Consider the following 46,638-nt stretch of genomic DNA (forward strand, 5'->3'; position numbering starts at 1 on the left):
TTTTATTTAGTTTTGAATTGAAAGCGCTTGCGTTCTGAGATGATGATGTTATAATAAAAACATGAAAGCGCTTTTATAAAGGTGTACCTTTATAAACGGCAGACAATTTCAGCTATTCAAGGGAGGGGATAGCTGTTTTTGTTTTCCGTGCCAAACGTTTGTCAAGGAGGAATTAAACGTGAATTATGGCTATGCGCGAGTATCTTCTCGAAGTCAGAATCTGGACCGCCAGATCGAAGAATTAAAAGCTTTTGGATTATTGGAGTCCCAGCTTTATGTAGATCAGCAGAGCGGGAAGGATTTCGACCGTCAGGCTTATCGCCAGCTGAAAGAAATTTTGCGGGCACAGGATTTATTAGTGATTAAAAGCATCGACCGGTTGGGCCGTAATTACCAGGCCATTCTGGAAGAATGGGCAGATTTAACAAAACGGCTGGAAGTTCAAATCGTCGTGCTGGATATGCCGCTTTTGGACACCCGCAGCCGTCCGGATAACCTTGTCGGCTGCTTCATCAGCGATCTGGTGCTCCAGATTCTGAGCTTTGTCGCGGAAAATGAGCGGATCAACATTAAAACCCGCCAGGCGGAAGGGATTCGGATCGCTAAGGAAAAGGGCAAGCATTTAGGCCGGCCCCGCTACATCCCACCGGAAAATTTCAGCCTCGTGGCCACCCGCTATCTGCGGCATGAATGTACGCTGCAGCAGGCTTTAGACCAGCTGCAAATCAAAAAAAGTACGTTTTATAAATACATCCGCAATCTCGATGCAGTATAATTAAATTAAGTAATGGATTGAACAGCGGACACCGTTGTGAATCATAGAAAGAGGATTGTTATGAAAACCAGAGAAAAAGGGAAAATCCCGGCACGGACTTCCTTGCTGGGCTTCGGCTGCATGCGTTTCCCCATTAACGAAGATGGGAAAATCAACCGTCCGGAAACGATGAAAATGCTCGATTACGCTTACGAGCACGGCGTAAACTATATTGATACCGCCTATCCGTATCACAACTATGAAAGCGAGGAAGTCGTCGGCCAGTGGGTCGCCACCAAGCCCCGCGACAGCTTCTACCTGGTCACCAAATCTCCGACCTGGATGTGCAAGGATATCGCCGATTTCGACCGGATCCTGGAGGAACAGCTGACCAAGCTGCAGACCTCTTACGTCGACTTTTACTTGCTGCACGCCTTAAGCCGCGAGCGGTGGGAGCATATCAAGGAAATGAACCTGCTTCCGCATCTGAAATCGGTGCTGGACAGCGGCAAGGTCCGCCGGATCGGTTTTTCGTTCCATGACGATTACGAGGTCTTTGAAGAAATCCTCAACGCTTACGACTGGGACTTCTGCCAGATTCAATTCAATTATATGGACACCGAAATTCAGGCCGGGATCCGCGGCTATGAGCTGGCAAAATCCCGGAATATTCCGATGACGATCATGGAGCCGGTCAAGGGCGGCATGTTAGCGAACGTTCCGGATGAGATCCAGGCGGAATTCCGGCGCGTTCATCCGGATTGGAGCGACGCTTCCTGGGCGCTGCGCTGGGTCGGCGGCCACGATAACGTCCAGACCGTGCTTTCCGGCATGAGCACGATGGAGCAGGTCGTCGACAACGTCAAAACATTCAGCGAAATTGAGCCGCTGAACGCGGAAGAACAAGCGACCATTGAACAGGCCCGCCAGCTGTTCCAGGCCCGGATTCAGGTGCCGTGCACCGGCTGCCGCTATTGCATGCCGTGTCCGTTCGGTCTGGATATTCCGAAAAACTTCCGGCTGTTAAACACCGCTCACGTCTACAATGTCCAGGCCGCCCAGAAGGAAGGCTACGACGCGATGGACGTCACCGCGAAAGCATCCCATTGCCAGAAATGCGGCGCCTGCAAAACGAAATGTCCGCAGCATATCGACATCCCGGCGGAAATGGAAAAAGTCGTCCGGGAATTTGAAAAATAAGCTCAGCGTTAGGGCGGAGACGTTCCGGATTCTATCCCGGATCAAGTCCGCCTTTTTCTTTTACCCGGAGTGCGTTATAATGAAAAAGGAAAAACAAGAAAGAGGAAAATACCATGAGTCTTTTAGGGATCTCTCTCTACCCGCATCTGCAGTCAGAAGCGGTGATGAAACAACAATTAAACCTGGCGGTCACGCTCGGTTACAGCCAGGTCTATACGACGATCCAATCTCCGCAGGCCTGGGACGGTCCCACGCAGCTAAAACCGCCGTTTCAATGGCTGATCAGCGAATGCCGGAAGCTGGGGCTGACGCTACACGTCGATATCAACCGCCGGATCATGGATCAGGTCCGCGCTGAACCTCACGATTTATCGCCGTTTATCCATCTGGGCATCCGGATCATCCGGCTGGATTTCGGCTTCGAGGAAGATCACGAGCTGGTCGCACAGATGACTTGCAACGAAGACGGCGTTTTGATCGAAGACAATGCTTCGATGCAGGCGGAGCCGATCAACCGGATCAAGGCGATCCAGCGCCATGGCAATCTTGAAAATTACATCGCTGTGCATAACTTCTTCCCGCATCCGGATACCGGCATGTCGTTTACCGATACGTTTAAAAACGCGAAGCTGTTTAAAGCCTGCGGGATCCGCACCGGCGTGTTCATCAATTCGCTGGATGCCGACAATCTGTTGTTTCCGTATGGCCATGGACTTTGCACTGTGGAAAACCACCGTTACAAGCCGGCTTATTTAAGCGCAGGGGAACTGACGGCGACGGGGATGTTCGATTACATCTTCTTTGGCGACGGCAATCCTTCCCGTACCGAAATGGAACAGGTTCAGGAAATTGTTCATCAGCATTGCGTTTCCGTTCCGGTCTACTTTAATTCCCGGTTGGACGACGCGCTGCGTCAGAAGCTTTTGAACGCCGTGCTGAAATCCCGCAGCGATCAGCCGGAATTCATTTTACGCGCGACACAGACCCGCGGATTAGGCCCGGTGGCAGCTCAGCCGGGACTGGACCGCGATAAGCTTTGCATTACGCTCGACAATGAATTATCCGGTAAATATGAAGGGGAATTACAGATCGCTTTGAAAAGCATGCCGGGGGTAGAATATGCCACGGTCATCGGTCAGGTTGATATGTTGGCTGAAAATCTGATTTCCCTGATCCGCTATGGCAAGGTTGCCTTCCGTTTGGTGGAAGCTGAAAAGATTCAGAATGCCACGGTAGGCCAGGAACAGACGCAGCCGGAATGATTTCCCGGGGAATGATGCTTTGTGACTCAGCAGCACAACCGCCGTCCTTCCAGATAAAATCGTTTTCCTCATTGGGAAAGCCTCAAATCTAAATAAAATAAAAAGCAGCGCTGATCATCTTGAGCTGCTTTTTTACGTGTCTTGCGAGGCTTGCGTTCTTGCTTGATCCCCGCCGCCATCTAAAAACCGCAGTCAGACAAAGGCTGCTTATCCCTTCTCCAACTGCGGTTTATCTCTTTTCATTACAGGCAATAGCGCAGCCGCAGCCGTTCCTTCCATTTCAACGACTTCCGGTTTGCGAATATTTGTTCGATCTCATCGATCAAGACTCGTTGTTCATAAGGCTGCAGCGGCAGTTCCGCATAGATCTGCTTCTCAATCAGCGCCTGTACCCGCAGCATATCGGCCGGGGCGATGCCCGGGAGTTTCTGATTTACAGCTTGGGCTGTAGCTTCTGCTTTCCAGCCTGGCTGATAATCTACCGCCAGCGCTTTCATCAGCCTGATCATCAGCGCTTGCAGCACTTTATCCCGCGCGGACTCCGTTTTCCAGCGCTGCCGCCAGGATCTCATCCGCAGCTGCCGCCGGATTTCAAGGGCAGCCAGTGCGATTAGGCCAAGATCAGCCAGAGCCAGAAACGCTTCCAGAATTCCGTGAATTGATACTGCCGCCGACACTTCCGGTTCCGCCGTCACCGGCGGCGGGTTGTCCTGCAGCTCGCCCAGATCGTCTGAATCCTCCAAGGCGGCCGTGGTCTTAATCTCCTGCGGTTGTTCCGCCAGCTGCAGCAGTGCAAACGTATCGTAATAACAACCGGGGGTCACGTCGACAGGAATCCAGCCCAAACCATCCAGATAGACTTCGCACCAGGCATGGCTGTCCTGTTCCGTCAGCTCAGCGGTTCCATCCGGGCCGATCTGTTCCTTTGTCAGCCGGTATCCTTCCGCGTAGCGGGCGGGAATCCCCATGACGCGGAAAGCCATGACCGCCGCGGAGGCATACTGCACCGCGTTGCCCGTGCGGCTCTCGCTTAAAAACCAACGAATCGGATCCGCAGAAGACGGCGCTTAAGGCGGCGTCGAAGTATAGTAAACGTGTTTTTCCAGAACATCCCGGATCCGCGTCACAGCCTCATAAATTCCCGGAGAGGTCATCGGTTCTTTTAGAAACAGTTTTCGAATCAGTAATTCTGTTTCCGGATCCACATCCAGATAGCACTGATCAACAAAGCTGCGGTATACCGCTTCGGCCTGAGCATAGCGGATCTGCGTTTCGGTTTGCGGCGCTTTGATCCATTCCGGGGCATGAAGCAGCTCGCCCGGCTGATCGCTTGACCATTCTTCAAATTCAACATGTTGAACACCGCGCAGAGCGCTGGCGCGATAACCGGCATCCAGCCAACGCCGGACCGGACCGGCAATGCTCTCAGCTTCCGCAGAATAAGGCAGATAGGGATATTTGCGGTTTGCGCCATGATTTTCCACGCGCATCCGGTTTGCTTCAAGCGCCGGTTCCGGACTCAGCATCAGCGCGGCGGCAGCTTGTGCGGCTACAGGGAAATTCTCAGCTTCCAGCCACGCCAGCATGCCTTCCTGCTTTCCCGCATAAGCGGCCTTCTGCAAAGGCAGCCAGCGGCCCGCTTCATACCGGCTTCCGGTATAACCGCGCAGATAAAAGGTTTTCAGCTGCTGCGTCGTGACGGTCAGCGCCGGCGCGTCCCCGGTTAATAACTGCGCGGCTTCCCAAAGATTACCCTGGGGCAGGGAGTCCCTGCCATACCGCAGCGTATCCAAACGGCCTGCCAGCGTCTTGCGCAGCTGCGTCATTTCCGACAGCTCCGGATCGCTCCCGCTCAGCGGCAGAAGCAGAAGACCGATCATTCCCAGCCACAGCCAGCGTTTTCCCTTTGAGGCCGCGCCCACCCAGTCAAGCCAGAGCGCCGCCAGTCCGGCAAGCAGAAGGATCAACGCCCACGCAGACATCCAGCGCACCCGCAGTCCGGGCAATACGAAAATCAAAATTCCCAGGCCGATCCACCCTGGACGCTTGCGCCCGGTCCAGATCAGAATCGCAAGGCCTGTCAGAACTCCCGTAAAAAAGACGGAATAGGATAAGCGGGTCAACGTTGGATTCGCCAGCAGGCGGCGGGCGTCTTCCTCCGCAAGATTCCAAGCCTGAATCAATCCGTTTGCGCAGGCCAGCGCCCCAGAGAACAACCATGGCAGCAGACACAGCATCAATCCCAGCCAGATCAGCGGCAAACTTTTGCGTAGCCGCGGCCGGTTGATTTTCAATAATCCTGCCTGAAGCAGAAGCAGCGCTGCGCCGCCCAGCCAGGGACCGGCAAGTTCGCTGCCAGGTCTTGCACAAAGCGCGGACAGCTGCGCGGCAAATCCGGCAAGCAGAAGAAAACCCGCGATGATTTCCATCGCTGAACAGGTTTGTTGTTCATTTTTCTTCTGACGCCGATTTTTCGTCATGCTTTTTCTCCTAAATCAACAGCTGCACCGCAGTATTGTCCAACGCGGACAGCGGCAGCTCAATCTGTTGACAGCGGCCTTTTTCCGCCATGTGAATCGTCTGTTGATCCGCTTTAACTGTGATCGCCGTCACGTCAAGCTGCGGATCCAGCAGGTTCAGCATCGGCGGGAAATCCCCGGCGGTCACATAAATCATTTTATTATATTGCTTCTGATCCCAGCGGCCCGCAAACAACCGCAGACCGTTGCCCGGATTGGCAGGCAGCCGCAAACGGATCCAGAAGGCCGCCAGCTGCGGTTCCTCCGCTGCTGACCGCACGGCCTGTTCCGCCAGCTGGGTCTCTGCCGCGAACACTGCCTGATGGCCGATGCCTTGTTCGATCAGTTTCTGACTGAGTGCTAACGCCAGCTCCACCGCCGCGGAAAGCACCGCTGCCGGCTGGTTATTCAATCCGGCGTCCAGCATTAAAATTGTATCGTAATGGCTCGTATCGCTGGCTTCCTTGACCACCATTTTATCGAGCTTGCTTGAAAGCTTCCAGTGGATCTGACGGATATCGTCCTGCGGCTGATAATCACGCAGATCGAAAACCTCGCTGGGATCATTGCCTTTGCGGTTTTCATAGGCTGTGTCGCCTTCCTGAATCCCGTGCGGCATCTTTCTGATCTTTAACTCGACCGGGACCGGCCGCGGAAATGCGGTTAAGCGCTGCTCGGGCAGCGATGGCAAAGACCGGACGCAAAGACCGAACAGATCGCTGACTTCCAGCCGCTGGCAGCGGATCGTATATTCCCCGCAACATTCCGGTATCAGCTCTATCGCCAAGTCCGTTTCCCGGTTCAGCGCAAAAACTGCCGTTTGTTCCCCTCTTTGTCCGGTCAGATGATTGTCAACCTCCAGCCGGATATGCAAATGCCCGGCCGCCAACGTCAGCGCAGGGTTCAGAGTCAGCCGATAGGCTGCCGGCGTGCCTCTGGGCACACTGCTGGCCAAACTGACTTCCGCGCGCATCCGCCGGACGTCCAAAAACAGGAGAATTTCCAAAATCAGCGGCAGGCACAGTCCGGCAAGCAAAACCCAAAACGTGAGTTTACTGCTGAAAAAGCAGGTGGCAAGCAGACAGGAAATTAAGAAAACAAAATAGCCCTGCCGGCATTTTTTCATGTTCCCAGGCCTCCGGATTTCTGCGGCGGCGCAATTTCATCCAGCACGGCTTCGAGCAGAGTCTGCGGCACAATCCCTTCAACCCGGGCCTGCGGCCGTAAAATCAAACGATGAGCGCAAACATCGTTGAACACCGCACGGACATCCTGCGGCAGCACATAATTTCGTTCCTTTAAAACGGCGTGGGCTTTCGTCATCTGCGTCAGCGCTAAAACACCGCGCGGACTGACACCCAGCTCGACTGCCGGAAGTTCGCGCGTCCGTTCGCACAAACGAATCAAATAGTGCAGCACATCGTCATGAATCCGGACAGAGGTAAGAAAATTCTGTACCTCACGGATATTCTCACGCGACGCGATTTCTGTGATTTCATCCAATGGATTCACATAGCGCCGGGCTTTTAAAATCCGCACCTGATCTTCAGTGGTCGGATAACCGATCGACAGCCGGACCATAAATCGGTCCATCTGGGATTCCGGCAGCGGCTGCGTCCCCGTTGTTCCCAACGGATTCTGCGTCGCGATGCAGATAAACGGATCCGGCAAACGATGCGTCAGCCCATCGACGGTGACGCGGTGCTCTTCCATGGCTTCCAACAGCGCGGACTGAGTCTTGGGAGAAGTCCGGTTGATTTCATCCGCAAGCAGCAAATTGCACGCCGCGGCGCCTTCGCGGTATTCAAATTGATTAGTCAGGCGGTTCAACATGCTGAAACCCGTGATATCGGAGGGCAGCGTATCCGGCGTAAACTGAACCCGCTGATAATCCAGTCCCAGCGCTTTGGAAAAAGCCAGAGCCAGCGTGGTTTTCCCCACGCCCGGGCAGTCTTCCAGCAGGATATGCCCGCCGGCATAGATCGTCATCAGCACCTTGCGGATAATTTCATCCTTGCCGGTAAAGGCTTTGGATACCTCGCGGATAATTTGTTCTGATTGTTCAATAATCATGACTGTCCCTCCTGTGTCTGCGGCAGTTCGCCGGATGACGGCTGCGCTGTTTCAGCCGGCGGCGTGTCTGCCGGAGCAGCTGGTTCTTCCTCCTCTGGAGCTGAAGCTGGTGTGGTTGTTGGCGGCGGGGAAGCCGGATCTGTTGGCGAAGGCGTGATTTCCGGTTTCTGCATGTCTTCAGCTTCATTCGAGGAAGCTTCCAACGGAACCGGTACGGTCAGGGCTGAAGCCGGACTGACGGATTGACCGCCGAACAGCTGCCACGCCCGTTGTTCCCCTTCGGCCTGTTGTTCTGCCGTCATTTCATCCAAACTGCCGTAACCCATCAGCTGCGTTCTCCATTGATCGACATAGACTTGCGTTAAGGCAGGATCTGCGAGGATCACACGAAAATCATCCGGCAGCGAATCGCCGAAATAAAACGGCATCGCATAACTCGGTACGACCAGCATCGGCGGCTGCGGACTATGGAAAACAACTTCTTTCAGCTGACGGCATTCAAAGAAAACCTCCGTGCCCAGCGCCGTCAGGCTGGCCGGCAGTTCAATGGTTTTCAATGCGGTATTGGCAAAAGCGGCTTCGCTGATCATGTCCATTACGCTGTTCTGAGCAAACTCAACGGAAGCCAGTGAGGTACAGCCGGCAAAGGCGGAGGACTCGATCTGGGTCAAAGCCGACCCCGGAAACCAGACGGCTTCTAAATTCCGGCAATCAGCGAAAGCCTGAATTCCGATATATTCCAAACTCTCCGGCAGCGTTAACGTTCCGGAAATTCCTGAATTTTCAAACGCGTTATCCATGATCCAAACCAGATCCCCCATATTGGTCAGCGTAAACGGTTCAATGCAATTTTTAAACGCAGCTTCATCGATCCCCTGCGTATGCGGAAGCAGTTCGATTTCTCCCGTCACATTCCATGTCGCCTGCAGCGCCGCCAGCAAATCAGGATCCTGAGCCGATCCGCGGCCATATAACAAAGCCGCATCCGTTATCCGCTCCAGTGAATAGCGCTGGTTTACAAAGCTGAAACTCCATGGATATTCATATTGGGAATAGGTATCCGCCGGCGCGAACCCTGCGGTTGACGGCTGGTATCCGTCAGAGAATTCCGCATTTTTGGCATTGAACGCCGCAAAATGCAGCTTTGGCGCGCCCTCCAGCGCCTGATCCTGCACGATTATCTTTTGGGTATTCAGGCTGACCAGGCCTTCCAGCTGAGGACATTCGGCAAAGGCATGCCGGCCGAGAGTATGCACGCTTTCCGGAATTTCCACCACCATCAGAGCGGGATTTCCCAAGAAGGCCCGGCTGCCGATCACGGTCACCGCCTGCGGCCAGTCGCCAGCCTGTAAAAAGGCCGGACAATTCGTCATGCTTAATAAAATCTGTTCCTGATCCACCGTCAGAATTTCATAGTCTGGTTCACTTTTCAGCGTCAGTTCTGCCGCAGTCTGCAGCAGCTCCGGCTGTTCCTGAAGCAAAGAAGCCCAGCGGCTGCGGTAACTATCCGCCTGCGCGGCGCTGACCCAGACCTGAACGGCCGTCGCATCCGCAAAGGTGTCCGGCTGAATCTCCGGTGCCTGACCCAGGCTCACGATCTGCGGAATGTTCGCAGGAATGCTGCCGGAATCCAATTGTTTCACACTGACAGGCAAAAGCAGTAAATCCACATGTTCCAGATTTTCCAAAGCGCCCGGAAGGATTTCAACAACGTTTTCAGGAATCCGGACGATCCCCTCCGCGCTTTCCAGCATCCCCAGCAGCTGCGTCCCGTCTTCTGAAAGCAGCGCTTCGCCTTCGATCCGGTAGCGGATAGCCAGTCCATCTTCGCGGACCAGCTGGTTATCGGCAAGTTTGCGCCCCCAACGGGAAAGATAATGCCACTCAGCGCCGGAAGGCACAACGATCTGCGCCTGGTGAAGCTGGCTAAGATCCATCTCCGGCGGCTGATCGGAAGTCAAAACGAGCCGCTGAACCTGATTGCCTGCGGACAGATTTACTTTTTCCACCTGTTCCCCAACCCTGACTTCCTTTATCGAAAGCGGAATCTGAAGCAGCTCCGTTTTTTCTTTATTATAGAGGTAGCCTGCCTCTGAACTTAACGCCGGATTCTCAGGATCAACCGACCAGCTCAAAGCCGGCGTCAGCTTCTGATCACTGACCTTATACACCGACTTAGGCAGGAAAACCGTATCGGGTGAAGCGGAAAGATCGACCCACTGAACGCCCTCCGGAACAACCAGCGACGGCGATGGCAACACCCATCCGGTCAGCGTCTGTACGGACTCCAGGTATGCGAACGAATCCTCATCTGGATCTCGTTTCCAATAGACTTCCAGATTTTTATCCAGTTTGACCAGCGGGAGCGGAAGCAGGACCTGCCGTCCCGGCTGATCCGGAACATATTGCGGATCCACCGCGTTTTTTCCATCGCGCGACCAGCCTAAAAACAAGCTGTCCAGCGGGCCTTCCTGTTCCATCATGGAATGATAATAGTAAATCAGATTGATCTGCGCCCCCGGACTGTACGAAGTCAGATAGTCGCCGGTCTGCAGTTCTGGACAAAAATTTTATAAGGCTGAATCGTGTAGTCAACCGTGATTGTCTGCCACGGACTTTGCGAATTTCTCCGGATCCGAAATTCAACGGAAAAGTCCTCCAAAGCAACCGGCGGATATTCGCCGATCTCAAAGTTTTCGCCGTAACCTTCAATCCGGTAGATTTCGCCGCCTTCCCGGATGTAGAAATTGGCAGCGCATAACAGCTTCCAGTCGTTTAACACAGCGCCGTAATAAATCAAACTGAGATCGCCTTCATAGACGCTGATTTCCAGTTTCTGATCACTTCCTGCCGGCAGCCCCGCCTCAGGAAACGGCAGGGTGCCCCAGAATTCGAAGATGTCCGGCGGCAGTTCAGGAACCGGATCCGGATCCACAATCGGATCGAGGTCTGGTTTTTCACTCGGCTCCGTCCCGTTCGGATGATCGCCGTCCGGCCGCACAATCACATTGCCGCTGTCCGGATCGATGATGATCTGCGCGCCCTGGCCTTCCCCGCCGATTACCAGCTGATGCGCGTCATCCGTGCCGGTTTCCTGCAGCCTGTCCTCAATTCCGGGATTTTGTTTCGGTTTCTGACGATCCTCAGCCGCGGGGTCTTGCTTTAAAAGATCATTTTCATTTTCACCGCCCGCCTGCGTGTCCAGCGGATCCTGATCGGAAAAGAGTATCGGATTCTCCTGAAATTGATCGTTCAGCGTCATCCGGGACGGATCAAATAAATTGCCGGACTGATAAAGCTTCCACAACGTCATCCCCGCCGCAATCAGCGCGAGGATTCCAACGGCACCCAGGCTCATGCGTAAAATCGCCTGCTTCTTGTCTTTCATAGAGAATCCCTCATTTTCAACGCTTCCGCCAGTGTTTTCTGCATTTCCTCAAAGTTGATCGGTTTAGAAAAATGACCGTTCATTCCCGCTTCCATTGAAGCCCGCTGATCCTCGACGAAAGCGTCGGCGGAAAGCGCGTAAATCAGAATCTGACGGGCATCCTCCCGGGGCAGAGCCCGGATTTTGCGGGCGGCGGTCCGGCCGTCCATCACCGGCATCTGGATATCCATTAATATTGCGTCGTAGGTCTGCGGAGCCTGTCCGTCAAACATCGCGACCGCCTGAGCGCCGTCATGGGCGATATCCAATGTCGCGCCGGCCATTTCAAGCATACTCTCGGCAATTTCCGCGTTGATTTCATTATCCTCAGCCATCAGGAAGTGCCGTCCCTGCAGCGAAGCGGATTCCGCGGACGTTGAAGAGGCTGCCGCGTGTTTCGGTTTCACCGTTTGATCCGCGGCCACCGGCAGATTCAGCAGCACTGTAAAATCTGTCCCCTGACCTGGCGCCGTGTCCACGACAATCTCGCCGCCCATCAGCTGCACGAGCTGATCCGTGATGGCCATGCCCAGACCCGTTCCTCCATATTTTTTCGTTACTTCCGTGCTTTCCTGTTCAAATGGATGAAACATCCGGCTGATAAATTCCGGTTCCATGCCAATTCCTGTATCATGAACCCGGATCAAAAGATCCAGCCGTCCGTGGTTGCGCTGCATCTGACGAAACGTCACGCGGATCTCGCCCTGTTCCGTAAATTTCATGGCGTTGGAGATAAAATTAATCACGACCTGGGAAATCCGCAGCTCGTCGCCGATTAAATTATGGACGTCAAAATCAAGCTGCTCCACGATAAACCGCACGCCCTTGCTTTCTATGTTTTTCTGGAACAGACTGCGCATTTTCTCCGCTAAGTCGCCAATATCAAAGACTTTTTCTTCCAACTCGATCCGTCCGGCTTCAATTCTGGACATATCAAGAATATCGTTGATCAGCGAAAGCATGTACTGAACCAATTCCTCAGCCTTGTGCAAATAAACGATCGCCGGCGCGTTTTCGTCAAGCGCATGATGCGCCAGCGTCAGCATCCCGACGATTCCATTCATCGGCGTCCGGATTTCATGGCTCATCTTGGACAGGAATGTGGTTTTAGACTGACTGGCTTTTTGCGCTTCTTCCAGCTGTGCCTCCAACGCCCGCAGACGCTGCTCATTTTCCGTCCAGTCTTCGAACAGAAATAAATCGGACTTCTGATCGGTACTGCGTTCTACCGTTAACCGCAGCCAACGGCCGGTAGCCGCTGCCCTGAATTCCTGACAAAGCCGTGTTTTCCCATCCCACTCCTTATACCGTTTATAAAATGCCCGGCTTTCCGCGGGATCGGCCAGCTCCATCAACTTCCGGATATCTCCCTGCAGCTGGGAAAACGACAGGCCGGTCAGCGTACTGAAACTACGGGACATCGCCAGCGGCATGGCATCGCTTAACCGCAGTGTCAAAAGTGCGGCCTTTGTCTTCTTTAAAAGAAGCTCATCACCCTGGATTTGGGCTGACGACTCCCTTTTGTTTTTCTTCTGAACGGCTTTCAAACGCTGCCAGAAGGAGAATAGAAAAAGCGCGGCCAGCAATTCCGCGAGAAAAAACAACCCCAGCACCAAGACCGGACCGAGCTTCGTCAACAACGTCCCCATCGTAGTCTTACCCTCTTTCGGCAAGCAAAAATGTTATCGCTTTCATTTTAGCATTATTCCTTACAAAAGTATAGAAGCAGGACAGAATCCTCCGCAATTCAACCGATCTTGAACATTTCTTATCTTCTAAGAAGCTTTCAAAATCCATTCCGCAATGAAAATTATTCTCCATTTCTGCACCGGACTGACGATCGGGAAAACTCACTCCGACGGATCAGCCTGGCGGACGTGAATTTCTATCCTTCCAAACTGCTGCGCCGGCTCCTGCACGGCCAGATCATCCAATAGAAATTCGCCGTAGGCATCACCCGCGATCACCAGTCCTTGATCTTCGATAAACTGAATCAGCCGCTCGAAGACATCCATCGCTTCCAACAGATTGCTTCGTCCATAGGCCACGGCATACAATCCAGCTGGTTTTACCGTGTTGGGCGTCGTCTTCGCTTTCAGATAGTATTGATAGACCGGACTTTCACCCGGACAGATCAGATCTTTCATCGCAATTTTTACACCCATCGGATAGCCCAGATTCACGCCTTGTTCCCCCGCGGTTTCATAGGCATAAATTTCCGCCTCATCTTCGCTGGAAGAAGCCGGTGGGAGCGGACAGAGGAAAATCGGTTCTGCCTCGCGTTGTTCCAGTGTCAATTCTCCTTCCGTATGACGCAGCCCTTCCCGGGCCATATCGGCATACAGCTTTAAGATCTCGCTGGTCTCCTGCAGCTTTTTGATTTCCGCCTGAATTTTCGCTTCCTGTTCCGCAAACAAACCCAGCATTTTTTCCGGCGTGCGTTCCGCCGAATAGTGCCGGATATCTTCCAAACCGACGCCCAGCAGGCGCAGACCGCTGATCAGATAGGCGGAGCTCAGCTGCCGGCGAGTATAATAACGATAGCCGTTTTCACCGCGGATTTCAGGCTTTAACAAGCCGATCCGGTCATAAAAGCGCAGGTTATCCCGTTTGATTCCGGTCAGCCGGGAATATTCCAAAATGGATAAATTCTTTTTCTGTCCCATAAAACCTCCTGAAAAGTTCTTCGCTGGGCTTGACATTGGAGTCACTCCAAGGTCTATTATACCCCATGTCGGATCCGTTACAAGCACTTATCCAAGGAGGTTTCCATGATTTATTTAAAACAATATTTATTTCAGCACAAAGGCAAAGTCCTTTTAACCGTGCTGCTGCTTTTGGGTCAGGTCGTCGGAACTTTGTTGATTCCGGCGCTGTTGGCCGAGCTGGTCGATCAGGGTATTCTTGCGGGCAACATCTCCGTGATCTGGAATACCGGTGTGAAAATGCTCGCTGTGACCGTCATGGCCACCGCCGCGGCGGCTTGGGGCAGCTGGGCGACCAGCGATCTCAGCGCGGCGTTCGGCCGGGAAATGCGGCTCATGGTGGTCCAGAAAAGTCAGGCGCTGGCGATTCAGCAATTTGACCAGATCGGCATCTCGTCGATGATCACCCGCACGACCTCAGATATCGCCAATTTAGAGCGGACGATCGGGATGGTCTTCCAGATGATCGTTCCCGCGCCGCTGATTGTGATCGTCTCCATTATCATGACGGTACGCGCTCATGCCGCCATGGCAGTGATTCAATTTCTCTTTATGGGTCTGCTTTTAGGCCTTGCGGCCTTTGTCCTCAAGCGTTCTGAAGCGCTCTCCCGCAGTGTCCAGGTTCGCTTGGACCGAATTAATCAAGTCGTCCGGGAAGCGGTAACCGGGGTGCGGGTAATCCGTGCTTTCGGCAATGAGAATTATGAAGAACAGCGGGCGGGCAACGCTTATCGTGATTACGCAGACACGATGATCCGGCTGAACCGGCTCTTCGCCATCGTCAATCCGATCGTCTGGCTGATGATGGGCGCACTGATGGCGTTGATCCTGGGCGTCGGCGGCGGATTGGTGCTCAGTCAGGCAATGGCCCTCGGACAGATCAGCGCCGTGTCGGAATATTCCATGATGACCATGGCTTATCTGATTATGGCCGCTTCGGTTATGACGACCCTTCCCAAAGCCAGTTCCTGTCTGAGCCGGCTGAGCGAACTGCTCGAGCTGCGGCCAGCAGTCAGCGACGGCGGACTGATTACGGCAGCCGCCCCCGCAAAGACGGAACCGGTTCTCGTCTTCGATCATGTCACTTTCGCTTATGAAGGTGCGGAAGAACCGGTGATCAGCGATCTGTCGTTCACCCTGACTTCCGGTCAGACCACCGCGGTTATCGGCAGCACGGGATCGGGGAAAAGTACCCTCGCCGATCTGATTTTGCGGCTGCATGATCTCCAGTCCGGTCAGATCCGGCTGTACGGAACGGCGTTGCCCGAGTATCCTCAGCAAGCGCTGCGCGATCACATCAGCTGTGTACCGCAGAAAGCGTTTTTGTTCAGCGGCACCCTTGCCGAGAATCTTCGCATGGGACAAAAGGACGCGTCGGAAGACCAGTTATGGAAGGCGTTGAGAATCGCTCAGGCTGAGGATTTCGTCCGCCAGCTGCCGCAAGGCTTAAACGCCCCGGTCGCTCAGGGAGGAACCAACTTCTCCGGCGGTCAAAGACAGCGGCTGGCCGTCGCCCGCGCTTTAGTGAAAGAAGCGGACATCTTTATTTTTGACGATAGTTTTTCCGCGCTGGATGGTCGGACTGACGCTGCTTTGCGGCAGGCCTTGCGCGAGCAGTTAACCCGGCCGGCAAAATTAATCATCGCGCAGCGCATCAGCACAATCCGTGATGCCGATCAAATCCTGGTCCTCGATCAGGGCCGGCTGGCCGGCTGCGGAACGCACGAGCAGTTAATGCAGAGCTGTCCGGCCTACCGCGAAATCGCGGCCAGCCAAAGTCAGCGAAAGGAGGCGTAAGCAATGACAAATAATCCACAGGACACGCTGCGGAATGAAGATCTTCCGCAAAACACCCTGGCGACACTCCGCCGCCTGCTTCATCGCTTAGGCCGGCAGAAGCGAAAACTGGCAGTCATCCTGATCTCAACGTTGTTCAGCTGCGCCGCTTACGCGCTTTTACCGCTGGCCGTCGGCCGCGGCATAGACGCGCTGGCGCAGCTCATTCAAACCGGCGTTCCCGCCGGTGAATTTTGGACCGCCGCCGTTTCGGCATTAAAGCTCCCAGTTCTGATGATCGCCGCGGCTGCTCTCACCAGCAGTCTGTTCTCCTATCTTCAGCAATTTCTGATCGCCAGCGTCGGCGAACAGCTGACCTTGTCCTTCCGCCAGGACATCAGCGCCAAGCTCAACCGGCTGCCGCTGCGGTACTATGACGCTCACAAAACCGGCGAAATTATGAGCCGGGTTACCAATGATCTGGAAAAGGTATCGGCGATCATGCAGGAAGGCCTGCCTCAGCTGATCGCGTCCCTGTTCACCATTTTGTTCGCGGTTCTCGTCATGATCAAACTGAATCTCCTTTTGTTTGGCGTCGTCTTGGTTTCACTCGCGGTCAGCATGGCGGCGACCGGGTATGTTTCTAAACTGGCGCAGCGGGCGTATGGTGAAAATCTGGCGTCCATGGGCGCTTTGACCGGGAAACTGGAAGAGCTGTACGCCGGCAACCGCGTCGTCAAAATCTTCAACCTGCAGGAAATCCTGGCTGCGGAAACAGAAGTTCAAATCGAACGTCAGTTCCGGGCTCAGCGCAACGCGCAGTTCGCTGATTTCGTCATTTATCCGGCGATTCGGGCGCTGGGTCAGCTGGGCTTTATCGCGACTGCGGTCATCGGCGGGGGTTTGGCGTTAAACGGCGTCATCACGCTGGGCACGGTGCAGGCGTTTGTGCAGTATGTCAATCAGATTGCCGAGCCGGTCACAGAAACCGCGTATGTCATCACCTCGCTCCAAGCCGCGATTGCCGGAGCGGAACGGGTATTCGCCTTGCTTGATGAGCCCGAGGAAATTCCGGATGCCGGAAAAGGTGCGGAAGCAATTACCGCCGGTCATGTTCAATTTAAGCATGTCCGCTTCGGCTATCGTCACGGATCGACCATGATCCACGATCTCAATCTGGAGGTCCGGCCAAACCAACAGGTCGCGATCGTCGGGCCGACCGGCAGCGGCAAGACAACGCTAGTCAATCTTTTGATGCGGTTCTACGAGCTGGACGGCGGCACGATTGCGATCGACGGTCAGTCCATCACGACGATGGGACGGCAGGCCCTGCGCCGGCGGATCGGCATGGTGCTGCAGGACACCTGGCTGTTTGCCGGCACGATCGCGGAGAATATCGCCTATGGAAAACGCAATGCCAGCCGGCAGGAAATCGAAGCGGCCGCCAAGGCTGCCTGCTGCGACCACTTCATCCGCACACTGCCGCAGGGCTATGACACCGTGCTTTCCGGGGAAAATCCCGGAATTTCACAAGGTCAGATGCAGCTGCTTACGATTGCCCGGGCCATGTTGACGGATCCCGCGATCTTGATTCTGGATGAAGCGACGTCCAGTGTCGATACCCGCACTGAAATGGAAATTCAAAAAGCAATGGCCCGCTTAATGCAGGATAAGACGAGCTTTGTCATTGCGCACCGGCTGTCCACCATCCAAAACGCCGATCAGATCCTGGTCGTGCGCGACGGCGATATCGTGGAACGCGGAAATCACCGGGAACTGATGGCGTTAAACGGTTTCTATACGGCGCTGGTTAACAGTCAATACGCGGAAGGGTAAAAAGACAACTGAGTTGATCCTGGTTGACCGTCTGATCGCTTCGATAGAAATTACACTTCTTTATTGTAACGCAGTGTAGGTTTTATGGTTCTTACCCTTGTGATATAAGAAACAGCGCGACTTTTCAAAGAGCCGCGCTGTTTTAGTAAAAATGAATTGATCCGTTCCGTTTATTCTTCGTTTTCCAACCCATGTCTAACGAATTGCCGAGGATTGATCCACGCCTTTAAAATAAGAATCTTATGGTTTCATTTCCACACAGCTTTTTATTTCTGTTGTAAATCCTCCAGCACTGACTGAGCGCACAATCGTCCAAACGTAATTCCAGCCGCAACCGGATCGTTTCCCATCAGCTTATTATCCGTGACCTCGCCCGCACCGTATAAGCCGGGGATCGGATTGCCTTCGGTATTCAGCACCTGAGAACGCAGATCAATGGAAACGCCGCCGCGGGTATGATGAACGCCCGGGAATACCGGCACGGCATAGAACGGGGCTGTGTCGATGCGGCTGCGCATATCCGTGCGGCCAAATTCCTCATCCTTCTGGTTGTCATAGTATCTCTGGTAATTTGTAACAGTCTGAGTCAAGGTTGCCGGATCAACCCCAATCTTCTCCGCCAGTTCTTCAATCGACTCCGCTTCAACCGCATATTTAGGATTACAGGCCAGCGACGTAGCATCCATAATCGCAAAGGCATGCGAACCAATCGCCTTTTCTGCTTCCGAAACTTCTGTATAATTCGCCATTTCATTGGCAAAACGTTTCCCGGTCGGATCCACCAGAATCCCGCCTTCGTAGCGAACGCCGCTGACTGACATCGTTGTTCCCTGATCATCATAGAACGTTGGATTCAGCGTCAGCTGATCCATATTGCTTACCGCTGCCCCGATCGCCTGCGCCATTCGGATTCCATCGCCGGTCGTTGCCGCCGTATTAGAAGTCGTGCCTCCTGCCCATTCCGGGACGTATTCCTGAAGCATCTCCTGGTTTGCCGCAAAACCGCCGCTGGCTAAGATGACCGCCTGAGCGTGAAACAGGACCTTTCCCTGTGCGTCTTCCGCTTCCACGCCGGTGATTTTTCCATCCTCAATTATCAGTGAAACTGCCGGACATTCTGTGCGCAGATCCACTCCTATTTGTTGATTCAGCGCTGTCAGCTTACTGACAAACTGAGCTGGAAATTTAGTACCTTTTTCATCAACCGCATAAATTTCCCGGCCGTTGACCCGTGTTACTTCAATTCCCAGCGTATCGACGGCCCATTCCGCCGTTGGCCCGGAATTCTCCGCAAACAATCTCGCAAAATCAGGATCTGTCCCTTCGGTTTCCATTAGAAAGTCAATCTGATCCTGCTGCGTGTAAGTGTCGCCCATCGCTTCCTGCATCTTTGTGCTGTTGGCCGCAAAGAATCCCGCCAGTGCGGTATTGCCTCCGGTCATCGCCCGTTTTTCCAACAATACGACGTCCTTGCCGCCCTGCTTAACGAAATACGCTGCCGTTAACCCCGCGCCCCCAGCGCCGATCACTACGACGTCCGTGGTTTCTTCCCGAACCTCTGTCTGGGGTGAAGAAGTCTTGGACGTGTCCGGCAACCCGTTTTTGGGTGCCGCCGTACAAGCGGACAAAGCCAGAATTAAGGCCATGCCCATTACTTTTTTAAGATTTTTCATTTCTTTCCCTCCTGCCGTTCATCTTATCATGCCTCTCGTCACTGAAAAATGGGATGGATTTTAAAAATTTTTTACAGACTTGTCAATCTGCACAATGCTTTTTATAATGAACATGATTGTTTTTTAACAAATCGGAATGTGTTTGGATTTTATCCAAAATCAGCGTTATGAATTAGACTTTTATCCAAGGAGGAAGAGAATGGAACATCCTTTACTTGATCTGCTGCTTAACGGCGCAGCCTTTTCCGAAATTATCGATAAAGCGGAACAGGTGCTCGGAAATCCAGTAGCTTTTATCGACACTGCTCAAAATGAAACAACACTCTCCGCCCATTATCCCCGCGAGGACATGGAAGACAAGGCTTATCGCAGGCAACAGATCAGCGATGAAGAGTATCAAAAAAATACAGATTATGTTACTTCCTTATCCCGCACCGGAATTCCGCAAGTGCTGGTATGGCCGCATATCCGCCGCAAACGCCTGATCTGCGGCTGTCTTGTTCAGGGCCGGCATGTCGGCGGAATCCGGCTGCCGGATATCGGCAATCGTCTGGAAGATCTGGACATGGATTTAGTCCAAAAGACCGCCGCCATGATCGGTATGGCCTATGTGCTGCATACTTCCCGAAGTGAGGATGAAAACTGCTTGTGGAATTTGTTGAATGACCGGCTGGATGCTTCCCTGGTCGATCTCCACACCCTGTTCGCCGCTTCCATCCCCACTTGGGATTCACTCTGCGTCCTGTGGTTTATCCCGGAATATTATCCAGATTACACAAGTAATCTCCCACTTTATCAACAAGCATTCGCCAAACTTTCCACATGCATGACCAACTGCGGTTCCGGTTTTGCCCTATTGGCAGATGCAGACGCCCTGCATCAGGCACAGTCAGAATTAACGCACTGGTTTCAGGAACATCGGCTCACGGCCGGTGTCGGCAGTTCTGGGAATACCCTTGCCGCCCTGCGCCGTTCCTATGATCAGGCGCGGCACAGTCTGAAATTTGCAATTCAGGCTGGAAACTACGGTTTAGCCCAGTTTAGCGACTATCAGCTGAATTATTTAATGTCCTTAATCCCAGCGGATCAAGCTGCCGCCCTGCTTAACGCTGGTCCTCTGAGCATGATTGAAACTTGCGATCAACAAAACGGAACTGAACTGTTGAAGACAGTCCGAGCTTATCTGCGCTGCGGCGGAAACATGAAAGCCGCTGCCGATCTGCTCTGTGTCCATAAGAACACGGTGTTTTATCGGATCGGAAAGCTTCGGGAGGAATTGGGAGTCGATTTGGCCAAAGCAGATACATTAAGCTTATTAAACTGTCTGTTAATTTTAAAGGACCAACAAGAAATCGCTGATCGCTATTGAGTTGAACCTGAGCTGTTCTGTTTTTGAGTTCTGGCTCTATTCTTATCCCGCAAAAAAGCCAGTTCCCCTGATTGAAGAGGATCTGGCCTTTTCTTATATTTGTGTGCCTTCTGATTTTCCAAGAACCTTACAGTTCGGAATCGCGGAGAGCCTCTGCTTCTACCTTGAGTTCTTCTTCCGTGTCTTCCAGAATGAACGGCGTTTCTTCATGCGGCAGATAGAAGCTGTAAATGGAATCTTTTAAAACCATCCAATCCGCCATCTTCACCGTCCAGATTTCATCCTCAGGTTCCACGATGCCCTTGCTGATCAAAGCGGCCAGCTCCGCATCCGAGAAACTGCCGTCCTTTTTTCCATCTTTTCTGCGCACATACCAGCGATTATTCGTTTCCATGGCTGCCCTCGCTTTCTTCGTCGCCGCCTTCGCCCTCGCCCGGGGTTGAAGTCGGTTCCGGTATTTCTGACGGAGTTGGAACCGGCGTAGGTTCCGGGGTGATCTCCGGCGTTGGCACCGGCGTCGGAGTCGGCGTTGGCGTCGGCGCGATATAATTGTAATTCGTGATCGATTCAACTGAATTCTCATACAACGTACTGTTGGAACCGGCAATGATCGTGATCGTCACCTGCTTGCCATCCTCGAAAGAACTGTTCGGCAGGGTGACGGAAGTGCCGCTGACCTTTTCATGATAGCCATTCAGATTGGTCACGCTGACTTCATAATAGTCGGCATGCTCCACCGCGTCCCAGCTAATCCGGACATTGTTGGCATCCTGACTGATCTTGACGTTGGCCACGGAAGCCAGGGTCTGCGACGGCGTCGCTGTCGGCGCAAAATAATTAAAGACCTGCGTCGAAGCTTCCGACGGCTTCAGGTTATCCTGACGGGAATACGCGATGATGCTGAAGGTTACCTGCTTGCCATCCTCGAACAAATTACCGTTTAAGGAAACGGAGGTACCGTCGATCTTGGCGGAGTATTCCTTTTTCAACGCCGCGGACACTTCATAATAATCCGCGTCTTCTACCTTATCCCAACTGATTTTGATTTGATCGCCATCCTGACTGATTTTGATATTTTTCACCGTGTCCAGCTGTTTTTCTTCTTCGCTGTTTCCGCTCATTTCGCTTTGACCGCGGCTGTTATCACCGGCGGCCACCAAAGTACCATTTTTTAACAGTCCGACGGAATGCTTCTCACCCGCGGCCACCGCAATCACATCTTTCCATTCCCCGACTTCCAGCCGTCCATATTCCTTATCGCCTTCCGCGCTCACGGTGCCGTCGCGGTTAAGGAACAGAACATGGTCTGAAGAAGCGGCTGCCATCGTGATGTTCGACGGCTTCTTTGCCGGACAGACTCCACGCTTGCCCGAAATGCAGTCAAGACTTCCGGACTGCGTGAGGATCAAAAGCGTATCGCCGCTGATCACAACGTTCTGCACGCTGCTGAGGGAAGACACGTCGGCGCTGCTGCCGGCGATCAGAACTTTGCCTTCCTGGGTAATGCCGACACTGATATCCGCGCCCGCCGCAATTTTCGCAACGTCCTTCCATTCGGAAACCTCGCATTGTTTAGCATTGTTATCGCCCGTGCAGACGACAGTTCCGTCTTTCTTTAATCCCAGCGTATGATTCTCGCCCGCGGCAATCGCGGTAATCCCGCTCCATCCCTCAACGTCGGTTTGGTTCATTCGGGAGCTGCCGGCCGCGACGACCGTGCCGTTTTTCTTCAGGCCGACGCTGTGCCGCGCTCCAGCCTTAATGGAGGTGATATTCGCCCAGCTGCCGACATCAAGCTGACCTTCATCGTTGCTTCCCTGGCCTTTCACCGTTCCGTCGGTATTCAGAACTAACGTGAACTCATCGCCCGCCGCAAGCCGATTTTCTGCGGTCATGATCGTGGTGACCTCATCCTTCTTCCCTCCGCCTAAACCGCTGAGCAACAGAATGAGAAGCAGGACAATCAAGCCGATTCCTACAGCCGCGCCGATCAGCCTCGTCTGCTGATTCTTCTTTTTGACTGGTACCGGGCTGGATTTCAGCCGGGCTGTACCGTTGCTCTGTGAAGAAGTTGGAGACTCCTTTACGGTGGTCAATGGTTTTGTCTTTTCCAGATCCTTCACCGCCGGGATGACGCGCGTCTGTCCCAGGTCAGCCGGTTCACTCTGCATCATCGTCGGCTCCGCTGCGATCTTCGGCGCAGGAATTTCCTCCTCCGGTTTCTTCATAAACGGAATATCCAGCGTTTCATGCAGATCCTTCTCTGGCAGCACCGGCACCTCGTTGCGGATCATTTCGTCCAGACTGATATTGAAACAATCCGCCAACAGGATCAAATGATCCACATCCGGAATCGCTCTCCCATTTTCCCATGCCATATAATCCAGAACCGAAACCTGCGCTTTCTCGGCCACGGTCTGTTGTGAAAACCCGTTATATTTTCTTAGCTGTGTTAATTTTTCAGGCAGCTTATTCATCGTTCAGCACTCCTTTCTCCATCCTTGCTACAAAAAGGGTCATAAAAATCCATTAATATCATCCCTGTTTTCACTCCGATTGTCAACTGTTGAGCGCCGCAAAGTCCGATTTTATCCGGGATTTCCTGTCGTTTCTGATCATTTTCTCAGCGGAAAGCACAAAAAAAGCAGCGAATCATCCGCTGCTTTTTCTCTTGGTTTTGACTTCTGCTCTTACAGTTCAGCGAAGTATTTGATTGTACGAACCATCTGGCTTGTGTAGCTGTTCTCGTTATCGTACCAAGAAACAACCTGAACCTGATATGTTTCGTCGTCAATCTTTGTAACCATGGTCTGTGTTGCATCAAACAGAGAACCATAAGTGATACCGATGATATCGCTGGAAACCAGTTCTTCTTCAGTATATCCGAAAGAAGGGTTAGAAGCTGCTTTCATCGCTGCGTTGATGCCTTCCTTGGTTACGTCTTTGCCCTTAACTACTGCAACTAACAGCGTTGTGGAGCCTGTCGGAACCGGTACACGCTGAGCGGAGCCGATCAGCTTGCCGTTCAGTTCCGGGATAACCAGACCGATTGCTTTAGCAGCGCCGGTGCTGTTTGGAACGATGTTGATCGCAGCCGCGCGAGCACGACGCAGATCGCCTTTACGCTGAGGGCCGTCCAGAGTCATCTGGTCGCCTGTGTAAGCATGAACCGTCGTCATGATACCGCTGACGATCGGAGCGTATTTGTTCAATGTGTTCGCCATTGGAGCTAAGCAGTTCGTGGTGCAGGAAGCTGCGGAAATTACTGTATCTTCCTTTGTCAGAACGCCTTCGTTAACGCCGAAGACAACTGTCGGCAGATCGTTTCCTGCAGGTGCGGAAATAACGACTTTCTTAGCGCCAGCTTCGATATGAGCGGAAGCCTTTGCCTTCGATGTATAGAAGCCTGTGCATTCCAGAACGACGTCAACGCCCAGTTCTCCCCAAGGCAGTTCTTTCGCATCAGCCTTCGCATAGATTTCGATTTCGTGTCCGTCGACAACGATCGAAGATTCCTTCGCTTCAACTGTATGTCCTGTGAAAGGGCCCTGAGCTGAATCATATTTCAACAGATGAGCTAACATTCTAGGGCTTGTCAGATCGTTGATGGCTACAACTTCATAACCGTCGGCAACAAACATCTGGCGGAAAGCAAGACGTCCGATGCGTCCAAAACCATTAATCGCAACTTTTACTGTCATTTTATAGACCTCCTTATGACACGACTTAATTATAGTGTTTAAGGCATAAAATGTCAATTGTGAATGACTTCACTTGATCGTTTTACATATTTTTTTCATCTGGGTATTGATCGGCTGAATTCTGGCATACTGTAAAAGGAAAGGAGTCTTCTCCATGACCTTAATTCCTACGATTATCGAGCAGTCCGCCCGCAGCGACCGGGCTTACGATCTGATCTCCTGTTTGTTAAAGGAACGGATCATTTTATTGACCTCGCAAATTGACGATACGGTGTCCGGCAATCTGTGCGCGCAGCTGTTATACCTGGCGTCGCGTTCTTCCCAGGATATCCAGCTGTATATCAATTCTCCCGGCGGCAGCGTCAGCGCCGGGCTGGCCATTTACGATACGATGCAGCTGATCCGCTGCGACGTATCGACGATCTGCATGGGCATGGCCGCCAGTATGGCCGCCGTCCTGTTGGCCGGGGGTACCCGCGGCAAGCGCTACGCGCTGCCTAACAGCGAAATCATGATTCACCAGCCCTTAGGCGGAGTTCAGGGACAGGCAGCCGACGTCAAAATCGCCGCCGAGCATATCCTGCAGATCCGCCAGCGCTTAAACACGCTGTTGGCGAACGACACTGGCCGCAGCCTGCGGGAAATCTCCGAAGACAGCGACCGCGACCGGTATTTCAGCGCTGAGGAAGCTAAAAATTACGGGTTGATCGACGACTTGGTGCATAAGCAGAAATAAACAATCCGTTCAAATCGGACTGATCGCCTTGTTGATTTAGTTCCCGTCAAAAGAACCGGCTCCCCTGGGACGGTTTTTTTGCTTTCCCTCCTTCCTTTTCTATCGCTTCTTCCCAATCCTCACACGGTTTATCCATTACGATAAGATAAGCTGTCCAATGCCAGACTCCAGCGCCTTCCGCCGCCTAATCAGACAATCCTCCGCTTTCTGATCAACAGCCGCCGAAAATAGACGGGCCGCTTACCCCACGCTGGTTTTTACCCTGGGGTTATGCTATCCTTATATTATTAAGTTATAGTAAAGCATGGGGTTACATCGAAAATGGGGCAGATAGATCATGGAAAAAAACACAGTCAAATTACGCGCTGCTTTTGAACAATTAGCGCAAGCTGTCTTTATCCGCCGGGATTTGACGGCGTTGAAGGAAGCGTTAAGCGAAGCACTGATCTGCAGCGGGCTTTACCCGGATATGATGGCCGGACGCGACGATCTGCTTTTATCGTTAAGCCGGTATTATAAGCAGACACTTCCGCCGAAGCAGATCCGCTGGATCAGTCTGGAAGTGTTGCGCGAACAACCGCATTTATACGCCCTGTTCGCTGCATTTGAGCTGGACTATCCCGAACGAAAGTCCGCCTGCATCCAGCTGCGGGCAACGGTAGAAGAGCAACAATCCCAGCCTGTCTATGTCCGGCTGGATCTTAATCTTCCTGTCTCGCTGGCCTTCGCCCCGCAGCTTTTTACCGCGCATCCAAGGCCGTTCACTCTGGCGGAACCGGAGATGATGGCGGAAATGGCCGGGGTCTACCTGGAAACCAACATGCCGTTGTTTTATATCAGTTCTTCCCTGCTCGCCCAGCTTGGCTTTACCTATGAAGAATTTTATGGGCACTGCCGCAATCAGCTGGATCTGATCTTGATGCCCAACGACGTCGGAACTATTAAGGCTCAATGTCAGGCCGCGTTTCAGCTGGGCAACGAATTCCAGATTCCGCTGCGGTTTGTGCGCAAGGATCGGACACCCCTGTGGCGGCAATGCCAGGGCTTCCGCTTTCTGACCGATCGGGGCCGGGTCGCGGTTCTGCTTTATTTCGCCGATATCCAGGCCGTAAAAGAAAGCCAGGCGGAACTTGAAGCCCAATTGGACCAGCTGCGCCGCCGCAGCGAAGAAATGACGATGCTGACGGACAATCTGCCCGGCGGGATCTGCCTGATCCAGCTCGACGACGCGCAGACGCTGCTTTATGGCAACCGCCGGTTTTATCAGCTGCTGCACACCACAGACGAGGAAATCCGGCAGCGTTATCAAAACGAGCTGGGCCGGATGATCCACCCTGACGACCAGGCTTCCGTGCTAAAACAGATCAAAGAGGCCTTTACCGCCGGATTCCCCGGTTTACAATATCAGCTGCGGATTCAGACGGATTCCGGACTTCTGTACCTGCTGGTTTTCGCTTCCTTCGCGCTGACCGGCAGCGTTCAGACCCTTAACTGTGTCGTGCTGGATATCACTGAGGGCAAACAGCGGGAAATGGACATTGCGATGAACGAGCAGCGCATGACAAAAGCGCTTGATCAGGTCGGCTGCGTCCTGTTCGACTATTATTTTAAAACCAATCAAATTCTTGGAACACCGCAAGCCTGCGCCCGCTATGACTTCCCGGCCGAGGCTGTCAACCCGGAATATTTTATCGATCACGGGCTGATTCTTTCCCCCTTCGGCGAATCGTTTCTCACCATGATTCACCGGCTGCGCCAGGGAGAAGAACGCGTCAGCTGCATTATTAAAAACCGCAATCATGACGGGATCGTTCACTGGTCGCAATTAACGTTGGTCACGCTGGCCGACGAATTCGGCCATGCCCGGCAGGCCGTCGGCATCATTGAAGATATCACGCTGCAGAAAGACGCGGAGCTGGCCTATGCCAAGGAGCAGCAGTACCGCAAAGCTATCGCAGCCGGGGCTTGCCTGATGATTGAAATCAATCTGTGCGACAATCTTGTGGAAAAAATCAGCGGTGACTGGAGCTTTCTGATCGACGAAGCGACGCGGACGCCTTACGATCAATTTCAGCGAAACGTTGCCCGCCAACAGATCCATCCTGACGACCGCCGGGCTTTCCTTCAGACGTTCAGCCGGGAAGCCTTGAAAGCGGCATACAATCAGGAACGCCGGGAGATTCCTCTGCAATACCGGCGTTTATCGCAGAAACGTCAGATGGTGTGGGTGGAGACGACCGCGCATATCATTCAGGATCCGGCGACGCAGCATCTGAAGGTATTATTTTTCATCCGCGATATCGATAAGGAAAAGAAACATGAGCTGATTCTGCAATATCAATCCCAGCGGGATTCGCTGACCGGCCTGTTGAACAAAGGCTCCACTGAAGCCCAGATCCAGTCAGTTCTGGAAAACGATCCGCAGGCGCTGCACGCGTTATTAGTTTTGGATATTGATGAATTTAAAAAAATTAACGACACCTTCGGCCATCTTTACGGCGATCAGGTCCTGTCCCGGATTGCCCGGCAGATCCGCGAGGTTTTCCGCGAAAACGACGTTTTAGGCCGGATCGGCGGCGATGAATTCGCAATTTTAATGAAGAATTGCAAGACGGAACAGATTGTCCGCGACAAAGCGGAACAGCTGTGTCAGAAGCTGACGACGTTGTTCGCTGACGGCGTTTCCTGCAGCATTGGTGTTTCCTTCTTCGCCAAGGATGGAACTTATTTCTATCAACTTTATCAAAATGCGGATATTGCGCTCTATCAATCCAAACGTCAGGGTAAGAATCAGGTCCAGTTTTACCTGCCGTCGATGAAACAGGAAAGCTGGACGGTCAACAGTACTGAAATTGACGAGCTGCGAACGGAAATGCCGGTCATCGCGGCGCCGGAAATGGAGGAACATCTGACCTCCCAGCTGCTTGAGGAATTGAACGACGTTATCTATGTCAGCGATCCGAAAACCTACGAATTATTATTCATCAACCGGACGATCAAAGAAGATCTCAACATCATCGACGACTATATCGGCAAAAAGTGTTATAAGGTGCTGCAAGGGCGCGATTCGCCATGTCCGTTCTGCACAAACGATAAATTAAAATTCAACGAATATTATGTCTGGGAGCATACCAACGAGCTGATGAACCGTGATTTTATCGTTAAGGATAAGCTGATCCAGTGGCAGGGCCGGACCGCGCGGATGGAATTTGCGATGGATATCGCGGAACATAATCATCTGAGCAAGGAACTGTCGATACAGCTGGAGCGCGGCAACGCCCTGCTTCGTAATGTACGCCAGATCGTAGACGCCGATTCTGTCAGTCAGGCGATTGAGGAGAGTCTGGAAGGGATCGGCCGCTACTATGCGGCTAATCGGGTTCTGCTTAGTTTTTTGGAGGAAACCAACTCCGTTTACGAATGGACATCCGTTAAGCAGACTTCCTTCAAAGAAGCCTGGAACGGCCTGGCGGAAGTTCTGCTGGAGCCGGGGTATGCCTATTTCCATACGCATGACGCGTATGTTTTAATGGATATCGACCTGTTAAAGAGTCAGAATGCCGAACTGGTGCGGGCCTTTCTGCGGCTGGGCGTGCGGTCGCTGCTCGTGGTGCCGCTGCTTTCCCAGGAAACGATCATCGGCTGCTGCGCGATTGTCAACCCGTCAGCGCAGGGACAGGACTTAAGCTTTGTCGAATCGCTGGCGGCTTTCTTAGTCAGTGAATTGCTCAAATATCAGGCGGTGGAGCAGCTGCGGTTTATGAGCTATCATGACCCGCTGACCGGACTGGGCAACCGCAACCGGTATGTCGAGCAGCTCCAGAAATGGCAACAGCATCCGCTCTCGCAGGCCGGCGTGCTGGTGTGCGATGTCAACGGCTTGAAGCAGCTTAACGAGTTGTATGGTCATCACTATGGCGATCAGGTCTTGATCGAACTGGCACGTATCCTGAATCTGCATGCCCGGCCGGATCAGTTATTCCGTTTAGGCGGCGATGAATTCATCGCCGTTTACGAAGAGATTTCCTACGCGGAATTTCAACAGCGGCTGGCCCGGCTGAAAAACGCGTTTACGATCATCGTCAACGGCGTGTCGATGGGCAGCAGCTGGAGCGGGGATGAACCGGACATCAACGCCTTGATGAATCATGCCGACCAGTTAATGTATATCGCCAAGCAGAATTATTACAAAACGACTTACAATTTGTCCAAGCATTACCGGCCGGAAACCTATCAGCAGGTCATGGAGGCACTCAAGGAAAACCGGTTTACCGTTTATATCCAGCCGAAAGCAGATTTGGAAAGCGGACGGATTCTGGGCGGGGAGGCCTTGATCCGCTATCTGCATCCGCAGCTGGGCGTTATTCCGCCGGCGCGCTTTGTCCCCGTCCTGGAAAATGAGCATTTGATCCGGATCATCGACTTATTTGTTCTTGACGAAGTTTGCCGGATGCAGCAGCGCCGTCAGCAGCAGAGCCGGGATGCGGTAGTCCTGTCTCTGAATTTTTCACGGCTCACCTTGCTGGAAGAAAATATGGCGCTGGAAGTGGAAAAAATTCTTTCGCATTACGACTTCGATCCGTCCCTGATCGAAATTGAAATCACCGAAACGGTCGGCGAAATTGAAAAGGAAACGCTGCGCACGGTCATTCAGTCGCTGAAACGGCTTCATCTGCGGATTTCCCTGGATGATTTCGGGACCAAATATACCAATTTAAGCATGCTGACGGTCGCGGATTTTGATGTGTTAAAGCTGGACCGCAGTTTGATTCAGGAGCTGGTCGCTTCCCCGCAGAATCAGATTATCGTCGCAAGCATTATTTCCATGTGCCGTCAGCTGGGCGTCAGTGTCATCGCCGAAGGGGTGGAAACCGAAGCGCAGCGGGATATGCTCCGCCAGTTGCAGTGTGGATTAGGCCAGGGCTACTTGTTCGGCAAGCCGATGCCGGTAGGGGATTTCCGCACGTTGTTCAATAAGAATGGGGAATAACTTAAATTTCCAGAGAGGGGCGGAAAAACAAGCTTCCTCACGCCCATAAAAATCAGAAAGAAAGAGAACGTCCGATTGACCATGCGGAGCGTTCTCTTTTTTCGTTATGCGATTTTCAAGTTCATAAACTCCGGATTGACCAATGAAGAACATTGCTGGTAGCCCCAAAAACTTGTACGTCCTTCTTTTAATGCAATCTTAAGCGAAGATTCTTATCCATAATTCAAGTATGCGCAGTCATGCTCTGAAAATTGATCTGAAATTAAGCAAATCTTTTCCCGACAGCTAGTCCCCACATTCCATATAGCACATCTTTCCAAGACTTACATTTTCTTTCTAAAAAAGGCGAGTCCCCTGTTCAGAGGATTCGCCATGTTGGTTTAAATTTGTTTATTTCTCGTTGGAAGCGCTGTTTCCGGCAATGCGTCCGGAAACGATGATCTCGGTGATCGCGTTGCCGCCCAGACGATTTCCTGAATGGAAGCCGCCGGTGACTTCGCCAGCCGCATACAGACCCTTGATCGCTTCGCCGCTCTCATTCAGGACACGGCGTTCGGTATCCACCAACAGACCGCCCATCGTGTGATGCGTCGAAGGCGCCATGAAACGTACCCGGATCATATCCAGATTGTACGTATCCGGCAGATAATTGCCGTCATCATCCATTTCAACCTGGCCGACAGTTCCGCGGTACGAAAGCTTCTCCACGTCCAGCGTATCGGCAACGCCCATGACATAGTTATCGTAATCCACAATCGTCTGCCGCAGTGTCTCCGCGTCGCAGCCAATCAATTTCGCAGTTTCTTCAACCGTTCTGAAAATCATCCGGCCTTCCACATCTTCAGGCACATTGTTGAATCCGCCCGTGCCCGCAGTCGTTCCCACATTGGAAATTTCAACGTAGATTCCCGGAACATATTTCAAGCCCAGCTCCTTCGCTTTCGCTTCGCTCATACCATTTTCGAAACCGCCTTCCGACAGAACGTCGCGTTCTGCGGATTCATCGACATACCGCTTACCGGTTTCCGGATTGACGTAAATGACGTTCTCGCCCGCGCCGCCAGCCAGATTTCCGTTGTCAACCCAGCCTAACGGCATCATCTGTGTCCAGCCTTCGCCGATCGTCGCCGCACCGACAGCCTGACCCATCGTCGTACCGTCACCCTTCAGGCTGGAACGATTGGTTGTGCCGATATTGTTGGCAATATATTCATCTTTCCAGTAGTCATTTGTTTTCTGAACCATCTCAATATTTGCGCCATAACCACCGGTCGCCAGGATGACACCCTTGTTGGCCATGACCGTAACCGGAGTACCGTCAAACTGTGTCGCCTTCACGCCGGTAACCCGTCCGGATTCATCCGTAATCAGTTCGTTCGCCGTCGTGCGGGTCATAATTTTATTGGCTTCGTTCGCCTTCAAGACCGTGTTGGCCGGAACAGCGAAATAAGCTCCCCATTTGCCATCATAGAACTCACCGTCAACCGTGCCGCCGTTAACGGCGTTTTCACGCTGCCACAAGCATCCGATTAAGGTGAAAGCACGGCTTTGATCGATCGAAGCTCCCTGAGCTTCCAGCCAGTCCTTAATTTCCTGGCCGCCTTCGACAAACTGGCGAACCAGCTTTTCATCGCCGTAAATCCATTCCGTATTCTCACGGTTTGGACGCAAGCCGCCATAATATGTCTGGAAGATATGCAGATTGATCGTAGAGAACAGCGTCAGCTTTGTTTCATGGACGCCCGCGTCTAACTGCGGCTGTGCCCAATCCAGATACGCCTGGATTTCTTCTTTCAACGCCTTCAGCGTCGGCAGGTATTCTTCATGAACACCGCGTACCGCGTTCAGCGCAATATCGCCCGCGACAAACGGATGTTCGTCGTCGATCGTTCCGTCAAACGGTTCTTCCGACCAATTCAGAATCGTTTTCAGCGTGTCAATCCGTCCCGCGTCATTTTTAACTTTTTCGTAGGTTTCGCCGTTGTATTCGCCGGTTGTCGCATCCGGATTGGCTGGATCCCAGACAACAGCGTCAAAGGTCGACTGGTAAGCACCGCCGGAAACTAACGTATTGCCGCCCATTTCCGCATTCTTTTCAAGAACCAGAACGGTATCGCCATTTTGAGCAGCCTGAGCCGCGGCCATCATGCCCGCTCCGCCGGCTCCGACGATGACGACATCCCAGGTTCCTGTGATTTCTTCCTGCGCCGTATGTTCTACGGTATTTTTCTTAAACGCATCCAGATCCGAAGCGCTCGCCGCTTCCGCTGCCGCGTTGACTGCGTTTTTCAAACCGATGCTCGTAAAGGTCGCCCCGCTGACAACATCAACCCCTGTGCCGTTAGCTGCCAGGATATCCTCAATCAAAATAGGATAAGCGACATCGCCGACATGCGCCGTTTCCTTCTGTTCTTTGACCTGAATGTCAGTAATCGCAGTTTCTGAGAAGGTCGCTTCAATTGAAACTTCCCCGTTGTAGCCCTGTGCTGAAGCTGTATAGCTTCCCGGCGTGAATTTGAGTTCTGATTTCTTGGTTTCTTCCTTGGTTTGCCCGCAGGCAACGCAGGAAAGAACCATGAAAAGAGAAACTAAAACAAGCCCTAGTCTCTTCATCTTTCTTCCTCCCTCGTTGATTCTTTCACAATCAACCTGTACTTACTATAAACCCCGTGGTTACCACGGGGTCAAGATCCTAAATCCAGGCTGCAGCTGAAATAATACCAGAGTTTGCCGTCTTCCTGAACGCGCGTGATCAACCGACCGACCAGTTCTTTACGAATAGGCTGATCGGTGCATTCCAGCAAAGAGGCCAATGCCGTCCTTGGGATTTGCGTTAAACTTTCACTGCGCGAAACAATCATCGCCATTTTTCCGCTGCCGCAGCTGGTCTCAGCTTCCGCATACGAAAGTCCGTTTTGCTTGGCAAAATCGGTTCGGATGCCTAATCCGACACGTGGCTCCACGATATCAGAATCTGATGTCAGCTGCTCGGGATCAATCCGGAAGGCCAGGTGCAGCAGCTCGGGAAACTGCATCCAGGTTTCAATCGTTTCCAGGACGCCCTGACGGTCCAGATTGGCAGGGGAAAACTCCAGGAAGCTCAGACTAAACAGTTGTTCCACGTTTAAATACAAAAGCTGTTCCTTCTGATGGATTGCGCGCTGAATTAAACTGCGGTAATAAAGATTACGTTCGATCTGTCGTTCCAGCAATGCTTTTTGTTTTTGCAGCTGAACCAAATTATCCTGATACCGTGCATCCTGATCCGCCAGACTTTCTGCTTCATTTTCGGGATGGAATTGATTCAGACTCGCCCCCAGCCCCCGTTCATGTCTTAGATAGAAGACCTCAACTGCATTATCAATGGAAAATTCCCGGTAGCCGTTCGCTAGCACCTTCGCTGGCTTTAAAAGCTCGAGGTCAATATAATGCCGCAGCGTTTCCAGGGTAATCCCTGAAATAGCGCAAAACTTTTTACTTGTGACCATATTTCCGCAGTTCCTCCCCCGAGAGCACCGCCGTTCACCTGCTTTCTTTATTAATTTTACGATTATCGTTTCTATCTTACCATAGAATCACCCGACGTTGCACTCTGAGAGGATTCCAGTTTTACTTCACGGGTGGGTGAAGTCCAAGATCGAAATATAGAAGAATACCTGAAAATTCTGGAAACTAAAATAAAGGCACTACGTTAAGCTGTCTCGATGGCTTAACCTAATGCCTTTGTTTTTACATTGTCTGCTTCTTATAATGATTTTTAAAAATATTATTTGAATATTGTTTTATCCAATATCACTTCAATAAAAGGAAGTAACATGCCGATGGCAGTCATGATCAATAAAATACCGCAAGCTTTGATAAAATAGATGGAAAATAGAGTCGGTGTTCCATCTTTAACCGTGAGGAAATGTTGGTACTCCCAGACTTTCTCAGGATTTTTAAAAGCATATCCGCCAAACCAGAAACAAAACGCAATGATCAATACCATAATCATCGGCAGGATCCTCCTTCGCTTCTTTCTGATTACGATCTCTGGCCACAAGACTTTTCAAGTACTAGATCACCAGCATGCGCAACATAATTCTTTTCGGCAGACTGCTTCCTGTCCTGACAGAACAGCTAGATAACCCTTGTCATTAAAGCTTGGTACTTCATTCTCTTTTATGCGTATTCGTGCATAAACAACGGCTTGCCGCTCAGCGCGAACGCTTCCTTCGGCGAAGTCACCGCGCTCCCGTACAGCCGGTTGAACAGATCGTAATCATTAATCCGCGCCATCGTGAAGCCATAGTCCTGCCATGTGACGTCCTTGATGATCTTTTCCAGATGCTCGTCCTGCGTGGTATGCAGGATAATCTCCGGTTTCAGCTGCAGCGCCAGGTTCAACAATTTAAACAACGCGACACTGTTGAGATAAATACACTCCCGCACCTCGATGCCCTGCGCGGTCTGATATAATGACGCGTAGCCCTGAATCTGTTTGTTTTGATCATAGTAGGCGATCAGCTTGCCGCCCTCGGCATTGCACTCCTCCTGCAGATGATCGAAGTCCTCTTTCGTCCGCAGATAGAAACCATCGAAGCGCCGCACATACGCCGTATACACATCGAGCAGATCCTGCGACTGCACCTTATAGGTTAAACCCTCGTTGCTGCAAAGCGGAATCTGAGAGCGATGAACCGTATACCGCCGGCGGTAATAGACCATCTCGAAGCCAAACTGCGTATACATCGACGGATTGTATGCCTGGATCAAAGTCACCAGTTCCCTGTGCTCTACCTCGTCCAGCACGTCGTTCATCAGCTCATGCATGCAGCCCCGCTTGCGGTAAGACGGAATCGTCGCCACGCCTAAAATCATCGATGTCTCTAAAATATGGCCGGCTAACATGATGGAATGCGGAATCCGCATCAGCGTCGATACGATATTTCCCGACTCTTTCAGCACCAGCGTATTCTCCGGCTTGTACAGCGTGCGGAAGAAATAATCTGTATAACCGCCGTCGTCGCCGGCAAACACCTGCTTCCAGATGCCGTACACAATCTTTTTTTCCTGCGGCAGCGCCTTGCTGATCATAGCTGATTCTCCTTTCCGCATAGCCGATACTTCTCGATCAAAAACTCCGGATGATACGCCAGCTTAGCCTGGCGGATGTTCTCATGGCCCATATCGTCCTCCCGGTTGACATACTCGGCTTCATCAAACTCATGCGTCAGCCATTCCTTCATGATCGCCTGGTATAATCCCCGAATCTCGTCGTCGGCTTTTTCAATGTTTTCCTGGCACATCCGCGCGCTTAACCAGGAGCCGATCGCAAAGGCCTTCACTTCCCCGTCGATGCGGATCAGACCGCCGCGGTAAGGAATCTGCCCGAATAATTCCAGAATCCGGAAAACGCCGCGCCGTTCCGCCTGCAGAAATTCATCCGGATCCTCGGCATGCCACTGCCGCAGAAACGCTTCGCATTCCTTCACGTTGTCCGCGTTGAACGTCTCATATTCCCAGCGTCCCGCATACTCTTTATAGAACGCGTTGAGATGATTGCGCTTCTTCTGCAGCTTCTTGCCCGCGAAGGTTTTCAGCTTCTCGCACAGGTAAACATAATCCGCGCTGTCGCGGTTTTCCTCCAGACAAGTGTTGGGAAACGTATCCGCAAACCACTGCGCCGCTTCCTTTGTAAAACAGCTCAGCACAAACGGCAGCCGATAGCGCTCAAAGATCGCCTTTGCCGCCAGAATCGCTTCCTTGAAATATTCCGGACGGCATAGCGGCATGTAAATAAACAACGTGCCTTCGTGCACGCCCAAAAGAAGCAGCCAGTTTTCATTCTGGCACTTAAACAGCGGATAGGAATCGATCCACAGAATCATGTTGACTAAGTTGTGATTGCTTTCTTCATACTGTGCCAGCGATAAATAGCGCTGGATCAGCGGGTAATCATCTACGGTAACGGGATCAAAGTCCCTTTGTATCTGACTGGCGTCCATCCTCATCCGTCCTTCTTTCAGTATATTCCGCTTCAAAAACCTCAGGCTGAGCTACCCGCTGTTCAAACGGGCTGTCCTGAGTTTGTTCGTCAATCCAAACTGAATCCTGATTCTGATCCATCGACGACCACTGGTCGTTCATTGTTTTGGTCATCTTCTTGATTTTGAACATGCCGAAGATCCCCAAGACCGCCATGATCACCAGCATTGCCAGAATAAACGGCCAGGCCATGCTGAGAAAGGCAATGATCAGCAGGATTGTAAAAATCATCGTTAAGAATCTCATGTTTATCACCGGTTTCATTATATCCTAATTGACCGCAAAAGAGAAAAGTTTTGCAACTCTAACATCAAATTTAAGAATTTCTTCAGCTTCTTCGCCGGGTATGACAGGAAGCCAGAATCCACAAGACCAGAAAACCGGAGGTCATAAAACAGAGGATGGCCAGCCCCACCTCGCCCCGCCGGCGGCTGTACTCCGTGACTGAACTGACGCTGCCGCGGGCGATCACCGGCTGCGACTGGGCGGCCTGCAGCTGGGCGGCATAGGTGTATTCCGGGTTGGAGATCGATACCGAAGCCAGCCCTTCCTCAATCAATAAGCGCTGCACCAGTTCTCCATCCGCAAACAGCCATACCGGCAGCGGCGAGGTCTGGGCGACATGATCGTCGATTTCAAACGTCAGCGTTTCCGCCTGACTCACAATTTCGCAAGCCCGGGTTTTCCCGGCGTCCGTCAGTTCGACATCAAACAGGGAAACCGGCAGTGATTGTTCGTGGAGCACAACGGTGATCTGCCCCTGATCGCAGTTCCATTCCTCCGCGGTATACGTTAAATTCCAGGATAAACCGGTCAGCTGGATCAATAAAAGAAAAAAAGCCAATGTCCTCACCTCCTTAGAAGTATGGAACACCCTGGCTTTTTTATGCGGATTCTTCAGGCTTCGTCCGGGATTTCCGAAATTGGGGGAAGCTGCTCAGCGATCTCATGAAGCTTGCCGAAGCGGTGCTTCATGCCGGATTTGGACATCGCGACCCCGGTCTGCTTTTCATATTCCGCGCTCAGCTCGTTCAGACTGGCCTCCGGGAACTGCACGCGCAACTGAGCCACAGCCTTCAGCTTCTCGTCAAGAAACCGCAGCCGGCCAGCTTTCTCGATCCGGGCGATATCCTCCAGCTGCTTCTTAGCTGCCGCCTGGCTTTTCATTTCGTTGGCAACCTCGCAGTTGTCCAGCCGCGTCAGGTTGTTGCGGAAATCGCGGTGGATACGGATATCCTCAAACTTCATCAACGCTTCATACGCGCCGGCACAGCGCAGAAAATCGGCAATCTTATCGGCCGCTTTCAGATACACGACGAACGCCGTGCGGCGGGCGATCACCTTGGCCGGCAGATCAAATTTATGCATCAGCTTCTGAATGAACAGCGCGTGAGCTTCGTCGTTGGTTACAATTTCGAGATGGTAATTGGTCTTCTGCGGGGAATTGACTGACCCCATGGCCATGAACGCCCCCGCCAGATAGGCCCGGGCGCAGCATTCTTTCTGAACGAGCTTGCGGGTCGGATGGTTCTGCAGCCCATGATCGGTGAACAGGCCCAGATCGTTGAGAATCTCAGTCGTCTTGTTCAGCACCTGCAGCCGGTAAATGTTGTTCTTTTTCAGATTCATCTTCTTGATGACCGACAGATCGGTTTCCACGGCGTAATTTTCTTTCAGCAGCTTCAGAATTCGTTTCGCCGTCGCCGCGTTTTCCGTCTTGATCATTAACGACATGCCCTGGGCGTTGATCGTTAACGACGAACACAGCTGCACCAACGCGGAAAGTTCCGCTTTCTGGCAGCAGGGTTTCAGCTCATTCTGAGCGATTTCGGATTTAACTTCAGTGGTAAACGACATACTTACTCCTTTATTTTCGCTAACAGCTGCTGCATGCAATGCCGGATCTTATCGGCGTCATGGCGGACTAAATCGTCACTGAAATCCAGCAGCGGCACCGGCGTGACCTGATAGGCATGTTCCTCCTGGACGATCCTGACCGGTCTTCCGCCTTCTTTCGCATACCGGGTTAAGATTGCGTCCGGAATCGGGTCCTGGGCGACCAGCACCTCATTAATCTTCGCACCGTGGCGGATCAGTGCGTCGACATGATCCTCCATCGTGAAATCATCGGTTTCCCCCGGCTGACTCATGGCGTTGCACAAATATACGCCGTAAGCGTCCGACTGCCGAATCGCTTCGGCAATCTCCGGAATGATCAGGTTCGGCAGGATGCTGGTAAAGATGCTGCCGATGCCATAAATGATGACATCCGCTTCGCGGATCGCCCGAACCGCCTTCTCGGAAGCCTTGACGGTTTCCTGATAAAACACCGTGTCGATCCGGTTGTTCATATTGGGAATGTTGGATTCCCCGCGCACGATCGTTCCGTCGGCCATCCGCGCAAACAGCGTGATCACCTGGGTGGTGGCGGGAATGATATCGCCGCGCACGTTGAGAATCTTGGAGAGAATTCCGATGCTTTCCAGAAAACTGCCGCAGCTCTGCGTCAGGGCGGTCAGAATCAGATTGCCGAGGTTGTGGCCCATAACGCCCTGATCCTCCTGATCGGGATCCGGATCGCCTTCAAAGCGGTACTCCATCAGATTTTTAAGCAGTGTTTCCGACTCCGCCAGCGCAATCAGCACCGCGCGGATATCGCCCATCGCGGGGATATGGAACTGACGCCGCAGCCGTCCGGTGCTGCCGCCGTCGTCCGCCACAGTGACGATCGCCGAAATTTGAATATCCTGAATGAATTTGATGCCGCGCAGGATGACCGACTGGCCATGCCCGCCGCCGATAACGACGACCTTCAGCGGGTTATTGTTCATCCAAATCCCGCTTATCGCGGTGTTCTTTATAACAGTTATATTGGATCTTATAGTGATCATACAGGAAATTCGTGATCGAAACGGAGCGGTGCTGGCCGCCGGTACAGCCAATCGCTACGGTGAAGTGATTTTTGCCTTCCTTGACATATTCGGTAAACGCGTAATCGAGGAATTCCAGCAGCCGTTTGATGAATTCCTTGGTTTCCGGTTTGTCCATGACGTAATGGTAGACCTGCGGATCGTCGCCGGAATAGGGACGCAGTTCAACTTCCCAATAGGGATTGGGGAGAAAGCGCACGTCGATCATCAGATCGGCGTCCAGCGGCACGCCATGCTTATAGCCAAACGAGATAAAGCTGATTGAAAAAACCGGCGCGCTGCTCAGCGAGAAATATTTCTCGATTTTCTGTTTCAGTTCTGAAGCTTTTAAGAAGGTGGTGTCGACGGAGAGAAACGCGGTGTCCTTGTAATTCTGAAACATCTGACGCTCAACGCTGATTGCTTCCTCCAGTGTGTTGCAGACGTTGGAGATCAGCAGCGGATGCGTGCGCCGCGTCGATTTGTAGCGGTGCAGAAGCACTTCGTTGGACGCGTCCAGAAACAGCACGCGCACATCCATATCCTCGCCTTCAAAGGCATTGAGGAACTCCGGGAAATCCTTGGCTGACGTCGCCAGCGCCAGATAGGAATAACGGGGATCCGTGCTGCTTTCAATTAAATCCACCAACAGGCTTAACAGCTGAACGGGAAACTGGTCGATACAGTGATATCCCATATCTTCTAAAACGCTGGTCGCGCTGGTTTTACCCGCGCCGGACATCCCGCTGACCAGGATTACACGTTTTTTCTTCATCTCGATCACCTCTTGTTTTGTTAGCTGTATTTTACCACAGCCCCTGGCGGTTCACAATCGTGAACACACCGATTTTTATTGGAGAAGAGTTCTTCCTTCTGTATAGTTTATTGAAAAAAAGATTTTTAATGAATGAAGTTCATCGTTTTAAAGCTTCGAAAAGAACAGCCTGAAATTCGACAGTTCTGTTTTAACCTGCGAAACTTTTTCATGAACAAAGGCATTCACGATATAGGTTTAATCTGTAACCACTCATTATAAATATGAAGAATCTCAAACCCGACTGTCGCCATGGAAGAATTTTTTTATCTTTCCAAAATTATGTTTAACCTTCGATCCGAATCTGATCCAGCAAGGCTTCGACCTGTTCTCTCCGGGCGATTCCGCGGCTGAACGCCGTTGCGGTACCGCAGGCGGCCGCCCAGCGCAGACTGTCTTCCAGCGTGCAGGCAGAATTTTCAAGCGAAGCCAGAAAGCCCGCGACCATGGAATCGCCAGCTCCAACGGTGCTGACGGTCTGCCCCGGCAGCGGATGCTGCCGATAAACGCCACCCTCCGCTGTAAAGAGAACTGAACCTTCCGCCCCCATCGACACGAGGATATGCCCCGCCCCCTGCCGCCTCAGCTCCTGAATCTGATCCGAAACAGGCGCTTGAGGATTGGCAACGAGCTGGCGCAGCTCCGCAAGATTGGGTTTGATCAGAAATGGATGAAACCGCAGCGTATCCCGCAGCAGTGCGCCCTCGGCATCCACGACGACGCGGATCGACGACGCTGGCAGCTCAGCTAAAATCTGTTCGTAAATTGATTCCGGTAATGTCGGCGGTACATTTCCGGACAGCACCAACGTATCCCCCGGCTGGATCCGGCGAATCCTGTCTAACAGCGCTTCTCTTTCCGCTGCACTGACCTCCGGTCCGCGGCCGTTGATCTCAGTTTCCACTCCCGAATTGATTTTGACGTTAATCCGCGTTTGTCCTTGCGCACAACGGATAAAATCCGCATTGACGGACTGGTCCTGAAGCTGGCGGATCAATTCCTCGCCGGTAAATCCGGCCGCAAAGCCCAGCGCCGTGGTCGGTACGCCCAGCTGCGCCAACATGAGTGACACATTGATGCCCTTGCCTCCGCCGATCAGACTCTCGGTAATACAGCGGTTCGTTTCCCCCAAATTTAACGTTTCCACAGTGCAGTAATAATCCAATGCCGGGTTTAAGGTGACAGTATAGATCATGATTTCCCTCTTTTCTTCGTGCGCTCTCCTGTTTCTTATTAGAGAAGCGCCGATCCTTGAAAAAAACCTGAGCCGGATAAGGTTCAGGTTCATGGATGCGCTTTAAGCGAAATGCAGCTCGTAGCTCATTTCCGCCACATGACTGATCGTCTGGTAGACAGAGCAGTATTTCGTCGCCAGATCAAAGGATTTCCGGACCGCGTCTTCCTTATCTGTTCCGCGAATCGTTACGGTCAGATGCACCGTCTTCAGCGTCGTCGGCACTTCCGTGCGCTTCTCGCCTTCGACCACAATTTCTGTGCCTTCAATTTCAATCCGTTTCTTTTCCAGAATGCCTAAGAACGTCGCGTACAAGCAGGACGCCAGCGCGCCGTAAAGCATATCATAAGGCGCTGCCCCGCCCGGTGTGCGGCCGATCTTGACGCTGCCCTCGTCCAGCAGCAGCTCGCCGTTGAAGCCGTTCTCAAATCGAATTGTTCTTGATGCCATCTTTTTCGTTCCTCCTTTTTTCTTTTGCTTGAATTTGCCGGAATTCCATTTCAGGTTTTCCCGCGCTGTCCTTCCTACTCTACGCTTTGACGATCACGCCGATGCGCTTACTCCTTAATCTGATGGAAAGCCTGCTGCGCAGCGATCGCGCCGTCGTTGGCCGCGGTAACCACCTGCCGCAGCGTCTTGGCCGTCACATCGCCGACGCCGTAAATACCGGCCCGGGCGGTTTCCATATTGTTGTTGACCAAAATATAACCGCGCTCGTCCAGAATCCCCAGATCCTGGGCAAATTCCGTGCACGGATCCGCGCCGATGTACGGGAATACCGCTTTGGTTTCCAGCTTCATCCGCTGACCGTCATGAACGTTTTTCAAGACGATGCCGCCGACTTTCCCCTCCTGTTCCAGAATTTCAACCGGAACATGGCTGCGGATGATGTCGATTTTCGGATTCTGTTCGATTGCCTGCTGGATGATCGGCTCCGCACGGAAGACATCCCGGCGGATCACGATGTGAACCTCGCTGGCAAACTGCGTCAGATATAACGATTCCTCGAGCGCGGAATTGCCGCCGCCGATGACCGTCACCGGCTGGTCGCGGAAGAAACTGCCGTCGCACACCGCGCAATACGATACACCCTTGCCCGTCAGCTCTTTCTCATTCGGAATGCCCAACAGCCGCTCGCGCGTTCCCGTGGCGATGATCACCGCCGGAGCCGTATAGATCTGACCGTCCGCGCAGACCACCTGCTTGATCGGACCGTCGATGATTTTCTCGACGTCGCCATAGAGATATTCCGCGCCGAAATGCGTGGAATGCTCGAACATCTGATACGCCAGATCCGCGCCGTTGATCTCCTTGATTCCCGGCCAGTTCTGAATTTCAAAGGTTTTGATCATCTTGCCGCCGGGCGCCGCTTTTTCTAACATCGCCGTTTTCAGACCTGCACGGCTGGCATACACCGCCGCGGTCATGCCGGCCGGACCCGCGCCGATAATGATTACATCATATTGTAAGTCCATGCAAGATCCTCCTTCACCAGCGCTTCCACCTGCCGCAAATCGTCAATGATCCGGTTCGGCTTCTCCTTTTCCAGCTGTTCCCGGCGTTCCAGATTGAACAGATAGCCGACGGAGAAGACGCCTGCGTTGCGCGCAGCCTGGATGTCCATCGGACTGTCACCGACATAGATCACGCTGTCGTGCCCTTCGTTGACCAGCCGGCAGGCCGTCAGAATGCCTTCGGGATCCGGCTTGCCGTTCTTCACATCGTCCTGACCGACGATCACGTCGAAATAATGATCCATGTGATTCAGCGTCAGCCCCAGCAGGACCATTTCCTTAACCTTCGTGGACACAATGCCCAGCTTATAGCCCTGCGCCTTCAAACTTTCCAGCAGCTCGACCGCTCCGTCCATCGGCTTGACCAGATCGGCGTGCGCGGCGCGGTTGTGCTCGCGGTATTCTTTGACCAGCTGCTCGGCGTCCTGCTCCGGGAAATATTGCGCAAACATCGTCTGCAGCGAAGGGCCCAGCACCGCCAGCTGTTTATCGCGGGTGAATTCTTCTTCCGTTCTGTACTTTTTAAACAGTTCGCGGTAGCTCTTTAAGATCGCCGGTTCTGTGTTCAGCAGCGTTCCATCCAGATCGAACAGAATCACCGGCTTCGGATTTTTCATGACCTTGCGGAAGACGCCGAGCATCCCCAGCAGCCCGACGACGATAAAGACGACCGAAATCACCTGCGCCATCCGCAGCCGGCCGAACATCAGACTGTCTGTACGCAGACCCTCAACGACGATCCGCACCGCCCCATACCAAAGCAGATACGCGTAGACCATATCGCCGCGCTTCGGTTTGGAATATTTCTTATAGACAAAGACAATCAGAATGAAGCCCAGGATATCGCCGACGCTTTCATAGAAAAATGTCGGTTCGCGGTAAGCACCCTGGATAAACATCTGGTTTTTAAACCATTCCGGGAAGAACCGGTAGAAGGATTCGCTGACCGTGCGGCCGAACGCCTCCTGGTTGATGAAATTGCCCCAGCGGCCGATGCCCTGCGCCAGCAGCACATTCGGCACGATCGCGTCGGCCATCCGCATGAAATTGATCTTATGCTTGCGGGCGTACCACAGGCCGAACAGCACCCCGCCGAACAAGCCGCCCTGGATTGCCAGACCGCCCTCAAACGTATAGAGAATATGGATTGGATTGGCCAGATAATATTCCAGGTTATAGAACGCGCAGTACCACAGCCGCGCGCCAATCAGGCCGCAGATCAGACAGCCGAGGAACAGATCCTCCGCGGTTTCAACTTTGTACCCCATCTTTTTGATTTCCTTGACGCAGAAAGAATACGCCAGGATCGCTCCGCAGAGGATGATCACTGCGTACCATTTAATTGACAGACTTCCGATAGCGATAAAAGTCTGCGGATCAGGAAAAAACTGCATTGTTGATTACTCCTTTTCTGTTTCCGGCGCGGCCGCATTGGCAGCGTTCTGCCGCTCGATGTAGTCGTACACCCGGTTTTCAAACGCTTTCGCGCTGTCGAAGCCCATTTCTTTCAGGCGGAAATTCGTGACCGCTGATTCGATCAGGACCGCGATTGTCCGGCCTTCTTTGACCGGCAGCACGATCTTCGGCACGTCGACCTCCAGAATGTGCATGAACTGTTCCGTTTCAATTCCCACCCGCGCGTATTCGGCGCTGGAATCAAACTTTTCCAACGACACGACCAGGTCGATCGGAGCCGAAGGCAATAACGCGCTCGCACCGAACATCTTGGCGACGTCGATGATGCCGATGCCGCGGATTTCCAGCATTCCCTGAAGCAGCTCCGGGGAATGACCGATGATGCTGTTGTGGACGCGGACCACGTCGACGCGGTCGTCCGCGACGAGAATGTGGCCCTTGCGGATCAGTTCCAGCGCGGTTTCACTCTTGCCCATGCCGCTTTCGCCGCAGATCAGCACGCCCTTGCCATAGACGCTGATCAAGACGCCGTGAATACTGTCAGACGGCGCCAGACGCTCGTCCAGGAAGCTGATCAGATCGACCATCAGCCGGGAGGTCGTCATCGCTGTGCGGAAAATCGGGAAATTCTTATATCCCGCGACTTCCAGCAGCACCGGCGGACATTCGCGGTGATGGGTGAGAATGATCGTCGGAGTATACCCGTCGGTCAGCTGCTCAAAACGCTCTCGCTGGATTTCCACGGAGAGCGTGTCGATATACGCTTGTTCTTTATCGCCGATGATGACGATCCGGCGCGGCTCGGTATGCTTGTAGAAGCCCGCCAGCTCTAAGCCCGGACGATTGACATCCGGAACGATCACCCATCGGTTTAATGATTCCTCATTGCCAGAGAGCTGTTCAAATTTGAAATAACTTTGCAGCTCGCTGATCATGACCTTGCCTTCGTATTCCATAGCCTCATCCTTTCTCAAGCATGGATTTCAGATATTGGCCGGTATAGCTCTTTTCCACCTTGACGATCTGTTCCGGCGTGCCCTTGGCGATGATCGTGCCGCCCTGGTCGCCGCCTTCCGGGCCAATATCAATGATGTAGTCGGCGCATTTAATCACATCGAGATTGTGCTCGATGACAATGACCGTATCTCCATTATCGACGATTCGCTGTAAGACCGCAAGTAATTTTTTAACGTCATGGGTATGCAGGCCGGTCGTCGGTTCATCCAGGATGAAGACGGTCTTGCCCGTCGCCTTGCGCTGCAGTTCGCTCGCCAGCTTGACACGCTGCGCTTCGCCGCCGGACAACGTCGTCGCCGGCTGCCCCAGCTTGACGTAATCCAGGCCTACGTCATGCAACGTCTGAAGCTTGGATTTAATGCGATGGATGGAGGAGAAGAAACTCGATCGCTTCCTCCACCGTCATCTCCAGCACGTCGTAGATGTTCTTCCCTTTATAGGTGACCTGCAGTGTTTCCTCGTTGTAGCGCTTGCCATGACATTCCTCGCATGGTACGTAGACGTCCGGCAGAAAGTGCATCGAAATCCGCTTTACGCCGTCACCCTGACACGCTTCGCAGCGGCCGCCGCGGACATTGAAGGAGAAGCGCCCCTTGTCATAGCCGCGCAGCTTCGCTTCCGGCGTCTGAGTGAACAGATCGCGGATATCGTCGAACACCCCGGTGTAAGTGACCGGGTTGGAACGCGGGGTGCGGCCGATCGGATCCTGCGAAATCTCAATCACCTTGTCGATGTTTTCCAAGCCCAGGATCGCTTTGTGCTTGCCCGGCTTGATGCGCGTGCGGCCGAGCGAATGCTGCACAGCTTTGCACAGGATTTCATTGACCAGCGAGGATTTGCCGCTGCCGCTGACGCCGGTGACGACGGTCAGGGTGCCTAACGGGAACTTGACGTTCACATTCTTCAGGTTGTTCTCCTGCGCGCCCTTGATTTCCAGAAACAAACCGTTGCCTTTGCGGCGCTTAGTCGGAACGTCGATCTTTTTGCGGCCGCTGAGATATTGACCGGTAATCGAGTTTTCACATTGCATGACTTCCTGCGGCGTTCCGCTGGCGATCACTTCGCCTCCATGCACGCCTGCGCCTGGCCCGATATCGACGATCCAGTCAGATTCCATCATCGTTTCCTCGTCATGCTCGACGACGATCAGCGAGTTGCCCAGATCGCGCATATTCTTCAAGGTCTTGATCAGTCTCGCGTTATCGCGCTGATGCAGCCCGATCGACGGCTCGTCCAGCACGTACAGCACACCGGTCAGCTGCGAGCCGATCTGCGTCGCCAGCCGGATCCGCTGCGCCTCGCCGCCGGACAACGGCCCGCCAGCCGGTCCAGCGTCAGATATTCCAGACCCACGTCCTTTAAGAATGTCAGCCGGCTGACAATTTCTTTAATTACCAATCTTGCGATCTCCGCCCGCATCGGATCGAGCTGCAGATTTTTCATAAAGTCCAGCGCCTGAATGACCGACATCGTCGTCCATTCATAGATGTTCTTGCCCCCCACGCGCACGCTCAGCGCCATCTCGTTCAGCCGCTTACCGCCGCACTTCGGACACGGCGACTCCGCCATAAACGAAGCATACCATTCGCGCGACATCGTCGAGGTTGTTTCGACAAAACGCCGCTCGATCAACGTCTTGACGCCTTCAATGTAATCGTTGCGGCTGAAGCGGTTGCCGGAACGGGA

General features: G+C 52.8%; 35 protein-coding genes and 1 pseudogene. 8 read left to right on the plus strand and 28 right to left on the minus strand.

Annotation, left to right across the window (positions count from 1 at the left end; genetic code table 11):
- Positions 1-178: 178 nt before the first annotated feature.
- The 3 genes from HOLDEFILI_RS00645 to HOLDEFILI_RS00655 all read left to right on the plus strand — a co-directional run bounded on the left by HOLDEFILI_RS00645 (position 179) and on the right by HOLDEFILI_RS00655 (position 3,216).
- Positions 179-775 (plus strand): recombinase family protein, encoded by a 597-nt coding sequence (locus tag HOLDEFILI_RS00645; RefSeq protein ID WP_006057369.1) that lies wholly within the window; start codon positions 179-181, stop codon positions 773-775.
- Positions 776-835: 60 nt separating this feature from the next.
- Entirely contained in the window at positions 836-1,954 is a 1,119-nt protein-coding gene (locus tag HOLDEFILI_RS00650; RefSeq protein ID WP_006057370.1) for an aldo/keto reductase, read from the plus strand.
- Between the two features lie 113 nt (positions 1,955-2,067).
- Positions 2,068-3,216 carry a MupG family TIM beta-alpha barrel fold protein gene (locus HOLDEFILI_RS00655; protein ID WP_006057371.1) on the plus strand — a complete coding sequence of 383 codons (1,149 nt, stop codon included), beginning with the start codon at positions 2,068-2,070 and terminating at the stop codon, positions 3,214-3,216.
- A gap of 242 nt (positions 3,217-3,458) precedes the next feature.
- Here the strand turns inward: HOLDEFILI_RS00655 and HOLDEFILI_RS18130 are convergent, their stop codons facing one another.
- The 8 genes from HOLDEFILI_RS18130 to HOLDEFILI_RS00695 form a co-directional block, all read right to left on the minus strand.
- Positions 3,459-4,262, minus strand: a complete 804-nt coding sequence (locus HOLDEFILI_RS18130; protein ID WP_083787540.1) for a transglutaminase-like domain-containing protein — start codon at positions 4,260-4,262, stop codon at positions 3,459-3,461.
- A gap of 21 nt (positions 4,263-4,283) precedes the next feature.
- Positions 4,284-5,696: a hypothetical protein gene (locus tag HOLDEFILI_RS00665; protein WP_006057373.1), complete on the minus strand. Its 1,413-nt coding sequence runs from the start codon at positions 5,694-5,696 to the stop codon at positions 4,284-4,286.
- Between the two features lie 10 nt (positions 5,697-5,706).
- Positions 5,707-6,861, minus strand: a complete 1,155-nt coding sequence (locus HOLDEFILI_RS00670; RefSeq protein ID WP_006057374.1) for a DUF58 domain-containing protein — start codon at positions 6,859-6,861, stop codon at positions 5,707-5,709.
- A complete protein-coding gene (locus HOLDEFILI_RS00675) occupies positions 6,858-7,808 on the minus strand; it encodes an AAA family ATPase (RefSeq protein WP_006057375.1) in 951 nt (316 codons plus the stop codon). Before HOLDEFILI_RS00675 ends, HOLDEFILI_RS00670 begins: the two co-directional genes overlap by 4 nt.
- Positions 7,805-10,288: a leucine-rich repeat domain-containing protein gene (locus HOLDEFILI_RS00680; RefSeq protein WP_167317111.1), complete on the minus strand. Its 2,484-nt coding sequence runs from the start codon at positions 10,286-10,288 to the stop codon at positions 7,805-7,807. Before HOLDEFILI_RS00680 ends, HOLDEFILI_RS00675 begins: the two co-directional genes overlap by 4 nt.
- 53 nt (positions 10,289-10,341) lie before the next feature.
- Positions 10,342-11,196 (minus strand): hypothetical protein, encoded by an 855-nt coding sequence (locus tag HOLDEFILI_RS00685; RefSeq protein WP_006057377.1) that lies wholly within the window; start codon positions 11,194-11,196, stop codon positions 10,342-10,344.
- Complete coding sequence (locus HOLDEFILI_RS00690; RefSeq protein ID WP_006057378.1) at positions 11,193-12,884, minus strand: ATP-binding protein; 1,692 nt, start codon at positions 12,882-12,884, stop codon at positions 11,193-11,195. The genes HOLDEFILI_RS00685 and HOLDEFILI_RS00690 overlap by 4 nt, the downstream gene beginning before the upstream one ends.
- 201 nt (positions 12,885-13,085) lie before the next feature.
- Complete coding sequence (locus tag HOLDEFILI_RS00695) at positions 13,086-13,901, minus strand: MerR family transcriptional regulator (RefSeq protein ID WP_039863559.1); 816 nt, start codon at positions 13,899-13,901, stop codon at positions 13,086-13,088.
- 105 nt (positions 13,902-14,006) lie between these two features.
- On the opposite strand from HOLDEFILI_RS00695, the gene HOLDEFILI_RS00700 reads away from it, so the two are divergent.
- Together HOLDEFILI_RS00700 and HOLDEFILI_RS00705 are read left to right on the plus strand one after the other, a co-directional pair.
- Positions 14,007-15,737 (plus strand): ABC transporter ATP-binding protein, encoded by a 1,731-nt coding sequence (locus HOLDEFILI_RS00700; RefSeq protein ID WP_006057381.1) that lies wholly within the window; start codon positions 14,007-14,009, stop codon positions 15,735-15,737.
- Between the two features lie 3 nt (positions 15,738-15,740).
- The gene (locus HOLDEFILI_RS00705) at positions 15,741-17,552 is read left to right on the plus strand and encodes an ABC transporter ATP-binding protein (protein WP_006057382.1); all 1,812 of its coding nucleotides are present in this window, start codon (positions 15,741-15,743) and stop codon (positions 17,550-17,552) included.
- Between the two features lie 266 nt (positions 17,553-17,818).
- Here the strand turns inward: HOLDEFILI_RS00705 and HOLDEFILI_RS00710 are convergent, their stop codons facing one another.
- The gene (locus HOLDEFILI_RS00710) at positions 17,819-19,225 is read right to left on the minus strand and encodes an FAD-dependent oxidoreductase (protein WP_006057383.1); all 1,407 of its coding nucleotides are present in this window, start codon (positions 19,223-19,225) and stop codon (positions 17,819-17,821) included.
- 199 nt (positions 19,226-19,424) lie between these two features.
- Between HOLDEFILI_RS00710 and HOLDEFILI_RS00715 the strand changes: the two genes are divergently transcribed.
- On the plus strand, positions 19,425-20,594 hold the full coding sequence (locus HOLDEFILI_RS00715; protein ID WP_039863561.1) for a PucR family transcriptional regulator: 1,170 nt from the start codon (positions 19,425-19,427) through the stop codon (positions 20,592-20,594).
- Positions 20,595-20,721: 127 nt separating this feature from the next.
- On the opposite strand, the gene HOLDEFILI_RS18135 is transcribed toward HOLDEFILI_RS00715, so the two are convergent.
- From HOLDEFILI_RS18135 to gap, 3 genes are all read right to left on the minus strand, one after another.
- Positions 20,722-20,988, minus strand: a complete 267-nt coding sequence (locus HOLDEFILI_RS18135; RefSeq protein WP_006057387.1) for a DUF4339 domain-containing protein — start codon at positions 20,986-20,988, stop codon at positions 20,722-20,724.
- On the minus strand, positions 20,975-23,071 hold the full coding sequence (locus HOLDEFILI_RS00720) for a helix-turn-helix domain-containing protein (RefSeq protein ID WP_006057388.1): 2,097 nt from the start codon (positions 23,069-23,071) through the stop codon (positions 20,975-20,977). Before HOLDEFILI_RS00720 ends, HOLDEFILI_RS18135 begins: the two co-directional genes overlap by 14 nt.
- 213 nt (positions 23,072-23,284) lie before the next feature.
- Complete coding sequence (gene gap, locus HOLDEFILI_RS00725) at positions 23,285-24,295, minus strand: type I glyceraldehyde-3-phosphate dehydrogenase (protein WP_006057390.1); 1,011 nt, start codon at positions 24,293-24,295, stop codon at positions 23,285-23,287.
- A gap of 154 nt (positions 24,296-24,449) precedes the next feature.
- Here gap and HOLDEFILI_RS00730 point away from each other — a divergent pair, with 154 nt between their 5' ends.
- Together HOLDEFILI_RS00730 and HOLDEFILI_RS00735 are read left to right on the plus strand one after the other, a co-directional pair.
- The gene (locus HOLDEFILI_RS00730; RefSeq protein WP_006057391.1) at positions 24,450-25,031 is read left to right on the plus strand and encodes an ATP-dependent Clp protease proteolytic subunit; all 582 of its coding nucleotides are present in this window, start codon (positions 24,450-24,452) and stop codon (positions 25,029-25,031) included.
- Positions 25,032-25,368: 337 nt separating this feature from the next.
- Positions 25,369-30,021, plus strand: coding sequence for a diguanylate cyclase domain-containing protein (locus HOLDEFILI_RS00735; RefSeq protein ID WP_006057392.1), 4,653 nt, complete (start codon positions 25,369-25,371; stop codon positions 30,019-30,021).
- A gap of 390 nt (positions 30,022-30,411) precedes the next feature.
- Here HOLDEFILI_RS00735 and HOLDEFILI_RS00740 read toward each other — a convergent pair whose 3' ends face one another.
- The 16 genes and pseudogenes from HOLDEFILI_RS00740 to uvrA all read right to left on the minus strand — a co-directional run.
- Positions 30,412-32,634, minus strand: coding sequence for an FAD-dependent oxidoreductase (locus HOLDEFILI_RS00740; protein WP_006057393.1), 2,223 nt, complete (start codon positions 32,632-32,634; stop codon positions 30,412-30,414).
- 71 nt (positions 32,635-32,705) lie between these two features.
- Positions 32,706-33,509 (minus strand): helix-turn-helix domain-containing protein, encoded by an 804-nt coding sequence (locus tag HOLDEFILI_RS00745; protein WP_006057394.1) that lies wholly within the window; start codon positions 33,507-33,509, stop codon positions 32,706-32,708.
- A 278-nt stretch (positions 33,510-33,787) separates the two neighbouring features.
- Positions 33,788-34,015: a hypothetical protein gene (locus HOLDEFILI_RS00750; RefSeq protein WP_006057395.1), complete on the minus strand. Its 228-nt coding sequence runs from the start codon at positions 34,013-34,015 to the stop codon at positions 33,788-33,790.
- 167 nt (positions 34,016-34,182) lie between these two features.
- Positions 34,183-35,097 (minus strand): GNAT family N-acetyltransferase, encoded by a 915-nt coding sequence (locus HOLDEFILI_RS00755; RefSeq protein WP_006057396.1) that lies wholly within the window; start codon positions 35,095-35,097, stop codon positions 34,183-34,185.
- Positions 35,094-36,008, minus strand: coding sequence for a DUF2156 domain-containing protein (locus tag HOLDEFILI_RS00760; RefSeq protein ID WP_006057397.1), 915 nt, complete (start codon positions 36,006-36,008; stop codon positions 35,094-35,096). Before HOLDEFILI_RS00760 ends, HOLDEFILI_RS00755 begins: the two co-directional genes overlap by 4 nt.
- Positions 35,977-36,279, minus strand: a complete 303-nt coding sequence (locus HOLDEFILI_RS00765) for an HMG-box domain-containing protein (protein WP_039863564.1) — start codon at positions 36,277-36,279, stop codon at positions 35,977-35,979. Before HOLDEFILI_RS00765 ends, HOLDEFILI_RS00760 begins: the two co-directional genes overlap by 32 nt.
- 97 nt (positions 36,280-36,376) lie before the next feature.
- A complete protein-coding gene (locus HOLDEFILI_RS00770) occupies positions 36,377-36,892 on the minus strand; it encodes a hypothetical protein (protein WP_039863566.1) in 516 nt (171 codons plus the stop codon).
- 53 nt (positions 36,893-36,945) lie between these two features.
- The gene (gene whiA, locus HOLDEFILI_RS00775; RefSeq protein ID WP_006057400.1) at positions 36,946-37,905 is read right to left on the minus strand and encodes a DNA-binding protein WhiA; all 960 of its coding nucleotides are present in this window, start codon (positions 37,903-37,905) and stop codon (positions 36,946-36,948) included.
- Between the two features lie 2 nt (positions 37,906-37,907).
- Complete coding sequence (locus HOLDEFILI_RS00780; protein WP_006057401.1) at positions 37,908-38,879, minus strand: gluconeogenesis factor YvcK family protein; 972 nt, start codon at positions 38,877-38,879, stop codon at positions 37,908-37,910.
- Positions 38,869-39,732 carry an RNase adapter RapZ gene (gene rapZ, locus HOLDEFILI_RS00785; protein ID WP_006057402.1) on the minus strand — a complete coding sequence of 288 codons (864 nt, stop codon included), beginning with the start codon at positions 39,730-39,732 and terminating at the stop codon, positions 38,869-38,871. The genes HOLDEFILI_RS00780 and rapZ overlap by 11 nt, the downstream gene beginning before the upstream one ends.
- 325 nt (positions 39,733-40,057) lie before the next feature.
- Positions 40,058-40,966, minus strand: a complete 909-nt coding sequence (pfkB, locus tag HOLDEFILI_RS00790) for a 1-phosphofructokinase (protein WP_039863568.1) — start codon at positions 40,964-40,966, stop codon at positions 40,058-40,060.
- 102 nt (positions 40,967-41,068) lie between these two features.
- Entirely contained in the window at positions 41,069-41,455 is a 387-nt protein-coding gene (locus tag HOLDEFILI_RS00795) for an OsmC family protein (RefSeq protein ID WP_006057404.1), read from the minus strand.
- 107 nt (positions 41,456-41,562) lie between these two features.
- The gene (gene trxB / locus HOLDEFILI_RS00800; protein ID WP_006057405.1) at positions 41,563-42,480 is read right to left on the minus strand and encodes a thioredoxin-disulfide reductase; all 918 of its coding nucleotides are present in this window, start codon (positions 42,478-42,480) and stop codon (positions 41,563-41,565) included.
- On the minus strand, positions 42,459-43,913 hold the full coding sequence (lgt, locus tag HOLDEFILI_RS00805) for a prolipoprotein diacylglyceryl transferase (RefSeq protein ID WP_006057406.1): 1,455 nt from the start codon (positions 43,911-43,913) through the stop codon (positions 42,459-42,461). Before lgt ends, trxB begins: the two co-directional genes overlap by 22 nt.
- Positions 43,914-43,919: 6 nt before the next feature.
- Positions 43,920-44,891, minus strand: coding sequence for an HPr(Ser) kinase/phosphatase (hprK, locus tag HOLDEFILI_RS00810; protein ID WP_006057407.1), 972 nt, complete (start codon positions 44,889-44,891; stop codon positions 43,920-43,922).
- A 4-nt stretch (positions 44,892-44,895) separates the two neighbouring features.
- Positions 44,896-46,638, minus strand: a pseudogene (gene uvrA / locus HOLDEFILI_RS19075) (excinuclease ABC subunit UvrA); the annotation flags it as partial.

The sequence above is a fragment of the Holdemania filiformis DSM 12042 genome (genome assembly GCF_000157995.1).
In the GTDB taxonomy this organism is placed as follows: Bacteria; Bacillota_I; Bacilli_A; order Erysipelotrichales; family Erysipelotrichaceae; genus Holdemania; species Holdemania filiformis.

What these genes read in the sequence shown, in the direction of transcription:
- HOLDEFILI_RS00705 (WP_006057382.1), top strand. Translation starts at nt 15,741, where the DNA reads ATGACAAATAATCCACAGGACACGCTGCGGAATGAAGATCTTCCGCAA.
- HOLDEFILI_RS00670 (WP_006057374.1), bottom strand. Translation starts at nt 6,861, where the DNA reads ATGAAAAAATGCCGGCAGGGCTATTTTGTTTTCTTAATTTCCTGTCTG.
- HOLDEFILI_RS00720 (WP_006057388.1), bottom strand. Translation starts at nt 23,071, where the DNA reads ATGAATAAGCTGCCTGAAAAATTAACACAGCTAAGAAAATATAACGGG.
- HOLDEFILI_RS00675 (WP_006057375.1), bottom strand. Translation starts at nt 7,808, where the DNA reads ATGATTATTGAACAATCAGAACAAATTATCCGCGAGGTATCCAAAGCC.
- HOLDEFILI_RS00685 (WP_006057377.1), bottom strand. Translation starts at nt 11,196, where the DNA reads ATGAAAGACAAGAAGCAGGCGATTTTACGCATGAGCCTGGGTGCCGTT.
- trxB (WP_006057405.1), bottom strand. Translation starts at nt 42,480, where the DNA reads ATGGACTTACAATATGATGTAATCATTATCGGCGCGGGTCCGGCCGGC.
- HOLDEFILI_RS00715 (WP_039863561.1), top strand. Translation starts at nt 19,425, where the DNA reads ATGGAACATCCTTTACTTGATCTGCTGCTTAACGGCGCAGCCTTTTCC.
- HOLDEFILI_RS00650 (WP_006057370.1), top strand. Translation starts at nt 836, where the DNA reads ATGAAAACCAGAGAAAAAGGGAAAATCCCGGCACGGACTTCCTTGCTG.
- HOLDEFILI_RS00680 (WP_167317111.1), bottom strand. Translation starts at nt 10,288, where the DNA reads ATGGAACAGGAAGGCCCGCTGGACAGCTTGTTTTTAGGCTGGTCGCGC.
- HOLDEFILI_RS18135 (WP_006057387.1), bottom strand. Translation starts at nt 20,988, where the DNA reads ATGGAAACGAATAATCGCTGGTATGTGCGCAGAAAAGATGGAAAAAAG.
- HOLDEFILI_RS00700 (WP_006057381.1), top strand. Translation starts at nt 14,007, where the DNA reads ATGATTTATTTAAAACAATATTTATTTCAGCACAAAGGCAAAGTCCTT.
- HOLDEFILI_RS00765 (WP_039863564.1), bottom strand. Translation starts at nt 36,279, where the DNA reads ATGATTTTTACAATCCTGCTGATCATTGCCTTTCTCAGCATGGCCTGG.
- HOLDEFILI_RS00730 (WP_006057391.1), top strand. Translation starts at nt 24,450, where the DNA reads ATGACCTTAATTCCTACGATTATCGAGCAGTCCGCCCGCAGCGACCGG.
- HOLDEFILI_RS00740 (WP_006057393.1), bottom strand. Translation starts at nt 32,634, where the DNA reads ATGAAGAGACTAGGGCTTGTTTTAGTTTCTCTTTTCATGGTTCTTTCC.
- lgt (WP_006057406.1), bottom strand. Translation starts at nt 43,913, where the DNA reads ATGCAGTTTTTTCCTGATCCGCAGACTTTTATCGCTATCGGAAGTCTG.
- pfkB (WP_039863568.1), bottom strand. Translation starts at nt 40,966, where the DNA reads ATGATCTATACTGTCACCTTAAACCCGGCATTGGATTATTACTGCACT.
- HOLDEFILI_RS00690 (WP_006057378.1), bottom strand. Translation starts at nt 12,884, where the DNA reads ATGGGGACGTTGTTGACGAAGCTCGGTCCGGTCTTGGTGCTGGGGTTG.
- HOLDEFILI_RS00665 (WP_006057373.1), bottom strand. Translation starts at nt 5,696, where the DNA reads ATGACGAAAAATCGGCGTCAGAAGAAAAATGAACAACAAACCTGTTCA.
- HOLDEFILI_RS00780 (WP_006057401.1), bottom strand. Translation starts at nt 38,879, where the DNA reads ATGAACAATAACCCGCTGAAGGTCGTCGTTATCGGCGGCGGGCATGGC.
- HOLDEFILI_RS00755 (WP_006057396.1), bottom strand. Translation starts at nt 35,097, where the DNA reads ATGATCAGCAAGGCGCTGCCGCAGGAAAAAAAGATTGTGTACGGCATC.
- whiA (WP_006057400.1), bottom strand. Translation starts at nt 37,905, where the DNA reads ATGTCGTTTACCACTGAAGTTAAATCCGAAATCGCTCAGAATGAGCTG.
- HOLDEFILI_RS00750 (WP_006057395.1), bottom strand. Translation starts at nt 34,015, where the DNA reads ATGATTATGGTATTGATCATTGCGTTTTGTTTCTGGTTTGGCGGATAT.
- HOLDEFILI_RS00695 (WP_039863559.1), bottom strand. Translation starts at nt 13,901, where the DNA reads ATGGGACAGAAAAAGAATTTATCCATTTTGGAATATTCCCGGCTGACC.
- HOLDEFILI_RS00710 (WP_006057383.1), bottom strand. Translation starts at nt 19,225, where the DNA reads ATGAAAAATCTTAAAAAAGTAATGGGCATGGCCTTAATTCTGGCTTTG.
- rapZ (WP_006057402.1), bottom strand. Translation starts at nt 39,732, where the DNA reads ATGAAGAAAAAACGTGTAATCCTGGTCAGCGGGATGTCCGGCGCGGGT.
- gap (WP_006057390.1), bottom strand. Translation starts at nt 24,295, where the DNA reads ATGACAGTAAAAGTTGCGATTAATGGTTTTGGACGCATCGGACGTCTT.
- HOLDEFILI_RS00735 (WP_006057392.1), top strand. Translation starts at nt 25,369, where the DNA reads ATGGAAAAAAACACAGTCAAATTACGCGCTGCTTTTGAACAATTAGCG.
- HOLDEFILI_RS00745 (WP_006057394.1), bottom strand. Translation starts at nt 33,509, where the DNA reads ATGGTCACAAGTAAAAAGTTTTGCGCTATTTCAGGGATTACCCTGGAA.
- HOLDEFILI_RS00760 (WP_006057397.1), bottom strand. Translation starts at nt 36,008, where the DNA reads ATGGACGCCAGTCAGATACAAAGGGACTTTGATCCCGTTACCGTAGAT.
- hprK (WP_006057407.1), bottom strand. Translation starts at nt 44,891, where the DNA reads ATGGAATACGAAGGCAAGGTCATGATCAGCGAGCTGCAAAGTTATTTC.
- HOLDEFILI_RS00655 (WP_006057371.1), top strand. Translation starts at nt 2,068, where the DNA reads ATGAGTCTTTTAGGGATCTCTCTCTACCCGCATCTGCAGTCAGAAGCG.
- HOLDEFILI_RS00795 (WP_006057404.1), bottom strand. Translation starts at nt 41,455, where the DNA reads ATGGCATCAAGAACAATTCGATTTGAGAACGGCTTCAACGGCGAGCTG.